The 54,680-nt window shown below is 63.8% G+C and carries 60 protein-coding genes, 2 tRNA genes and 1 other RNA gene (2 of these 63 cut by a window edge); 17 read left to right on the forward strand and 46 right to left on the reverse strand.

The window, feature by feature from the left end; all coding sequences use genetic code 11:
- The 13 genes from nuoL to ndhC form a co-directional block, all read right to left on the reverse strand.
- On the reverse strand, window positions 1–1,308 hold the 5' portion of the coding sequence (nuoL, locus tag IP68_RS00550; RefSeq protein WP_054133010.1) for an NADH-quinone oxidoreductase subunit L. The gene continues 690 nt to the left of window position 1, outside the view; 1,308 of the gene's 1,998 nt are visible here — the first part of the coding sequence; it begins with the start codon at window positions 1,306–1,308; the stop codon falls past the left edge of the window.
- Between the two features lie 4 nt (window positions 1,309–1,312).
- Window positions 1,313–1,618 carry an NADH-quinone oxidoreductase subunit NuoK gene (nuoK, locus tag IP68_RS00555; protein ID WP_054133011.1) on the reverse strand — a complete coding sequence of 102 codons (306 nt, stop codon included), beginning with the start codon at window positions 1,616–1,618 and terminating at the stop codon, window positions 1,313–1,315.
- Window positions 1,615–2,229 (reverse strand): NADH-quinone oxidoreductase subunit J, encoded by a 615-nt coding sequence (locus tag IP68_RS00560; RefSeq protein WP_054133012.1) that lies wholly within the window; start codon window positions 2,227–2,229, stop codon window positions 1,615–1,617. The genes nuoK and IP68_RS00560 overlap by 4 nt, the downstream gene beginning before the upstream one ends.
- A 107-nt stretch (window positions 2,230–2,336) precedes the next feature.
- Window positions 2,337–2,816, reverse strand: coding sequence for an NADH-quinone oxidoreductase subunit NuoI (nuoI, locus tag IP68_RS00565; protein ID WP_054133013.1), 480 nt, complete (start codon window positions 2,814–2,816; stop codon window positions 2,337–2,339).
- Between the two features lie 5 nt (window positions 2,817–2,821).
- Entirely contained in the window at window positions 2,822–3,865 is a 1,044-nt protein-coding gene (gene nuoH / locus IP68_RS00570) for an NADH-quinone oxidoreductase subunit NuoH (protein ID WP_054133014.1), read from the reverse strand.
- The gene (gene nuoG, locus IP68_RS00575) at window positions 3,862–5,880 is read right to left on the reverse strand and encodes an NADH-quinone oxidoreductase subunit NuoG (protein ID WP_054133015.1); all 2,019 of its coding nucleotides are present in this window, start codon (window positions 5,878–5,880) and stop codon (window positions 3,862–3,864) included. The genes nuoH and nuoG overlap by 4 nt, the downstream gene beginning before the upstream one ends.
- Window positions 5,881–5,882: 2 nt before the next feature.
- Entirely contained in the window at window positions 5,883–7,190 is a 1,308-nt protein-coding gene (gene nuoF / locus IP68_RS00580; protein ID WP_054133231.1) for an NADH-quinone oxidoreductase subunit NuoF, read from the reverse strand.
- Window positions 7,190–7,858, reverse strand: coding sequence for an NADH-quinone oxidoreductase subunit NuoE (gene nuoE, locus IP68_RS00585; RefSeq protein ID WP_054133016.1), 669 nt, complete (start codon window positions 7,856–7,858; stop codon window positions 7,190–7,192). Before nuoE ends, nuoF begins: the two co-directional genes overlap by 1 nt.
- Entirely contained in the window at window positions 7,858–8,181 is a 324-nt protein-coding gene (locus IP68_RS00590) for a nuclear transport factor 2 family protein (protein WP_054133232.1), read from the reverse strand. Before IP68_RS00590 ends, nuoE begins: the two co-directional genes overlap by 1 nt.
- 8 nt (window positions 8,182–8,189) lie before the next feature.
- Window positions 8,190–9,428: an NADH-quinone oxidoreductase subunit D gene (locus IP68_RS00595; RefSeq protein WP_231683588.1), complete on the reverse strand. Its 1,239-nt coding sequence runs from the start codon at window positions 9,426–9,428 to the stop codon at window positions 8,190–8,192.
- Window positions 9,425–10,180, reverse strand: coding sequence for an NADH-quinone oxidoreductase subunit C (locus IP68_RS00600; protein ID WP_054133017.1), 756 nt, complete (start codon window positions 10,178–10,180; stop codon window positions 9,425–9,427). Before IP68_RS00600 ends, IP68_RS00595 begins: the two co-directional genes overlap by 4 nt.
- Window positions 10,181–10,230: 50 nt before the next feature.
- The gene (locus IP68_RS00605; RefSeq protein ID WP_369814809.1) at window positions 10,231–10,806 is read right to left on the reverse strand and encodes an NADH-quinone oxidoreductase subunit B family protein; all 576 of its coding nucleotides are present in this window, start codon (window positions 10,804–10,806) and stop codon (window positions 10,231–10,233) included.
- Window positions 10,797–11,162 carry an NADH-quinone oxidoreductase subunit A gene (gene ndhC, locus IP68_RS00610; protein ID WP_054133019.1) on the reverse strand — a complete coding sequence of 122 codons (366 nt, stop codon included), beginning with the start codon at window positions 11,160–11,162 and terminating at the stop codon, window positions 10,797–10,799. Before ndhC ends, IP68_RS00605 begins: the two co-directional genes overlap by 10 nt.
- A gap of 214 nt (window positions 11,163–11,376) precedes the next feature.
- Here ndhC and IP68_RS00615 point away from each other — a divergent pair, with 214 nt between their 5' ends.
- Window positions 11,377–11,862, forward strand: coding sequence for a YbjN domain-containing protein (locus IP68_RS00615; RefSeq protein ID WP_054133020.1), 486 nt, complete (start codon window positions 11,377–11,379; stop codon window positions 11,860–11,862).
- A 24-nt stretch (window positions 11,863–11,886) separates the two neighbouring features.
- On the opposite strand, the gene IP68_RS00620 is transcribed toward IP68_RS00615, so the two are convergent.
- The 7 genes from IP68_RS00620 to tkt form a co-directional block, all read right to left on the reverse strand.
- On the reverse strand, window positions 11,887–12,705 hold the full coding sequence (locus IP68_RS00620; RefSeq protein ID WP_054133021.1) for an inositol monophosphatase family protein: 819 nt from the start codon (window positions 12,703–12,705) through the stop codon (window positions 11,887–11,889).
- Window positions 12,706–12,720: 15 nt separating this feature from the next.
- Window positions 12,721–13,284, reverse strand: a complete 564-nt coding sequence (gene efp, locus IP68_RS00625) for an elongation factor P (protein WP_054133022.1) — start codon at window positions 13,282–13,284, stop codon at window positions 12,721–12,723.
- 419 nt (window positions 13,285–13,703) lie between these two features.
- Entirely contained in the window at window positions 13,704–14,345 is a 642-nt protein-coding gene (gene thiE / locus IP68_RS00630; protein ID WP_054133023.1) for a thiamine phosphate synthase, read from the reverse strand.
- Complete coding sequence (locus IP68_RS00635) at window positions 14,342–15,241, reverse strand: fructose bisphosphate aldolase (protein ID WP_054133024.1); 900 nt, start codon at window positions 15,239–15,241, stop codon at window positions 14,342–14,344. Before IP68_RS00635 ends, thiE begins: the two co-directional genes overlap by 4 nt.
- 53 nt (window positions 15,242–15,294) lie before the next feature.
- Window positions 15,295–16,485 carry a phosphoglycerate kinase gene (pgk, locus tag IP68_RS00640; RefSeq protein ID WP_054133025.1) on the reverse strand — a complete coding sequence of 397 codons (1,191 nt, stop codon included), beginning with the start codon at window positions 16,483–16,485 and terminating at the stop codon, window positions 15,295–15,297.
- A 29-nt stretch (window positions 16,486–16,514) separates the two neighbouring features.
- A complete protein-coding gene (gene gap / locus IP68_RS00645) occupies window positions 16,515–17,522 on the reverse strand; it encodes a type I glyceraldehyde-3-phosphate dehydrogenase (protein ID WP_054133026.1) in 1,008 nt (335 codons plus the stop codon).
- Between the two features lie 37 nt (window positions 17,523–17,559).
- A complete protein-coding gene (tkt, locus tag IP68_RS00650) occupies window positions 17,560–19,533 on the reverse strand; it encodes a transketolase (protein WP_054133027.1) in 1,974 nt (657 codons plus the stop codon).
- Window positions 19,534–19,729: 196 nt separating this feature from the next.
- Here tkt and IP68_RS00655 point away from each other — a divergent pair, with 196 nt between their 5' ends.
- From IP68_RS00655 to IP68_RS00670, 5 genes are all read left to right on the forward strand, one after another.
- A complete protein-coding gene (locus IP68_RS00655; protein ID WP_054133028.1) occupies window positions 19,730–19,936 on the forward strand; it encodes a hypothetical protein in 207 nt (68 codons plus the stop codon).
- 5 nt (window positions 19,937–19,941) lie between these two features.
- Window positions 19,942–20,316, forward strand: coding sequence for a cell division protein ZapA (gene zapA / locus IP68_RS00660; protein ID WP_054133029.1), 375 nt, complete (start codon window positions 19,942–19,944; stop codon window positions 20,314–20,316).
- Window positions 20,317–20,323: 7 nt separating this feature from the next.
- A non-coding RNA gene (gene ssrS, locus IP68_RS19610) (6S RNA) lies at window positions 20,324–20,480 on the forward strand.
- Window positions 20,481–20,566: 86 nt separating this feature from the next.
- Window positions 20,567–21,160 carry a 5-formyltetrahydrofolate cyclo-ligase gene (locus IP68_RS00665; RefSeq protein ID WP_054133030.1) on the forward strand — a complete coding sequence of 198 codons (594 nt, stop codon included), beginning with the start codon at window positions 20,567–20,569 and terminating at the stop codon, window positions 21,158–21,160.
- On the forward strand, window positions 21,157–21,366 hold the full coding sequence (locus IP68_RS00670) for a DUF2842 domain-containing protein (RefSeq protein WP_054133031.1): 210 nt from the start codon (window positions 21,157–21,159) through the stop codon (window positions 21,364–21,366). The genes IP68_RS00665 and IP68_RS00670 overlap by 4 nt, the downstream gene beginning before the upstream one ends.
- Before the next feature lie 71 nt (window positions 21,367–21,437).
- Here IP68_RS00670 and IP68_RS00675 read toward each other — a convergent pair.
- Both IP68_RS00675 and IP68_RS00680 read right to left on the reverse strand, forming a co-directional pair.
- Window positions 21,438–21,514: transfer RNA gene (locus IP68_RS00675), tRNA-Asp, on the reverse strand.
- A gap of 54 nt (window positions 21,515–21,568) precedes the next feature.
- Window positions 21,569–22,738 (reverse strand): AI-2E family transporter, encoded by a 1,170-nt coding sequence (locus IP68_RS00680; RefSeq protein ID WP_054133032.1) that lies wholly within the window; start codon window positions 22,736–22,738, stop codon window positions 21,569–21,571.
- A gap of 191 nt (window positions 22,739–22,929) precedes the next feature.
- On the opposite strand from IP68_RS00680, the gene IP68_RS00685 reads away from it, so the two are divergent.
- On the forward strand, window positions 22,930–23,394 hold the full coding sequence (locus tag IP68_RS00685; protein WP_054133033.1) for a hypothetical protein: 465 nt from the start codon (window positions 22,930–22,932) through the stop codon (window positions 23,392–23,394).
- A 143-nt stretch (window positions 23,395–23,537) separates the two neighbouring features.
- Here the strand turns inward: IP68_RS00685 and IP68_RS00690 are convergent, their stop codons facing one another.
- The 4 genes from IP68_RS00690 to thyA form a co-directional block, all read right to left on the reverse strand.
- On the reverse strand, window positions 23,538–24,833 hold the full coding sequence (locus IP68_RS00690; RefSeq protein WP_054133034.1) for a dihydrolipoamide acetyltransferase family protein: 1,296 nt from the start codon (window positions 24,831–24,833) through the stop codon (window positions 23,538–23,540).
- Between the two features lie 6 nt (window positions 24,834–24,839).
- Entirely contained in the window at window positions 24,840–25,844 is a 1,005-nt protein-coding gene (locus tag IP68_RS00695) for an alpha-ketoacid dehydrogenase subunit beta (protein WP_054133234.1), read from the reverse strand.
- A 38-nt stretch (window positions 25,845–25,882) separates the two neighbouring features.
- Window positions 25,883–27,157: a 3-methyl-2-oxobutanoate dehydrogenase (2-methylpropanoyl-transferring) subunit alpha gene (locus IP68_RS00700; protein WP_054133035.1), complete on the reverse strand. Its 1,275-nt coding sequence runs from the start codon at window positions 27,155–27,157 to the stop codon at window positions 25,883–25,885.
- A gap of 130 nt (window positions 27,158–27,287) precedes the next feature.
- The gene (gene thyA / locus IP68_RS00705) at window positions 27,288–28,259 is read right to left on the reverse strand and encodes a thymidylate synthase (protein ID WP_054133036.1); all 972 of its coding nucleotides are present in this window, start codon (window positions 28,257–28,259) and stop codon (window positions 27,288–27,290) included.
- Window positions 28,260–28,402: 143 nt separating this feature from the next.
- On the opposite strand from thyA, the gene IP68_RS00710 reads away from it, so the two are divergent.
- Window positions 28,403–28,479: transfer RNA gene (locus tag IP68_RS00710), tRNA-Pro, on the forward strand.
- 135 nt (window positions 28,480–28,614) lie between these two features.
- Here the strand turns inward: IP68_RS00710 and IP68_RS00715 are convergent.
- The 4 genes from IP68_RS00715 to IP68_RS00730 form a co-directional block, all read right to left on the reverse strand.
- Window positions 28,615–28,929, reverse strand: a complete 315-nt coding sequence (locus tag IP68_RS00715) for an HPF/RaiA family ribosome-associated protein (RefSeq protein WP_054133037.1) — start codon at window positions 28,927–28,929, stop codon at window positions 28,615–28,617.
- A gap of 6 nt (window positions 28,930–28,935) precedes the next feature.
- Window positions 28,936–29,166 carry a hypothetical protein gene (locus IP68_RS00720; protein ID WP_054133038.1) on the reverse strand — a complete coding sequence of 77 codons (231 nt, stop codon included), beginning with the start codon at window positions 29,164–29,166 and terminating at the stop codon, window positions 28,936–28,938.
- 93 nt (window positions 29,167–29,259) lie between these two features.
- Window positions 29,260–30,642, reverse strand: coding sequence for a 30S ribosomal protein S12 methylthiotransferase RimO (rimO, locus tag IP68_RS00725; protein ID WP_054133039.1), 1,383 nt, complete (start codon window positions 30,640–30,642; stop codon window positions 29,260–29,262).
- Between the two features lie 84 nt (window positions 30,643–30,726).
- On the reverse strand, window positions 30,727–31,386 hold the full coding sequence (locus IP68_RS00730) for an MIP/aquaporin family protein (protein WP_054133040.1): 660 nt from the start codon (window positions 31,384–31,386) through the stop codon (window positions 30,727–30,729).
- Between the two features lie 131 nt (window positions 31,387–31,517).
- On the opposite strand from IP68_RS00730, the gene IP68_RS00735 reads away from it, so the two are divergent.
- A complete protein-coding gene (locus IP68_RS00735; protein WP_054133041.1) occupies window positions 31,518–32,276 on the forward strand; it encodes a CHAP domain-containing protein in 759 nt (252 codons plus the stop codon).
- A gap of 1 nt (window position 32,277) precedes the next feature.
- On the opposite strand, the gene IP68_RS00740 is transcribed toward IP68_RS00735, so the two are convergent.
- Together IP68_RS00740 and IP68_RS00745 are read right to left on the reverse strand one after the other, a co-directional pair.
- Window positions 32,278–32,598 carry a DUF3297 family protein gene (locus IP68_RS00740; protein WP_054133042.1) on the reverse strand — a complete coding sequence of 107 codons (321 nt, stop codon included), beginning with the start codon at window positions 32,596–32,598 and terminating at the stop codon, window positions 32,278–32,280.
- A 45-nt stretch (window positions 32,599–32,643) separates the two neighbouring features.
- Window positions 32,644–33,480, reverse strand: a complete 837-nt coding sequence (locus IP68_RS00745; protein ID WP_054133043.1) for a serine protease — start codon at window positions 33,478–33,480, stop codon at window positions 32,644–32,646.
- A 314-nt stretch (window positions 33,481–33,794) separates the two neighbouring features.
- Between IP68_RS00745 and IP68_RS00750 the strand changes: the two genes are divergently transcribed.
- Window positions 33,795–34,640 (forward strand): outer membrane protein, encoded by an 846-nt coding sequence (locus tag IP68_RS00750; protein ID WP_054133044.1) that lies wholly within the window; start codon window positions 33,795–33,797, stop codon window positions 34,638–34,640.
- A gap of 79 nt (window positions 34,641–34,719) precedes the next feature.
- Here IP68_RS00750 and IP68_RS00755 read toward each other — a convergent pair whose 3' ends face one another.
- Window positions 34,720–35,142, reverse strand: coding sequence for a DUF350 domain-containing protein (locus tag IP68_RS00755; RefSeq protein ID WP_054133045.1), 423 nt, complete (start codon window positions 35,140–35,142; stop codon window positions 34,720–34,722).
- A gap of 78 nt (window positions 35,143–35,220) precedes the next feature.
- Here IP68_RS00755 and IP68_RS00760 point away from each other — a divergent pair, with 78 nt between their 5' ends.
- Together IP68_RS00760 and IP68_RS00765 are read left to right on the forward strand one after the other, a co-directional pair.
- Window positions 35,221–36,087, forward strand: a complete 867-nt coding sequence (locus IP68_RS00760; RefSeq protein WP_054133046.1) for a RimK family alpha-L-glutamate ligase — start codon at window positions 35,221–35,223, stop codon at window positions 36,085–36,087.
- Window positions 36,088–36,135: 48 nt separating this feature from the next.
- The gene (locus tag IP68_RS00765; protein WP_231683590.1) at window positions 36,136–37,053 is read left to right on the forward strand and encodes a tetratricopeptide repeat protein; all 918 of its coding nucleotides are present in this window, start codon (window positions 36,136–36,138) and stop codon (window positions 37,051–37,053) included.
- Between the two features lie 49 nt (window positions 37,054–37,102).
- Here the strand turns inward: IP68_RS00765 and IP68_RS00770 are convergent, their stop codons facing one another.
- Window positions 37,103–37,852, reverse strand: coding sequence for an SIMPL domain-containing protein (locus IP68_RS00770; RefSeq protein WP_054133047.1), 750 nt, complete (start codon window positions 37,850–37,852; stop codon window positions 37,103–37,105).
- A gap of 128 nt (window positions 37,853–37,980) precedes the next feature.
- On the opposite strand from IP68_RS00770, the gene IP68_RS00775 reads away from it, so the two are divergent.
- Window positions 37,981–38,400 (forward strand): VOC family protein, encoded by a 420-nt coding sequence (locus IP68_RS00775; protein ID WP_054133048.1) that lies wholly within the window; start codon window positions 37,981–37,983, stop codon window positions 38,398–38,400.
- Window positions 38,401–38,473: 73 nt separating this feature from the next.
- A complete protein-coding gene (locus IP68_RS00780) occupies window positions 38,474–38,923 on the forward strand; it encodes a hypothetical protein (protein WP_117352580.1) in 450 nt (149 codons plus the stop codon).
- A gap of 18 nt (window positions 38,924–38,941) precedes the next feature.
- Here IP68_RS00780 and IP68_RS00785 read toward each other — a convergent pair whose 3' ends face one another.
- The 7 genes from IP68_RS00785 to IP68_RS00815 all read right to left on the reverse strand — a co-directional run bounded on the left by IP68_RS00785 (window position 38,942) and on the right by IP68_RS00815 (window position 45,377).
- Complete coding sequence (locus IP68_RS00785; protein WP_054133050.1) at window positions 38,942–39,721, reverse strand: polyphosphate kinase 2 family protein; 780 nt, start codon at window positions 39,719–39,721, stop codon at window positions 38,942–38,944.
- Window positions 39,718–40,692, reverse strand: coding sequence for a hypothetical protein (locus tag IP68_RS00790; protein WP_156317883.1), 975 nt, complete (start codon window positions 40,690–40,692; stop codon window positions 39,718–39,720). Before IP68_RS00790 ends, IP68_RS00785 begins: the two co-directional genes overlap by 4 nt.
- Window positions 40,693–40,804: 112 nt before the next feature.
- Entirely contained in the window at window positions 40,805–41,185 is a 381-nt protein-coding gene (locus IP68_RS00795) for a type II toxin-antitoxin system VapC family toxin (RefSeq protein WP_054133052.1), read from the reverse strand.
- A gap of 15 nt (window positions 41,186–41,200) precedes the next feature.
- Window positions 41,201–41,551: a hypothetical protein gene (locus IP68_RS00800; RefSeq protein WP_054133053.1), complete on the reverse strand. Its 351-nt coding sequence runs from the start codon at window positions 41,549–41,551 to the stop codon at window positions 41,201–41,203.
- 61 nt (window positions 41,552–41,612) lie between these two features.
- Window positions 41,613–43,391 (reverse strand): aspartate--tRNA ligase, encoded by a 1,779-nt coding sequence (gene aspS / locus IP68_RS00805; RefSeq protein WP_054133054.1) that lies wholly within the window; start codon window positions 43,389–43,391, stop codon window positions 41,613–41,615.
- Window positions 43,392–43,539: 148 nt separating this feature from the next.
- The gene (locus tag IP68_RS00810) at window positions 43,540–45,048 is read right to left on the reverse strand and encodes an FAD-binding oxidoreductase (protein WP_054133055.1); all 1,509 of its coding nucleotides are present in this window, start codon (window positions 45,046–45,048) and stop codon (window positions 43,540–43,542) included.
- Window positions 45,048–45,377, reverse strand: a complete 330-nt coding sequence (locus IP68_RS00815) for a hypothetical protein (protein ID WP_156317884.1) — start codon at window positions 45,375–45,377, stop codon at window positions 45,048–45,050. Before IP68_RS00815 ends, IP68_RS00810 begins: the two co-directional genes overlap by 1 nt.
- A gap of 151 nt (window positions 45,378–45,528) precedes the next feature.
- Here IP68_RS00815 and rnd point away from each other — a divergent pair, with 151 nt between their 5' ends.
- A complete protein-coding gene (gene rnd, locus IP68_RS00820) occupies window positions 45,529–46,758 on the forward strand; it encodes a ribonuclease D (protein ID WP_054133236.1) in 1,230 nt (409 codons plus the stop codon).
- Window positions 46,755–47,675 (forward strand): hydrogen peroxide-inducible genes activator, encoded by a 921-nt coding sequence (locus tag IP68_RS00825; RefSeq protein ID WP_054133057.1) that lies wholly within the window; start codon window positions 46,755–46,757, stop codon window positions 47,673–47,675. The genes rnd and IP68_RS00825 overlap by 4 nt, the downstream gene beginning before the upstream one ends.
- A 152-nt stretch (window positions 47,676–47,827) precedes the next feature.
- Here the strand turns inward: IP68_RS00825 and pgsA are convergent, their stop codons facing one another.
- On the reverse strand, window positions 47,828–48,379 hold the full coding sequence (gene pgsA, locus IP68_RS00830) for a CDP-diacylglycerol--glycerol-3-phosphate 3-phosphatidyltransferase (protein WP_054133058.1): 552 nt from the start codon (window positions 48,377–48,379) through the stop codon (window positions 47,828–47,830).
- 161 nt (window positions 48,380–48,540) lie between these two features.
- Between pgsA and IP68_RS00835 the strand changes: the two genes are divergently transcribed.
- Window positions 48,541–49,866 carry an MFS transporter gene (locus IP68_RS00835; protein WP_054133059.1) on the forward strand — a complete coding sequence of 442 codons (1,326 nt, stop codon included), beginning with the start codon at window positions 48,541–48,543 and terminating at the stop codon, window positions 49,864–49,866.
- A gap of 14 nt (window positions 49,867–49,880) precedes the next feature.
- On the opposite strand, the gene IP68_RS00840 is transcribed toward IP68_RS00835, so the two are convergent.
- From IP68_RS00840 to IP68_RS00855, 4 genes are all read right to left on the reverse strand, one after another.
- Entirely contained in the window at window positions 49,881–50,231 is a 351-nt protein-coding gene (locus IP68_RS00840; protein WP_054133060.1) for a DUF2794 domain-containing protein, read from the reverse strand.
- Window positions 50,232–50,258: 27 nt separating this feature from the next.
- Window positions 50,259–50,987, reverse strand: coding sequence for a serine O-acetyltransferase EpsC (gene epsC, locus IP68_RS00845; RefSeq protein ID WP_054133061.1), 729 nt, complete (start codon window positions 50,985–50,987; stop codon window positions 50,259–50,261).
- A gap of 71 nt (window positions 50,988–51,058) precedes the next feature.
- Window positions 51,059–52,552 carry a Ppx/GppA family phosphatase gene (locus IP68_RS00850; RefSeq protein WP_054133062.1) on the reverse strand — a complete coding sequence of 498 codons (1,494 nt, stop codon included), beginning with the start codon at window positions 52,550–52,552 and terminating at the stop codon, window positions 51,059–51,061.
- A gap of 10 nt (window positions 52,553–52,562) precedes the next feature.
- Window positions 52,563–54,680: the 3' portion of an RNA degradosome polyphosphate kinase gene (locus IP68_RS00855; protein ID WP_054133063.1), read on the reverse strand. Its footprint extends 51 nt past the window's final position; 2,118 of the gene's 2,169 nt are visible here — the last part of the coding sequence; its start codon lies beyond the right edge, outside the window — the gene reads right to left on this strand; its stop codon occupies window positions 52,563–52,565.

Below are 54,680 nucleotides of genomic sequence, written 5' to 3' on the forward strand. Positions count from 1 at the left end.
CAGAGCCGCGATCACGCCGATGCTGAAAGCGAACTGGCCGACCTGCGTTCCGGAAGCGAAAGCCGCCTCGATGATGCCGTCCTTGGAATAGAAACCGGCAAAGCCTGCGACGCCTACGATACCCACGCCGGTAATCGCGAGCGTACCCGCCATCATCGCCCAGAAGGTGATCGGGATCGATTTACGCAAGCCGCCATAATAGCGCATGTCCTGCTCATGGTGCATCGCGTGGATCACCGAGCCTGCGCCCAGGAACAGCAGCGCCTTGAAGAACGCATGCGTGAACAGATGGAACATCGCCGCGCCATATGCGCCGACGCCTGCTGCAAAGAACATGTAGCCGAGCTGCGAGCAGGTCGAATAGGCGATCACGCGCTTTATGTCGGTCTGCACCAGGCCAACGGTCGCGGCGAACAGCGCCGTGCAAGCGCCGACGATGGTCACCACGGTGAGCGCAGTCGGGCTGGCCTCGAACATCGGCGACAGGCGGCAGACCATGAACACGCCGGCGGTAACCATGGTCGCGGCATGGATCAGCGCCGACACAGGCGTCGGGCCTTCCATCGCATCGGGCAGCCAGGTGTGCAGCCCGAGCTGCGCCGACTTGCCCATCGCGCCGATGAACAGCAGCAGGCACAGGACGGTCATGAGGTCGAAGCGTCCGCCAAGGAAACCGATCGTCGCGCCTTCCATGCCGGGCGCGGCTGCCAGGATCGCGGGGATCGAGACGGTGCCGAAAACCAGGAAGGTGCCGAAGATGCCCATCATGAAGCCAAGATCGCCGACGCGGTTGACCACGAACGCCTTGATCGCAGCCGCATTGGCGCTGGGCTTGCGGAACCAGAAACCGATCAGCAGATACGAGGCAAGGCCCACGCCTTCCCAGCCGAAGAACATCTGGACGAGGTTGTCGGCAGTCACCAGCATCAGCATGGCGAAAGTGAACAGCGAGAGATACGCGAAGAAGCGCGGCTGGTCCGGGTCCTCGTCCATATAGCCCCAGCTATACAGGTGGACGAGTGCGGACACCGAGGTCACCACGACCAGCATGACAGCGGTCAGCGTATCGACGCGCAGCGCCCAGTCGAACTGCAGGTCGCCCGAGCGCAGCCAGGACAATACCGGCACGACATATTCGGTCGAGGTGCCGCCGAGGAAACCAAGGAAGATCGGCCAGCTGAGCGCGCACGCGGCGAACAGGGCGGCGGTCGTCACCACCTTGGCGGGGACATTGCCGATGATCCGGTTGCCCAGCCCAGCGATGATGGCTGCCAGCAGCGGCAGGAAGACGATCAGGGTGATGGCCATGTGCTTAACCCTTCATCTGGTTGACGTCGTCAACCGCAATGGTGCCGCGGCCACGGAAGTAGATGACCAGGATAGCAAGACCGATCGCCGCTTCGCCTGCCGCAACGGTCAGCACGAACATGGCGAACACCTGGCCCACCATGTCGCCCAGGAACACGCTGAACGCGACGAGGTTGATATTCACCGCGAGCAGGATGAGCTCGATCGCCATCAGGATGATGATGACGTTCTTGCGGTTGAGGAAGATGCCCAGCACGCCCATCACGAACAGGATGGAGCTGACCACGAGATAATGCTCGATACCAATCATAGCTCGACACCTTCACCGACGACGGGCTGCGTGTTGCGCGTGGCCTCTTCGGGACGACGGCGCACCTGCGATGCGATGTTCTGCGGGCGGACTCCGGCGCGCTTGCGGTGGGTCAGCACGATCGCACCGACCATCGCCACCAGCAGCACAAGGCCTGCGCTTTCGAACAGGAAGATATAGCGGGTGTAGAGCAGCTCACCCACTGCCTGGATGTTGCTCGCGCCCATGCGTGCGGGGTTGAGCGCATGCTCGCCCAGCGCGATGTTGCCCGCGCGATACGCACCGATGCCGAACACCAGCTCGGCCAGGAACACCGCCGCGAGCGCGAGGCCCAAAGGCAGGTTCTTCATGAAGCCGCCGCGCAGTTCGGCAAAATCGATGTCGAGCATCATCACGACGAACAGGAACAGCACCGCCACCGCGCCGACATAGACGATCACCAGCAGCATCGCGATGAACTCGGCGCCGATCAGGATCATCAATCCCGCCGCGTTGAAGAACGCGAGGATAAGCCAGAGCACCGAATGCACCGGGTTGCGGGCGAGGATGGTGAACGCACCGCTGGCGATCACCACCGACGCGAACATGTAAAAGGCAAATATCTGGATCAAAGCTTTACAGCCCCCGATGCGCCCAATCGAGCAGGTCTGGTATCCGGCCCCTGCCCCGCGTCTCCCAGCGGGTCAAAAGCCTTCGGTGAATCGAATTCGTGTGCGCCTTAACGATAAGGGGCATCCGCTTCAAGGTTGGCAGCAATGGCACGTTCCCATTTGTCGCCATTCTCAAGCAGCTTGCCCTTGTCGTAGATGAGCTCCTCGCGGGTCTCGGTGGCATATTCAAAGTTCGGCCCTTCGACGATCGCATCGACCGGGCACGCTTCCTGGCAAAAGCCGCAGAAGATGCACTTGGTCATGTCGATGTCGTAGCGCGTGGTGCGACGGCTGCCGTCCTCGCGCGGTTCGGCCTCGATGGTGATCGCCTGGGCGGGGCACACGGCCTCGCACAATTTGCACGCGATGCAGCGCTCTTCTCCGTTGGGATAGCGGCGCAGCGCGTGTTCGCCGCGGAAACGCGGAGACAGCGGGTTCTTCTCGAACGGATAGTTGATCGTCGCCTTGGGCTTGAAGAAATACTTCAAGGTCAGCGCGTGCGCCTTCACGAACTCGTACAGCGTAAAGGCTTTGAGAGTTTGCAACATGTCTATCAGACCCCGTAGCGTGTGAGCATCAGATAGCCCGACACCAGGAAAATCCACAGCAGCGAGATCGGCAGGAAGACCTTCCAGCCCAGCCGCATCAATTGGTCATAACGGTAGCGAGGCACCGTCGCCTTGACCCAGCTGAAGATGAAGAAGAACGCGGAAATCTTGAGGATCAGCCAGAAGATGCCGGGGACGGCATAGAGCGGCGCCCATTCGAACGGCGGCAGCCAGCCACCCCAGAACAGCACCGCGTTGAGCGTGCACATCAGCAGCACGTTGGCATATTCGCCCAGCCAGAACAGAGCGAACGCCATCGAGGAATATTCGGTCTGATAGCCTGCAACCAGTTCGCTCTCTGCTTCGGTGAGATCGAACGGCGCGCGCGCGGTTTCAGCGAGCGACGAGATCAGGAACATCACCGCCATCGGGTAAAGCAGCAGGTTGAACCCGTACCAGTTGATGAAGCCAAGCCCGTGCCCGCGCTGCGCCTCGACAATGTCATTGAGGTTGAAGCTGCCGGTCCATAGCACGACGGTGACGATGATGAAGCCGATCGAGACTTCGTACGAGATCATCTGCGCGGCGGCACGAAGCGCCGAGAAGAACGGGTATTTCGAGTTCGACGCCCAGCCTGCGATCACCACGCCATAGACGCCCAGCGAACTCACCGCGAGGATATAGAGCAGACCGACGTTGATGTCGGCGAGCACCATGTCCTGATCGAACGGGATCACCGCCCAGGACAGCAACGCCACAGTGAAGGTGATGATCGGCGCGATCAGGAACAGGCCCTTGTTCGCGCCCGAAGGAATGATGGTTTCCTGCAGGAACACCTTCAGCGCGTCGGCGAAGCTCTGCAGGATGCCGAATGGGCCTACGACGTTAGGGCCACGACGCAGCGCCATCGATGCCCAGATCTTGCGGTCGAAATAGATGACGATCGCCACCGACAGCATCACCGGCAGTGCGATCAGCAGGATGAGGATGAGGTTGGCGACGAACCAGCCCCAGCCCATGCCCAGCGATGATTGGAAAAACTCGGTCATTCCGCGGCCTCCAGCATCGCTTCGCCGTGCAGCAGTTCAGCCGAGCAGCGCTGCATCGTCGTGCTGGCGCGCGCGATAGCATTGGTGAGGTAGAAATCCTTGATCGGATAGCCGACCTGACCCTGCGGGCTGGACGCCAGCCTGGGCGGTGCCCAGTCGTAAGAGGCAAGCCCCTCGATGCCCAGCGCCGGAACCGCTGCGATCATCGCCGCGCGGCATTCGACAAAGCTGTCGAACGGAAGCGTCTGGCCCAGCACCTCGGACAAAGCGCGCAGGATCGACCAGTCCTCGCGGGCATCGCCCGGCGCGAACACGGCCTTGTCGCTCATCTGCACACGGCCTTCGACATTGACATAGGTGCCGTTCTTTTCGGGATACGCCGCCGACGGCAGGATGACATCGGCAGCGGCCGCACCCTTGTCGCCATGATGGCCGATGAACACCTTGAAGCTGCCATCGAACTGGCTGAAGTCGACCTCGTCCGCACCCAGCGCGAGCAGCAGCTTGGGCTTGGCGGCGACCAGATCGGCGATGCCACCGGGCTGTGCCCAGCCGAGCATCAGCCCGCCCATGCGCGATGCGGCCATGTGCAGGACGTTGAAGCCGTTCCAGGGACCGTCTTCGGTATCGCGAACCATGCCGAAGCTGTCGGCAAGCGCAAGCGCTGCGCCATGCGCGCCTTCGACGCCCAGCGCACCGCCGCCCATGATCAACCCGGGACGCTTGGCGCCCTTGAACACGTCAGACACCGCGTCGGGCAGAGTGCCCAGCAGGCCCATGTCGTTGCCCAACCATTCGACCTTGTAGGTAAGGTCGATCTCGTCGCCGATCGCATAGACCTTGGCGCCGTGCTTGATCGCCTTGCGGATGCGGGTGTTGACCAAAGGCGCTTCCCAGCGCGGATTGGTGCCCACCAGCAGGATCGCATCGGCGGTCTCGATGCCGTTGAGCGTCGAGTTGAAGTTGACCGCAGCGAGGCTGGAGGTGTCGTATTTGAGGCCGGTCTGGCGGCCTTCGATCAGGCTCGAACCCATCTTGGCCAGCAGTTCGCGCGCGGCAAACATGGTTTCGCAGTCGAGCAGATCGCCCGCGACGGCCGCCACGCTCGATCCGGCGTTGACCGCAGCGATTGCTGCAAACGCCTGCGCCCAGGTCGCCTCGACCAGCTTGCCGTTGGTGCGCACATAAGGCCGGTCGAGCCGGCGGCGCATCAGGCCATCGACCGCGTACCGGGTCTTGTCGTGCGCCCACTCCTCGTTGACGTCGTCGTTGACGCGCGGCAGCACACGCAGCACTTCCCTGCCCCGGCTGTCGAAGCGGATGTTGGTGCCGACCGCGTCCATCACGTCGATGCCCAAGGTCTTCTTGAGCTCCCAGGGACGTGCTTCATAGGCATAGGGACGCGAGGTCAGCGCGCCGACGGGGCACAGATCGATGACATTGCCCGAAAGCTCGGACGAGACCGCCTTTTCCAGATAGCTGGTGATCTGCATGTTCTCGCCGCGACCGATCGCACCGATCTGCTCGGTGCCGGCGACTTCCTCGGCAAAACGCACGCAGCGGGTGCAGTGGATGCAGCGGGTCATCACCGTCTTGATGATCGGACCCATGTACTTTTCGGTGACCGCGCGCTTGTTTTCGTCATAGCGCGAACCGCCGCGGCCATAGGCCACCGACTGGTCCTGCAGGTCGCACTCGCCGCCCTGATCGCAGATCGGGCAATCGAGCGGGTGATTGATCAGCAGGAACTCCATCACGCCTTCGCGTGCCTTCTTCACCATGTCGGAGTTGGTGCGGACTTCCTGATTGTCCATCGCGGGCAGCGCGCAGCTCGCCTGCGGCTTGGGCGGCCCGGGCTTCACCTCGACCAGGCACATCCGGCAGTTGCCAGCGATGCTCAGCCGTTCGTGATAGCAGAAGCGCGGGATTTCCTTGCCGGCAGCCTCGCAGGCCTGCAGCACGGTCGCGCCCTGGGGGACTTCAACTTCGATCCCGTCTACGGTCAGTTTAGGCATAATTACTCCGCCGCCTCCATCAGGCCGCCGCCCTGCTTTTCAACAATGCGGCGCTCCATCTCCGGACGAAAATGCTTGATGAGGCCCTGGATCGGCCAGGCTGCGGCATCGCCGAGCGCGCAGATGGTGTGGCCTTCGACCTGCTTGGTGACTTCGTACAGCGTATCGATTTCGCTGATGTCGGCGTCTCCGGTGCGCATGCGCTCCATCACGCGCCACATCCAGCCGGTGCCTTCGCGGCACGGGGTGCACTGGCCACAGCTTTCGTGTTTGTAGAAGTAGCTCAGTCGGCTGATCGCCTGAACGATGTCTGTCGACTTGTCCATGACGATGACCGCTGCGGTGCCAAGCCCCGATCCGACCTCTTTCAGGCCGTCGAAATCCATCGGCGCGTCCATGATCTGCGCGGCAGGCACCAGAGGCACCGACGAACCGCCGGGGATCACCGCGAGCAGATTGTCCCAGCCACCGCGAATACCGCCGCAATGCTTCTCGATCAGATCGCGGAACGGAATGCTCATCGCTTCCTCCACCACACAGGGCTTGTCGACATGCCCGCTGATCTGAAACAGCTTGGTGCCCTTGTTGTTCTCGCGCCCGAAGCTGGCAAACCAGCTCGCGCCGCGCCGCAGGATCGTCGGCACTACCGCGATCGATTCGACGTTGTTGACCGTGGTCGGGCAACCGTAAAGCCCCGCACCCGCCGGGAACGGCGGCTTGAGGCGTGGCTGGCCCTTCTTGCCCTCAAGGCTCTCGATCATCGCGGTCTCTTCGCCGCAGATATAAGCGCCCGCGCCGCGATGGACGAAGACGTCGAAATCATAGCCCGACTTGGCCGCGTTCTTGCCGATCAACCCGGCTTCATAGGCCTCATCGACCGCAGCCTGCAGCACCTGCGCTTCGCGGATGTATTCGCCGCGCACGTAGATATACGCAGCTCGCGCGCGCATCGCGAAGCCCGCGATCAGCGCGCCTTCGATCAATTTGTGCGGATCGTGGCGCAGGATTTCGCGATCCTTGCAGCTGCCAGGCTCGGATTCATCGGCGTTGATCACCAGGAAGCTGGGCCGACCGTCCTTGGATTCCTTGGGCATGAAGCTCCACTTCATGCCGGTGGGGAAGCCCGCACCGCCACGACCGCGCAGGCCAGACGCCTTCATCTCGTCGATGATCTTGTCCTGGCCCCAGGCGATCAGGTCCTTGGTCTTGTCCCAGTCACCGCGCGCCTCGGCCGCCTTCAGGTTCCACGGCTGATAGCCATAGACGTTGGTGAAGATGCGATCCTTGTCGGTGAGAAAATCAAAGCTCATCACCATTCCCCGCGATAATCATGATTGGCATCGACCATGGCCTTCAGCGATGTCGGTCCGCCCTCGGGCTCGCTGGTGTGGCGCCCGGCGATCTGGGTGCCGGCCTTGGGGCTTTCGCCCGCTGCCAGCGCTTCCAGGATGCGCGTGGTGCTGTCGTAATCCAGATCCTCAAAGTTATCGTCGTTGATCTGGACCATCGGTGCATTGGCGCAGTTGCCCATGCACTCGACCTCGGTCAGCGTGAACAGGCCGTCGGGCGTGGTCTTGCCCTTGACCAGGCCCTTGTTGGCGCAGGCCGCCATGACATCGTCCGATCCGCGCAGCAGGCACGGCGTGGTGCCGCAAACCTGCACGTGGAAACGCCCGACCGGCGCGAGATTGTACATGGTATAGAAGCTCGCGACTTCATAGGCGCGGATGTACGGCATATCGAGCATCGCTGCGACATATTCGATCACCGGAACCGGCAGCCAGCCCTGCGTCTGCGTGTCCGCACCCACCTGGCGCTGCGCCAGATCGAGCAGCGGCATCACCGCCGAGCGCTGGCGCCCTTCGGGATAGCGCGCGATGACGGTCTTCGCGATCGCGAGATTCTCTTGCGTGAACGCGAAACCACCCCAGCGGGCGCGGGTTTCGGTTTCATCGGGGATATGGGCTGCGTCAGCCATCAGCGGACAAACTCCACGCGCGACACCTTGTCGCCATTGAAACTGTAGATCGACATGACCTCGAACGGCTCGCTCTGCGAGGAGCGCGAGACGCGTTCGTGCAGGACGACATATTCGCCCAGCATGTGACCCGAGAGCACTTCGGCGCGGTTCTCCGGATACTCGGCGAACATCGCCTTGAGCCCGGAGCGCACGCCTTCCTTGCCCGCGCGAAGCACGTCGCCGCGATAGCCCGCTTCACAGGCATCATCGGTCATCAGCGCGACATAGGCGTCGGCATCCTGAGCGTTGTAATGCGCGATCATCGCCTCTGCGACGGCCATCTGCACGGTCACCGGTCGCACTCCCCGAACACCACATCGATCGCGCCCAGGATCGCCGTCGCATCCGACAGCATGTGGCCGCGCGACATGAAGTCCATCGCCTGGAGGTGCGAGAACGCGGTCGGGCGGATCTTGCAGCGATAGGGCTTGTTGGTTCCGTCGCTCACCAGATAGACGCCAAACTCGCCCTTGGGGCTTTCGGTCGCGACATAGACCTCGCCGGCAGGGACGTGGAAGCCTTCGGTGTACAGCTTGAAGTGATGGATCAGCGCTTCCATCGACTGCTTCATCTCGCCGCGCTTGGGCGGCACGATCTTGCGGTCGAGCGAGGCGATCGGGCCTTCGGGCATGTCGTTGAGGCACTGGCGCATGATGCGCGCGGACTGGCGGACTTCCTCGACGCGGACCATGAAGCGGTCATAGCAGTCGCCGCGGGTGCCGACGGGAACGTCGAACTCCATCCGGTCATAGACATCATAAGGTTGCGATTTGCGCAGATCCCAAGCGATGCCGCTGCCGCGGATCATCGGGCCCGAAAAGCCCCAGCGCACCGCATCGTCCTTGGATACGATCGCGATATCGACGTTGCGCTGCTTGAAGATGCGGTTGTCGACGACGAGGCTCATCGCGTCCTCGAACAGCTTGGGGAAGGTGTCGAGCCAGTCGGCAAGGTCGGTGAGCAGCTTGAGCGGCACGTCCTGGTGGACGCCGCCGGGGCGGAACCAGGCGCTGTGCATGCGCGCGCCGGAGGCCCGCTCAAAGAAGTTGAGGCAATCCTCGCGGATTTCGAACAGCCACAGGTTGGGCGTCATTGCGCCGACATCCATCACATGCGCACCCAGGTTGAGCATGTGGTTGCAGATGCGGGTGAGTTCGGCGAACAGCACGCGCAGATACTGGGCGCGCAGCGGAACCTCGAGGTTCAGCAGCTTCTCGATCGCCAGGACGTAGCTGTACTCCATCGCCAGTGGCGAGCAGTAATCGAGCCGGTCAAAATAGGGGAGCGCCTGGAGGTACGTCTTGTACTCGATCAGCTTTTCGGTGCCGCGATGCAGCAACCCGACATGGCAGTCGATCCGCTCGACGATTTCGCCGTCGAGCTCCATCACCATCCGCAGAACGCCGTGCGCAGCAGGGTGCTGGGGGCCGAAGTTGATCGTGTAGTTCTGGATCTCGAGGTCGCCAGCGGTCGAATCCTGCTCGACCAGAGGCTCGTCCAGATCGTCGGGAAGTGCTTCGGCGGTCATGCCTTGCTATCCTTCTTGTCGGCAGGCTTGTCGGCAGGTGCCTCGGGGCTGGCCTTGGCGGCCTCCTTGTTGGCAGCCTTGCCCGCGCCAGTGTCGGACTGCTTCTCGGTCGTCTTGGGCGTATCGACATGCGGCGGCCCGCCCAGCGACTTCTCGTCACCCGGCAGAACGTAATCCGCGCCTTCCCAGGGCGAGGTGAAGTCGAAGCTGCGGAAGTCCTGCGCCAGCTTGACCGGCTCATAGATCACGCGGCCCTGCTCCTCGGAATAGCGCATCTCGCTATAGCCGGTGAGCGGGAAGTCCTTGCGGAAGGGGTGGCCGCGGAAGCCGTAATCGGTGAGGATGCGGCGCAGATCGGGGTTTCCGGCAAAGATCACGCCGTACATGTCGTACACTTCGCGCTCGAGCCAGCCGGCCACGGGCCAGATATTCGTGACGGTCGGCACCGGAGTGTCCTCGTCGGTCGTGCACACGACGCGGATGCGGTGGTTCCTGGTCAGGCTGAGCAGGCAATAGACGACCTCGAAGCGCTCGGCGCGCTCGGGATAGTCGACGCCAGCGATCTCGACGAGCTGCTGGTAGTCATGGAAGTCGCGCAACAGGTCCAGCGCCTCGGCCACTGCGGCGCGGCGGACGGTGAAGCAATATTCGCCCTGCGCAAAACGCGTCGCGAGCAGCCGGTCCCCCAGCGTCGCGGCGACAGCATCGCCCAGGCCTTCCAGAACGGCATAACGTGGTGCCGAATGTCCCATGTGCGTCCCTTATCCGGCCAGCCTCCGCAGCAGGCCTTCTCAACTTCGTGTCAGCGTTCGATCGTGCCCACCCGGCGGATCTTGCGCTGCAACTGCATCACGCCATAAAGCAGCGCTTCGGCGGTCGGCGGGCACCCGGGGACATAGATATCCACCGGAACGATGCGGTCGCAGCCGCGCACCACCGAGTAACTGTAATGGTAATAGCCGCCGCCATTGGCGCAGCTGCCCATCGAAATCACGTATTTCGGCTCGGACATCTGGTCATAGACGCGGCGCAGGGCCGGAGCCATCTTGTTGCACAGCGTGCCCGCCACGATCATGACGTCCGACTGGCGCGGCGAAGCGCGCGGCGCGACGCCGAAACGCTCCATGTCATAACGCGGCATACTGACGTGGATCATCTCCACCGCGCAGCAGGCCAGACCAAAGGTCATCCACCACAACGAACCGGTGCGCGCCCACTGGAAAAGCTCTTCGGTCGAGGTGACCAGAAAGCCCTTGTCGGCGACTTCGGCGTTGATGTCGTTGAGGAAACCGACGTCGGGCAGAACATTGGTGCCGGGCACGATGGCTCCGGCGGACGCGCCTGCAGAGGTTGCGGCCATGTTAGCTTCTACTCCCAATCCAGGGCTCCCACTTTCCATGCGTAGATCAGGCCGATGATGAGTTCGAACAGGAAGACCATCATCGTGGCCCAACCGGCCCAGCCGATCTGTTCCAGCGATACTGCCCAGGGGAACAGGAACGCGGCTTCGAGATCGAAAATGATGAACAGGATCGCGACCAGATAGAAGCGAACGTCGAACTGGCTGCGCGAATCTTCGAACGCGGGGAAACCGCATTCATATTCGCTCAGCTTGGCGACGGTGGGTTTGTGCGCTCCGGTAAGCCGCGACACCCCGATCGGAAGGAAGACAAATGCCACCGACAAGAGCAGAGCGACCGCCAGGAACAGCAGAATTGGCAGATATTCGGCCATGTGCGTATCCCGCTTGTGCGTGTTGCTTGGAGGTCCTTTAGGCCAGCGACGCTGCTATCGCAAGCCGGATGCCCCCCTTTTTTGCGGCAATGCACACATCGCCGAAAACGCCAAAATATTGCGCATTTCTGTGCTTTTCGGCACAATCCGGCAAGCGGCGAAATGCGACAGGCGGACATGGCCGCGGTGCCGCAAGCGTAAAGGGGGATTCGCGATGAAGCTGAACTGGAAATATGCGTCGATTGCCGGGGCGATCGTGATGGCAGCAGCTGCGCCCCTGCCCGCATCCGCGCAGACCGTATCGGCGGCAAGCCCCGACACCATCGCCGCCGTGCTGACAGCGCGCGGCCTGCCGTCCGAACTCAAGCAGCAGCCGGACGGAAACCCCTATATTCGCAGCGCCTTCGACGACATGCCCTTCCTGATCGCGCTGATGAACTGCGACGCGCAAAAGGCGCAGTGCAAGACGGTGCAGTTCTATTTCGGGTTCAACGACCGCAAGGGCTTTGCGCTGGAAAAGCTCAACGAGTGGAATCGCACCAAGCGCTTTGCCCGCGCCTATCTTGATACCGAGAACGATCCCGTGCTGGTGATGGACGTCGACACTGACATGGGCGGCGTGCCGAGGGCGGTGTTCAACGAGAATCTGGATGTCTGGCTGGGCCAGATGCAGCAGTACCGGCGCTTCGTAAGCGAGTGACCGCGCCGCAGCGCCGCCAGGCGATCAGCGCAGCGCGCCGACCAGCAGCTTGTGCAGGCGCGAATGCAGGGAATCGTTGCCCGCAATCACCTGCTGGCGCTCCATCGGCTGGCCACCACCGCGATAGTCGGTGACGAACCCGCCGGCTTCGCGGACCAGCAGAATTCCGGCGGCCACGTCCCAGGGCTTGAGGCCGCTTTCCCAGAATCCATCGAACTTGCCCGCTGCAACCCATGCGAGGTCAAGCGATGCTGCGCCGAACCGGCGGATACCGGCGACCTCGGGTGCGATCGCACCGAAGATGCGGGTCCATTCGCCGATATCGCCATGACCCAGGAACGGAATGCCCGTCGCAATCAGCGCCTCGTTGAGGCTGCGGCGACCCGACACGCGCAGGCGCCGGTCATGCAGCCAAGCGCCGCGCGACTTTTCCGCCCAATAGCTCTCGTCGGTGACCGGCTGGTAGATCAGCGCGGCGCTGATCTCGCCCCAGCCCTTGCCGTCCAGAGTGGGCTCCTGAACCGCGATCGAGATCGCGAAATGCGGGATGCCATGGAGGAAGTTGCTGGTGCCATCGAGCGGATCGATGATGAAGCGCGGCTTGCCGGGTTCGGCGGGAATATCGCCGCCTTCTTCGAGCATGAAGCCCCAGCCGGGACGCGCCTTGCTCAGCTCGTCATACAAAATGCGTTCGGCGCGCTGATCAGCCTTGGAGACAAAGTCGGCCGGGCCCTTCTGCGAGACCTGCAGATGTTCCACCTCGCCAAAGTCACGACGCAGGCGGCCGCCCGCCTTGCGCGCGGCGCTTTCCATGACACGGATGATGGCTGAGATGGCAGGCATTGCAATAAGGTCCGATCAATCCGCCTTGCGGACATATTCCTTGGCATAGACATCGACGACGATGCGCGTGCCGCTGCTGATGTGCGGCGGCACCATGACGCGCACGCCATTGTCGAGAATGGCGGGCTTGTAGCTCGACGAGGCGGTCTGCCCCTTCACCACGGCGTCTGCCTCGACGATCGTCGCTTCGATCTGATCGGGCAGCTGCACCGAGATCGGGCGCTCGTCGTACATTTCGAGCGTGACCTGCATGCCGTCCTGCAGGAAGGCAGCTTCATCACCCAGCAGCTTGGCCGCGATGGTGATCTGCTCGTAATTTTCCTGGTCCATGAAGACATAGGCTTCGCCGTCGGCGAACAGGAACTGGAAGTCCTTGGTATCCAGACGCACCTTCTCGACCGTATCCTGGCTGCGATAGCGGATATTGGTCTTGCGGCCGTCTTCGAGGTTCTTCATCTCGACCTGCATGAACGCGCCACCCTTGCCGGGCTGGGTATGCTGGATCTTGGCGACCTTCCAGATGCCGCCTTCGTGTTCCAGAATGTTGCCGGGGCGAATATCGACACCGCTGATCTTCATGCGAGGCTCGTTTCCATCAGGTTTCAGGGAATGGACAGGCCCTCTAGGCGCTCGCCGCTGGCATGGCAAGGCTTTTGGGAAGCCACGCAGACCCGTGTTCTCCAAACCGCCACGATCGACAAAGGGCTTCGGTCGAAGCCGGTGCGATGCCTGTCGAGATGCCCCCTCAATGGCTGTTTCTTCCTATATAGCGAGGCTGGCAGATAGTAGGTGGAGAACATCGCTCAAAGCTGCTAAACATCCGCAGCGGATTGGACCAACAGATCATGCCATTGTTCAGCATCAAGACGCCCGCTGCCGGTATTTTCGGCAAGGCCACCAATCAGATAGCCTCCGCCCATACGGTGCGTGGAGAGGCCCTGCCCGGTGTCGAGGAGTTCGAAGCCGACTTCGTAAGCTACTTGAGCCGGCTCGAGGCTTCAGCCCGCGTCTGCACCGCTGTCCTTGCCCATCAGGGCAAGGAGCTGTCGCACGGCTGAGGCCGGACCCTCGGGGTAATTCCATACCCCGCCCGATACCGCGATAAAATCCGTCCCAGTGGCAATGATCGGAGCAGCATTGTCCACCGTGATCCCGCCAATGGCGACGCAGGGCGGCTCCATCATCGAAGACCACCATTCCAGGATTTCCGGCTCGGCCTTGATCTTCGCATCCTTGGTGCTGCTCGGGAAGAAGGCGCCGAACGCGACATAATCCGCGCCCATTTCGCCTGCTTCCAGCGCCAGATGGCGGCTGTTGTGGCAGGTCACACCGATCTGCGCATCCTTGCCCAGCTCCTCGCGCGCGTCGCGCGGGTCACCATCGCCCTGCCCCAGATGCACGCCATCGGCGCCCAGCCTTTTGGCGAGCGCGACGTCGTCGTTGACGATGAACGCACAGTCATGCTCGCGGCAGATCTCGAGCAGCGGCGCGGCGAGCCTTGCCGCCTCGTGCTGGTCGATATCCTTGACGCGAAACTGGAAAGCGGCGACCGGGCCTGCTTCCAGCGCCGCGCGCAGCCGTTCGGGAAAATCCCCGCCCACATCGAGCGGGGAGATCAGATAGAGTTCGCAGCCGGTCAAGCGATCGAGGCCTGATGGATCTCATCGATCGCGCCGCCGAGCGAGGCGTCGAACTCGTCGTCGCTCATCTGGTGCTTGAGATCGTTGAGCAGCGCGCGCGAGAAGCTGGCGATGATGCCGTTGTTCTTGGCGAGCTCGGTGCACGCCTCAGTACGGCTGAAGCCGCCCGACAACGCGACCACGCGGATGACGGCGGGGTGGCTGACCAGATCGGCGAACAGGCCGGCCTTGGCGGGAAGCGACAGCTTCAACATGACGCGGCGCCCTTCGGGCAGCGCATCGAGCGCCTTCCTGGTCTCGGCGAGCAGGATTTCGTCGCACTGGGCGCGCGTCTCGCTCTTGATGTTCACTTCAGGCTCGATGATCGGGATCAGGCCGTGATCGAGGATCTCGCCTGCGACCTCGAACTGCTGCTTCACGATCGCGGCAATTCCGGTTTCGGACGCCGAATTGATCACCGAGCGCATCTTGGTACCGAACACGCCCTTGGCCTTGGCCCGATCGAGCAATTCACCCAGGCCGCCGATCGGCTTCATCATCTGCACGCCGTCGGCTTCGTCTTCCAGGCCCTTGTCGACCTTGAGAAACGGAACAACGCCGCGCTCCCAGAGCAATGCGGGCACGCTCTTGCCGCCCGCTTCGCCATCCATGGTCCGTTCGAACAGAATCGCGCCGATCACCTTCTCGCCGTTGAAGCAGGGCGAGGTCACGATCCGGCTGCGCATGCCGTGGATCAGCGCGAACATTTCCTCGTCGCTGCCCCACGCACCGTCGTCGATGCCATAGCCCTTGAGCGCCTTGGGGGTCGAACCGCCGCTCTGGTCCAGCGCGGCGATAAAGCCTGCGCCGGTCTCGATCTTGGCGAGCATCTGGTCGAAGTTTGCGGTGTCGGTCATGTCGGTTCCCCTTGGGTCTTTGCCAGGTTTTTAGTTGAACTCAGGTTGCAGCCTCAGGCCTCGAGAGCCTTGACGCCGGGCAGGACCTTGCCTTCCATCCATTCGAGGAAGGCGCCGCCAGCGGTTGAAACAAAAGAGAAATCGTCCGCGACACCAGCATGGTTGAGCGCCGCGACGGTATCGCCGCCGCCTGCCACCGAAACCAGAGTGCCTTCGCGGGTGAGCGCTGCCGCGGTGCGCGCGAGTGCGACGGTCGCGGAATCGAACGGCGGATATTCGAACGCGCCCAGCGGACCGTTCCACACCAGGGTGCGGCAGGTCTTGAGCACGTCGGACAGCGCCTCGACCGCAGCTGCACCAACATCAAGGATCATTTCGTCGGCGGCGACTTCATGCACATTGGCGGTGCGGCACTCGACATTGGCGCCGAACTCCTTCGCCACCACCACGTCATACGGCAGGTGGACGGTGCAGTTGGCCTTGTCCGCGGCATCAAGGATGGCGTTGGCGGTATCGGCGAGGTCATGCTCGCACAATGACTTGCCAACATCGACGCCGCGCGCGGCGAGGAAGGTGTTGGCCATGCCGCCACCGATGATCAGATGATCGACCTTGCCCACCAGATGGGTGAGCACATCGAGCTTGGTCGAGACCTTCGCGCCGCCCACGACAGCCGCAACCGGATGCTCTGGATTGCCCAGCGCGGCTTCCAATGCCTTCAATTCGGCCTCCATCGCGCGACCGGCAAAGGCGGGCAGCAGATGCGCGAGGCCCTCGGTGGTGACGTGCGCGCGGTGCGCAGCGGAAAAGGCATCGTTGACGTAGAAGTCCCCCAGAGCCGCCATCTGCTTGGCCAGCACGGGATCATTCTTTTCCTCGCCGGGATAGAAGCGGCTGTTTTCCAGCACAGTGATGCTGCCGGGCTCAAGCACGTCGATCGCATGCCGGTCGGGCGATGCCAGAAAGCCGACATGCCGCCCCATTACCTCGCCCAGCGCCTCGGCGATCGGACGCAGCGTGAATTCGGGATCGACCTTTCCCTTGGGCCGACCGAAATGCGCCAGCACCAGCACCTTGGCGCCATGATCGGCGAGTTCGGCGAGCGTCGGCATCGCCGAACGCAGCCGGGTGTCATCGGACACCCGGCCTTCGTGGATCGGTACGTTCAGATCTTCGCGAATTAGAACAGGCTTGCCAGCCAGGCCGTGACGGTCGGCAAGCAGATTATCGATGGTCTTGAACATACCGGACTTTCTATCGTTGCTTGGGGCGATCAGAGCAGACCGGCCATCACGCCTGCGGTGTCGACCATGCGGTTGGAGAAGCCCCATTCATTGTCGTACCAGCTGATCACGCGGACCAGCTTGCCGTCGATCACCGAGGTTTCCAGGCTGTCGATGGTCGAGCTGGCAGGATCGTGGTTGAAGTCGATCGAAACCAGCGGCTCGTCGGTATAAGCGAGCACGCCCTTGAGCGCGCCTTCCGACGCTGCCTTGAGCGCGCCGTTGATTTCTTCAACGGTCGTGTTGCGGCCCGGGGTGAAGGTCAGGTCGACCAGGCTGACATTGGCGGTCGGCACGCGGATCGCCGACCCGTCCAGCTTGCCCTTGAGTTCGGGCAGCACGAGGCCGACCGCACGCGCGGCGCCGGTGGTGGTGGGGATCATCGACATGGCAGCAGCGCGCGCGCGGCGCATGTCGCTGTGGATCTGATCGAGGATCTTCTGGTCGTTGGTGTAGCTGTGCACGGTGGTCATCAGGCCGCGCTCGATCCCGACGGTTTCATGCAGAACCTTGGCCATCGGCGCGAGGCAGTTGGTGGTGCAGCTGGCGTTCGAGACGACCAGATCATCCGAAGTCAGAACGCCATGGTTCACGCCGAACACGATGGTCTTGTCCGCGCCGCCGGCGGGAGCCGAGATCAGCACGCGCTTGGCGCCTGCAGTCAGGTGCGCGCTCGCCTTTTCCTTGTCGGCGAAGAAGCCGGTGCACTCGAGCGCGATATCGACGCCCATTTCGCCATGCGGCAGCTTGGATGGATCGCGCTCGGCGGTGACGCGGATCGCCTTGCCGTTGACGACAATGGTGTCGCCCACGGCTTCGACGGTGCCGGGGAACGGGCCATGCACGCTGTCGCGCTTGAACAGCAGCGCATTCGACTTGGCGTCGGCCAGATCGTTGATCGCGACGAGTTCAAGGTCGTGATCGGTCCGCTCGAGCAGCGCGCGCGCCACCAGACGGCCGATACGGCCAAAACCATTGATTGCAACCTTGACTGCCATCGGAAATTCTCCTGCGATTAATGTCGTGTAAGGTGTCTCAGCCCTGCCCCAGAGCGGCACGGACGGCGGGTGTGATCTTGTCTGCGGTCAGCCCGAAATGGTCGAACAGTGCCTCGATCGGCGCCGAAGCACCGAAGCTGTCGATACCGAAGCTCAGGCCGTCGGGGCCGACATAGCGTTCCCAGCCAAAGGTGACGCCCGCTTCCATCGACACCTTGAGTACGTCGGCGGGGAGCAGATCGTTGCGATAGCTTGCGCTCTGCGCGTCGAACAGCGACCAGCACGGCATCGAGACGACGTCCGCACCGATTCCTGCGGATTCAAGCGCGTCGGCGACCGAAAGCGCCAGCGACACTTCGGAGCCCGTACCGATCAGCACCACCTGGCGCTTGTTGCCCGACGTCTTGATGCGATAGGCACCGCGCGCGCACTGGTTGCCATCGGATTCGACGCGGCGGAACTGCGGCAGGTTCTGGCGGGTCAGCGCCAGCACCGTCGGCGTCGCCGATGCTTGCAGCGCCAGTTCCCAGCATTCGGCGGTTTCCACTGCATCGCCGGGACGGAAGGTCAGCAGGTTGGGCATCATCCGCAGGCTCATGACATGCTCGACCGGCTGATGGGTCGGGCCGTCTTCACCCAGGCCGATGCTGTCATGTGTCATCACATAGATGACCCGCTGCCGCTGCAATGCCGAAAGACGGATCGCGGCGCGGCAATAATCGGAGAACACCAGGAAGGTGCCGCCATAAGGGATCACGCCGCCGTGCAGCGCCATGCCGTTCATCGCGGCGGCCATGCCGAATTCGCGGATGCCATAATTGACGTAGCGACCGCCGTAGTTGTCGGCGCTCATCACGCCCAGCCCTGCGGTCTTGGTGTTGTTCGAGCCGGTGAGATCAGCCGATCCGCCCACCGTTTCGGGCAGGCGCGGGTTGATCGCTTCCAGCGCGAGTTCGGATGCCTTGCGGGTCGCGACCTTTTGCGGATCGGCGAGCAGGCCTGCGACATGCTGCGACAGGCCGAATCCCTGCGGCAGGTCGCCCGCCATGCGGCGCGTGAATTCGGCTGCCTTGTCCGATGCCGACAGACGCTCGGCCCATGCGGCATGGGTGTCCGCGCTGCGGCGGCCAAAGGCAAGCCAGGCGTCGCGGATATCCTGCGGCACATCGAACGGTGCGTGCTTCCAGCCCAGAGCTGCGCGCGCGGCATCGACTTCGGCGGTGCCCAGCGGCGAGCCATGCGTGGCCGACGTGCCCTGCTTGTTGGGCGATCCCTTGCCGATGATGGTGGCGCAGGCGATCAGCGACGGCCGCGGATCGGCGATCGCGGCGTCCATCGCAGCGCGGATCGAGACGGGATCATGACCGTCGCAATCGACGACATGCCAGCCCGATGCCGTGTGCCGCGCGCGGATGTCCTCGCTGGTCGACAGATCGGTCGCGCCATCGATGGTGATGCGGTTGTCATCCCACAGCACGTTGAGATGGCCGAGCTTCAAATGCCCGGCAAGGCCGACGGCTTCGTGGTTGATGCCTTCCATCAGGCAGCCGTCGCCCGCGACCACCCAGGTGCGGTGATTGACCAGATCGTCACCGAATTCAGCATTGAGGTGCCGCTCTGCCATCGCCATGCCGACCGCCATCGCCAGGCCCTGGCCCAGCGGACCAGTGGTGCATTCGACGCCCGCCAGTTCGAAGTTCTCGGGGTGGCCCGCGCACGGGCTGTGCAACTGGCGGAAGTTGCGGATGTCCTCGATGGTCGGACGCGCATAGCCGGTGAGGTGCAGCGCCGAATAGATCAACATCGAGCCGTGGCCCGCAGACAGCACGAACCGGTCACGGTCGGCCCAGTGGGGGGCGGAGGCATCGTATTTCAGATACTCGCCGAACAGCACCGTTGCGACATCGGCCATGCCCATGGGCATTCCGGGGTGACCGCTGTTCGCAGCCTGAACCGCATCCATCGACAGTGCCCGGACGGCATTGGCGAGATCTTCAAAAACCACGGACATCGCCTGTAAATTCTCCACACTGATCTCCGATCCGCACCGTAATCGCGTCGTACCGGAGGTTCCGATGTCGCAGAAACGCGCGCCGAGTCGGCTTTGGCGTCACCCTTTGGTATCCATGGTGCACCGCGTCAAGTTCCGCAAAGCGCGGCCTGGTGCAAATTATTGCATTTGTCATGATCGGTGCTAAAACCAATCCATGGCAAATGAACGCCTTATCCTCGCTATCGGACAATTGGAGCGAGCTTTAACGCGGCTGGAAACAGCGCAGGCCCAATTGAGCGAAGCCGCCGCCGCGCCGTCGGGCGCAGGAGATAGCGACATCGCCGAGCGCCATGCCCGCCTGAAAAGTGCCGCGGCAGAGGCTCTGGCTGGCATGGATGCCATTCTGGCCGGAAAGCGATAAACCCCATGCCCGACATGCGCCTCACTATCGCCGGACGTATCTACAGCGTCACCTGCAACCCCGGCGAAGAACAGCATCTCGCCCGGCTGGGGTCAATGCTGGACGGTGCCGCGCGCAAGGCGGGCGCATCGGGTGGCCTGAACGAAACCCGCGCGCTGCTGTTTGCCGGACTGCTGCTAGCAGACGAGCTCGCCGACGCCCAGGATCGCGAGGCCGAGGCCCTGACCGCACAGGCTGCCGCCGCCCAGCCTGCCAAGGGCCAGGGCGACCTGCTGGCGCATGACGAAGACATCGATCTGGCTACCCGCGCAATCGAGCGATTGGCACTGCGGATCGAGAATCTAGCAGAAGGCCTTGAGAAGACGGCCGATCGGTCCTAAATCAGATACGGGACTGCCTGGTACGAGCTGCAGAGAACATCCCTGAGGCGATACATCTTCCAAGGGAGCTGTCCCTGCCCTGGCTCCGGCCAACGGTACACGGCGCCCACCTGACGTTACTGGCGTCAGAGGATATTCCAGCAAACGGCCAAGGCGGTTCCACCCATGGCCCCGATCCAGTCCAGCGCGAGCCTGGCCCCGGTGCGGGTGCCGGCTTTTTTCCATCCGCGCGGGCCAACAGGATGAACCAGTGACCACCCTGATCAGCAAGAAGCGTGAACTGCGCCGTGCCATGCGCGCCGCGCGCCTCGCCCATTGGCAGGCGCTGCCCGATTCCCACCGTGCGCTGATCTTCGGACGGCCGCCGCGGATCATCCTGCCGCTGATCGAGCACGCCGAAACGGTAGGCCTGTACCACGCCATGCCCGGCGAGGTCCCGACCGCGCGCTATGCCGATCACATGCTCGACATGGGCAAGATGATCGCCCTGCCCTGGACCCGGTCAGCCGAGGGACCGATGATTTTCCGGTTGTGGACCGGATCCGAACAGACGCTGGAGCAAGGTCCCTGGGGCCCGCAGCCGCATGCCGCGATGCCCCAGGTGGTCCCCGGCGCACTCTTCATGCCGCTGGTCGCTTTCGATTCGGCTATGGGGCGGCTTGGCCAGGGCGGCGGGCATTATGATGCCTGGTGCGCGGCCAATCCCGATACACGCAGGATCGGGCTTGCCTGGACGGTGCAGCAGGCAGAGCGCGTCCCTGCCGAACCCCATGACATGCCGCTGGATGCGGTCATCACCGAGCAGCAGGTGCTGCTGCCGCACAACGAGAGAGAGTTTTCATGAAGCCGACCATGCGCAAGCCCGTGGGCATTTTTGCCATATTGGCGATCATCACCATCTGGGCGGTGATCGTGGCAAGCTTCTCGCAGATCATCGGCACATGGCACATCGCCGTGCAGTCGGTGATCTATTGCATCGCTGGGATCATCTGGATCGCACCCATGCGTCCGCTGATGATCTGGATGGAAACCGGGCGCTGGCGCGCCTGATCGGCTGGCGATTTCAGGGAAGTTCCAACACCTGCGAGTGGCCATTTTTCCGGAGCAAACCTCCAGAGAAATGGCGCGAGTGACGGGGCTCGAACCCGCGACCTCCGGCGTGACAGGCCGGCGCTCTAACCAACTGAGCTACACCCGCATCGTGTTGGAGCGCGGCTGTTAGAATTGTCCTGCCCGGCTGTCAACACGTGTTTCAATTTTTCCCACGAACCGGTGAAAGTGGCTCAGTCGCAGGCGATTCCTTGTCGCCCGGCGCACGGGTCAGCGTCCCCGATTCGAAAAGGAAACCGGCAATATCCGGCTTTCCGGCTGCGGCCACGACCGTCTGGATGATGATCAGCAGCGGCACCGCCAGCAGCGCGCCGGTGGTGCCCCACACCCAGGCCCAATAGCTCAGCGAGACGAGAATCAGCAGCGGGTTCATCGTCAGCCTGCGCCCCAGCACGGCAGGCGTGATCAGATTGGCCTCCACCAGATGGAACACGATCTGGACGCTGGCGGGAATCAGCGCGGTCCACAGGTCACCAAAGCTCATCAGCCCGCCCAGCGCCAGCAGCACCGCCGCCAGCACCGGTCCGATATACGGGATGAAGTTGAGCAGGGCGACGATGCCGCCCCACATCGCAGGCGATTCCATCCCCAGCATCCACACCACCACGCCCACCGAGACACCCAGCAGCAGGTTGATGATGGTGATGGTGGTAAGATAGGCCGATGTGGCCGATACGACGTTCTGGATGACCCGGGCGGTCGCCATGGCACCGGTGAAGCTGCCGCGGCTGCTGATCGCGTTTTCGCGCAGCTTGGTCCAGCCGGCGAGGAAGAAGAAGATCAGCAGCACGACGAATGCCATCTGCAGCGCCACCCCGGGCGCGGCGCTGGCGAACAGGTCGAGCAGCGATTCGGGCGATGCGGTTGCCGCCTTCTGCGCCTTGACCATCGATCCGGAAACCAGCCGGGTGGTATCGTCGACGAACTTCTGCAGATCGGAATAGAGATCGATCAGCGGCGCCAGATTCTCCATGATCTTGGGGATCCGATCAGGAAGCAGCAGGAACCAGTCCGCCGCCGGAACCACGATCACCGCCAGCGCGCCGTTGGCTATCGCCAGGAAAAGCACCAGGCACAGGAACGCCGCCGCCATGCTCGGCAGGCCGCGCCGCTCCATCCATTCCAGCGCCGGCACCAGCGCGATCGAAAGCACGATCGCCACCGCCAGCGGCAGGAAGAATTCGGCCCCTGCCCGCATCGCGAATGGAAAGGCGAGGAACAGGGCCACGCCTGCAATCAGCGCGAGCGCAGCCAGCAGGCGGTCGCGCCGCAATTCATCGGAAACAGCGCGATCGGTAGGAGGTAGCGACATGTGTGCAGATGCCCTTTGCCCGCAAATCGGGCTATCGCGGCTATATCTGCACCGAATTGGGCCCACAATCCAGCAGCATTGATGGGCCGTGGGCGGTGAAAAACTGCTGGCGCATTAACCATATGTTCGCCGCTGGTGCCTAGACAGCTCCTCAGCCGGACAGGGCCGGCGGGGGTAAATCGGGGTAAGGAATGCTGCGCACCACCATCGCGCTGCTCGCCTTGGCGGCGCCGGTCATGGCGCTGGCATCGAGCGATGTTCGGACAAAATCATCGATCTTCGTCGAACGGATCGACCCGGAGGGCAGCGGCGCGCGCCGCGTGCGGCTGGAACCTGCGCGTCAGGTCAGCCCCGGCGAGCGGCTGATCTATGTGGTGGAATACCGCAACATGGGCAACCGCCCGGTCCAGGGCTTTACCGTCACCAATCCCCTGCCCCGCACTGTCAGGCTCGACAAGACCGTAGACGGCAACGAGATGGTGTCGATCGACGGCGGCCGCAATTGGGGACCGCTGGGCACGCTGCGCGTGTCGCTGGGCGACGGAAGCTGGCGCCCGGCCAACCCCGATGACGTGACGCATCTGCGCTGGCAGGTCGGTGACCGGCTGATGCAGGGCGAGACGCGCCGGGTGACCTTCCGGGCGATTGTGAGGTAAACACAACGCCTCTCCCCTCCCGCCTGCGGGAGGGGTGGCTGAGGCGAAGCCGATGCCGGGGTGGGCCTGAAAGGGCTTAACCTTTGGCCCACCCCGGCCCGGAAAGCCGGGCCTGCCCCTCCCGCAAGCGGGAGGGGAGAAACTCAATCCGCGAAGATATAGATCGGCGTCTCGATCCGGCGCTTGAGCGCCTGGACGAAGCTGGCCGCGTCATAGCCGTCGACCACGCGGTGATCGCACGAGATCGACAGGTTCATCATCTTGCGGATGACGACCGCGCCATCGACCACCATCGGGCGCTCGACGATCTTGTTGGGGCCGATGATCGCGACCTCGGGCCGGTTGATCACCGGGGTGGTCGCAATGCCGCCCAGCGGGCCCAGCGAGGTCAGCGTCAGCGTCGAGCCTGACAGCTCCTCGCTCTTCGCCTTGCCGCTGCGCGCGGCGTCCGCCAGCCGCGCGATCTCGCTCGCCATATCCCAGACGCTCAGGGACTCCGCACCGCGCAGCACCGGCACCATCAGGCCCGCATCGGTCTGCGTCGCGATTCCGAGGTGCACCGCGCCAAATCGGGTGACAACATTGGCCTCGTCATCATAGCGCGCGTTGAGCATCGGGTATTCGCGCAGCGTCTTGCAGATCGCCGCGATCAGGATCGGCAACGCGGTCAGCTTGGGCCGATCGCCCCGGCTCGCGTTCATTTCCCCGCGCATATCCTCCATCTTCGTCACGTCGATTTCCTCGACATAGGTGAAGTGCGGGATGTTGCGCTTCGATTCGGCCATGTTCTGCGCGATACGCTTGCGCATGCCGATCACGCGGATCTCTTCGTCCGCCGCGCGGCCCGGCCCAGCGCGGGTGCCGCCATAGTTCAGATAGGCGTCGAGATCGGCATGGCGGATGCGGGTGCCTTCCGAAGGCCGCACCTTGGCGAGATCTATCCCGAGGTCGCGCGCGCGCTGCCGCACGACAGGCGATGCCAGCACCTTGGCGGAAGCTTCGGCATCGACCACCGCGGGCGCCGCAGCAGCCTTGGGAGCGGCCGGAGCAGGAGCGGGAGCGGGAGCGGGCGCTGCGACAGGCGCCGATGCAAATTCCTCCACCGGCGGCAGTTTGGGCGTCTCCGCCTCGATCACTTCAGGCTCGGGTGCGGTCTCGGTAACCGGCGCACCGCCGACATCGCTGCCGTCGCCTTCGCCTTCGATCTCGATCTCGACCAGCATCGAACCAATCGCGATGACGTCGCCCTCGGCGCCGGCGACCTTGATCACGGTCCCCGAAACCGGCGATTCCATCTCGACGGTCGCCTTGTCGGTCATCATGTCGGCGATGCGGCCGTCTTCCTCGATGCGATCACCGATCTTGACGTGCCACGCCACGATTTCCGCCTCGGCAATGCCTTCGCCGATGTCGGGCAGGTTGAAGGTATAGGTTGCCATGGCGGGTCAGTCCTTCATGATCTTGGCAATGGCGCGACCGATGCGGATCGGGCCGGGGAAATACGCCCATTCCAGGCTGTGCGGATAGGGGGTGTCGAAGCCGGTGACGCGCTCGACCGGCGCCTCGAGGTGATAGAAGCAGCGCTCCTGCACCAGTGCGGAAAGCTCCGCACCGAAACCGCTGGTCCGCGTCGCCTCGTGCACGATCAGGCAGCGTCCGGTCTTCTTCACCGAAGCCTCGATCGTCTCGATGTCGAGCGGCAGCAGCGTGCGAAGGTCGATCACCTCGGCATCGACGCCATTGGCTTCGACCACGGCCTTGGCGACATGCACCATCGTGCCATAGGCCAGGATGGTCAGGGCCTCCCCTGCCCGCACGATGTTCGCCTTGCCCAGCGGGATGCGGTAATGGCCGGTGGGCACATCTGCCGCCGCATGCTTGGACCAAGGCTCGACCGGGCGATCATAATAGCCGGTGAACGGGCCGTTGTAGATCCGCTTGGGCTCGAAGAAAATGACGGGATCGTTGTCCTCGATCGCCGAGATCAGCAGGCCCTTGGCGTCATACGGCGTCGATGGGATCACCGTCTTGAGGCCAGCGACATGGGTGAACAGGCTTTCGGGGCTCTGGCTGTGGGTCTGGCCGCCGAAGATGCCGCCGCCAAAGGGCGAGCGCACCGTGATCGGCGCGATGAACTCACCCGCCGAGCGATAGCGCAGCCGCGCAGCCTCGGAAATCAGCTGGTCGATGCCGGGATAGATATAGTCCGCAAACTGGATCTCGGGCACCGGACGCAGGCCGTATGCCCCCATGCCGACGGCAACGCCCACGATCCCGCATTCGCTAATCGGGGTATCGAACACCCGGGCCTTGCCGAACTTGGCCTGCAGCCCCGCAGTGCAGCGGAAAACGCCGCCGAAATAGCCGACATCCTCGCCCATCACCACCACATCAGGGTCGCGTTCCATCATGACATGCATGGCGCTGTTGATCGCCTCGATCATGTTCATCTTCTTGATGTCCGCTTCTGCAGCGGCAACCTGGCTCATCACTTCGGCCATTTCGCAGCCCTTTCCTCGAGCGCCTGCGCCATCTGTTCCTGCAGATGCCAGGGAAGTTCCTCGAACACGTCCTCGAACATCGTCTCGAACGGCTGGTGCATGCCGTGGCCGAGAACGCCGTTCTTTTCGGCCTGCTTGGTCGCGGCCTTGACCATTTCGGCCAGCTCGAGGTCCATCGCAGCATGCCGCTCGTCGTCCCAGATCCCCAGCCCGATCACATGCTGTTTCAAGCGGTGGATCGGATCACCCAGCGGCCATTCGGCGCTTTCCTGCGCACTGCGATAGGCGGACGGATCGTCCGAAGTGCTGTGCCCCTCGGCGCGATATGTGAAGTGCTCGATCAGCGTCGGGCCCTTGTTGGAACGCGCACGTTCTGCCGCCCATTGCGTTGCGGCATAGACCGCCAGCGCATCGTTGCCATCGACACGCAGTCCCGCGATGCCATAGCCGATCGCGCGGGCAGCAAAGGTGGTGCGCTCGGCCCCCGCGAACCCCGAAAAGCTCGAGATCGCCCACTGGTTGTTGACGACATTGAGGATCGTCGGCGCGTTGTAGACCGAGGCAAAGGTCATCGCGCTGTGGAAGTCGCCTTCTGCGGTCGATCCTTCGCCGCACCAGCAGCTGGCGATGCGGGTATCGCCCTTGATCGCGCTCGCCATCGCCCAGCCCACGGCCTGCGGATATTGGGTCGCGAGGTTGCCCGAGATGGTGAAGAAGCTGAGCTCGGGCACCGAATACATGATCGGCAGCTGGCGACCCTTCAGTTTGTCGCCGCGGTTCGAATAGATCTGGTTGATCATCTCGGTGAGCGCATAGCCGCGCCACATAAGGATGCCCTGCTGGCGATAGCTCGGGAACACCATGTCGTCGCCCTGCATCGCGGCAGCTGCGGCGACAGAGGTCGCCTCCTCGCCGGTGCACTTCATGTAGAAGCTGGTCTTTCCCTGCCGCTGCGCGCGATAGAGCCGCTCGTCGAACGCGCGGGTCAGCGCCATCGTGCGCAGCATCTTGAGCAAGGTCTCGGCAGGCAGGCGGGGGTCCCAGGCACCGACCGCCTTGTGGTCGTCATCGAGCACGCGCACCAGCCCGAAGCTGAGATCGCGCATGTCATGGGGGGAAACCGCCTCGTCGGGCCGAGCCATGCTGCCGGCAGCAGGCACGATCACATCGCTGAAATCGACAGGGTCGCCAGGGCGCGAGCGCGGTTCGGGAACGTGCAGCTCAAGCGGCGGCAGGTTCGATCTCAAAGGACCATCGGCCATCAAAAATCCTCTCGGGTCTGTGCACCGTCAGCCGGAAGAAGCTCTTGATGGCCTTTCGACTAATTGCACCGTCGAGACATATTATTTCAAGATTCGCGATAGGTCAATAGTGCTGCCCTTCACTCCTCAATCACACAGCAACCGGCGCGGCGATATGGGATTGCGGAGTATAATCGCGCACTTCGAAGTCCTCGATTCGGTAGTTGAAAATGCTGTCGGGCTGGCGGACGATGTCCAGCCGGGGCGCGCCGTGCGGCTCGCGCGACAGCTGCGTCTCCACCAGTTCGCGATGGTTGAGATACAGATGGACGTCGCCGCCGTTCCAGATCAGCTCACCCGGCTCGAGATCGCATTGCTGCGCGAGCATGCGGATGATCAGCGCGGCCGAAAAGATGTTGAACGGCACGCCCAGCGCCAGATCGCACGAGCGCTGGTAAAGCAGGCCAGTGAGCTTCCCGTCGGCGACGAAGAACTGATAGGTCTTGTGGCACGGGGGCAGCGCCATCCGGTCGAGTTCGGCGACGTTCCAGCCCTCGAAGATGTGGCGGCGCGATCCGGGATTGGTGCGCAGGCTTTCGACCAGTTCGGCGATCTGGTTGATGCCTTTGGGGCGCTTGCGGAACAGGCCGGGCTCTGCGTCGACCGGCTCGTACACCGGCCAGTCGGTCCACTGCTTGCCATAGACCGGGCCAAGATCTCCCCAGCGTTCGGCGAAGTCCGCATCGGCGATGATCCGCGCCTCGAAGGCGTCGCGGTCGATCTCCTCGCCGGTGGCCTTGCGATAGCTGTCGAGCGGCCAGTCGGTCCAGATGTGCACCCCTTGCGCGACCAGCGGGCGAATGTTGGTGTCGCCGGTGAGGAACCAAAGCATCTCGCGCGCAGCCGCCTTCCAGTACACCCGCTTGGTAGTCAGCAGCGGAATTGCATTGTCGGACAGGTCGAAGCGCATCGTCGCGCCGAACAGCGAGCGCGTGCCCACTCCGGTGCGGTCGGAACGTTCATGGCCGTGCGTCCAGATCTGCTTCATCAGATCAAGATACTGCCACTCGAAATGACGCGACTGCGCCTGGTGCGGGGCGCGACTCTGCAATGCGATGTCCATGTTCGCTGGTCTAGCATGCGGCATTTGCCCATGCCATCGCATCGCCGGAGAAAAGGCAAAATGGTCGCTTGCAAGCCAGCCGCACCGTGGCTATAGGCACGCCCCTGCCTCCCAGGCGCCGCAAGGCATCATGAAGTCTGGGTCGGGGAGTAGCTCAGCCTGGTAGAGCACTGTCTTCGGGAGGCAGGGGCCGGAGGTTCGAATCCTCTCTCCCCGACCATTTATTCCAGCATCGATATAGTGCCGGATATCGCGGTAGCTTGATCCAGCAAAAAGGGCGCTGCCCTTGCCGGGACAGCACCCTTCATCGCCATCATCTTTTGAATTTGTCCAACTTCAGACCGCCCAAGAGCCCTCAGTGGGTCCTGAGCTTGCCGAAATGGCTTTCTAGCAGCGCCTGCATCTTGTCCGATGCATCACGCACCGCAGTTTCAGTCTGCCCTGCATTGCCCTTCACTGTCACCGGTTTGCCGCCCTCAGGGCGCGCTTCCAGGGTGCACACGATGTCATCGCTGCCACCGCGCGGGCCGTTGACATCGGCAAGGTGGATTTCGACCCGGCTGAGCCTGCTGGCGAACCGGTTGAGCCGCGATGTCACGATCTCCTCCGCCTGCGCGGCCAGGTCCTCGTCACCGGTGATACGGTTGTCGGTATTGAACTGGATCAGCATCTGGGCTCACCTTACCTTTCTGGAACGCTCGAGAACGGGGCGATGCCCTTCGGCATCCAGCGCGCCCATCGGCGGGTTGTGGGCGCCGAGTTCGGCGATGCGCCCCTCTCCAGCGGTGTCGGTCTGGTGCTGCAGATATTCGGCGTTTTCTGCCGAATCGCCTTGCTGCTTGAGGTCTAGGGCCTTTTCCGACAATTCGGACTGGCCCGGCGGGGCTTTTTCGGTTTTCTTGCTCATGCCGCATTTACGCGCGGCAAGCCGCAGAAGTTCCTGCAAAACCTCTGTCAACCAAGCGGTTAGGCTATGGACCGTGGCGTTCCGGCGCGGTGCTCAGGCGCCTGGTGCGATCACCCCGTAGAGGTCGTGCTCGTCGGCATCCTCGACCAGCACATCGACGAAAGACCCGGGCGCAAGGCCCTCTGGCACGTCGCGCAGATAGACATGGCCGTCGATCTCGGGCGCATCGGCCTGCGAACGCCCAGTGGCCCCGACCGAGCCGTCTTCCTCGTCAGGCTCGCCGACTTCGTCGATGATCACGGGCAGCGTGCGGCCGACCTTGGCGGCAAGCTTTGCGGCGCTGATCGCGGCGGTCTTTTCCATCAGCCGCTGGTAACGCTCTTCCTTGACCTCTTCGGGCACCGGATCGGGCAGGTCATTGGCGGCAGCGCCCTCCACCGGCTCGAAGCGGAAGCCGCCGACGCGGTCGAGTTGCGCTTCGTCCAGCCAGTCGAGCAGATACTGGAAGTCTGCCTCGGTCTCGCCAGGAAAGCCGACAACGAACGACGAGCGGATGGTGATATCGGGCGCGATGGTGCGCCACGCCTTGATCCGGTCGAGCACCTTGGCCTCGTTCGCCGGGCGCTTCATCCGCTTGAGAACCGCAGGGGCTGCGTGCTGGAACGGGATATCAAGATAGGGGGTGAGCAGCCCCTCGGCCATCAGCGGGATGACATGGTCGACATGCGGGTACGGGTAGACATAATGCAGCCTCACCCAGGGCGCCTTGCCCTCGGGGGTCCGCAGGCCGCCGAGCTCGCGCGCAAGATCGGTCATGTGCGCACGCACCGGACGCCCCTTCCAGTCGCGCGGTTCGTGCCGGGTATCGACGCCATAGGCCGAGGTGTCCTGGCTGATCACCAGCAGCTCGCGGGTTCCTGCCGCGACCAGCTTTTCCGCCTCGCGCAGCACCGCATCGATTCGGCGGCTGACGAGGTCGCCGCGCAAGGACGGGATAATGCAGAACGAGCAGCGGTGGTTGCAGCCTTCGGAAATCTTCAGATAGCTGTAATGTCGCGGGGTCAGCTTGATGCCGCCTTCGGGAACCAGATCGATGAAAGCGCCGCGCGCAGGCGGAGCGGCATCGTGGACGGCCTGGACGACATCCTCATACTGATGCGCGCCGGTGACCGCGAGCACATCGGGGAAGCGCGCGCGGATGACATCGGCCTCGTTGCCCATGCAGCCGGTGACGATGACGCGGCCGTTCTCGGCCATCGCCTCGCCGATTGCCTCGAGGCTCTCCTCCTTGGCGCTGTCAAGAAAGCCGCAGGTGTTGACCAGCACCACGTCGGCGCCCGCGTAATCGGCGGACATCTGATAGCCCTCGGCACGCAGCTTGGTGAGGATGCGTTCGGAATCGACCAGCGCCTTGGGGCAGCCAAGCGAGACCATGCCGACTTTCGGCGGGGCGGGAATAGTGATGGGGGTGGTCATGATGGCTGCGGCAGATAGGCGTTTGGCGGCGATTTGTCATCGGAGAAGTGCAGCACCGCCGCCGGTACCCGCACAGCTGCGGTTTCAGTCCTCGACGAACAGCACGCGCCCGACCGCCCATGCCGCGATTGCGCCGGCAAACTGCATGACGACGAACATCGGCACATCGGCAGGGGCAATGCCTGCAAAGCTGTTCGACAGCGACCGTGCCACCGCAATCGCGGGGTTGGCAAAGCTGGTCGAGCTGGTGAACCAATAGCCTGCCACGATATACAGCGCGACAGCGGCTGGCACGTTGTCCGGCCGGTATCGCACACTCCCCAGGATCGTCAGCAACAGGCCGAAGGTCGCGACGAACTCGCCGGTCCAGTTGCCGATCCCGGCGCGCGTTTTGAGAGACATCTGCAGGATCGGCAGATCGAACATCAGATGGGTCACGAAGATGCCGATGATCCCGCCGGTCAACTGCATGACGACGAACGCCAGCGCCTCGCGCGTGCCGATCTCTCCGCGCAGCCGCATCACCAATGTCACCGCCGGGTTGAAGTGCGCGCCTGAAACCGGGCCGAAAATGGTGATCAGCACATACAGAATCGCGCCGGTGGCCAGCGTGTTGCCGAGCAGCGCGATGGCGACATTGCCCCCGGACAGCGCCTCGGCCATGATCCCGGATCCGACGACACAAGCAAACAACAGCCCGGACCCGAGCCCTTCCGCAATGAGCCTGCGCCCCTGTCGCCCCATGGTCACTCCTCTCGAATCGCTGCGCAGCGATAGGGGCAACGCTGGAGCGATTGCCCCTCGGCTGCAAGCGCGAAGCGCTGCGAAGATCATGCTAAACTTTTTCTGAACCTTTCTGCCCCAGACTTGGCACGATGTTCCTGCGCCCCGGATTCTTGCCCGTTCTGGCCTGTGCTGCTGCCCTGACCATCGCCTCCCCGCAATCGGAGGCGCAGGAGCCGCTGCTGCAATGCGTGCCCTATGCGCGGCAGGTGAGCGGAATCCAGATCTATGGCGACGCGCACAGCTGGTGGCAGCAGGCCGACGGTCGCTATGCCAAGGGACAGCGCCCCGCGCCCGGCGCGGTGATGGCGTTCAAGCCGCATCGCGCGATGCAGCTGGGCCATGTCGCGGCGGTGAGCAAGGTCATCGATTCGCGCCGCGTGTTGCTCGATCACGCCAACTGGTCGCCGATCAACGGCCGCAAGGGCCAGATCGAGCGCGACGTTCTGGCCGAGGACGTGTCTGCCGCGAACGACTGGAGCGAAGTGAGGGTGTGGTACACGCCGATCGGCGGGCTGGGCACGACGCGATATCCGGTGCATGGGTTCATCTATCCGCAGGGCCGCGCGCCCCGGCAGCTGCAGACGCCGCCGGTGCAGATCGCCTCGAACGCTGAAGCAACCCGCGAACTTTCGCGCGACGAGCGCAAGGCGCAACGCAAGGCCGAGCGGCTTGCCGAAAAGGAAGCGCGCAAGAAGCTCAAGCAGATCGAAAAGCAGCGCCGAGACTATGCGCGCTATCTCAAGCAGCAGGACAAGGCCCGGCGCGAAACCGTGCGCATGTCACCGCCGCCGCTTCCCGCTCCGCAGGCCGATCCGATCGGCGACCTGATCGACCGGATCGGCGGCTAGCTCAGCCTGCCTTGGCGACCGGAGCGTCGTCGCCCAGATCCTTGTACCAGGCTTCCACCGGGCCGCTCAGTTTGAGCGTCAGCGGCTGTCCCTTGCGGTCCATGGTCTTGCCGGCCTGGACGCGAATCCAGCCTTCGGAGATCGAGTATTCCTCGACATTGTTCTTCTCGACGCCCTTGAAGCGGATGCCGATGCCGCGCGCGAGCAGATCGCCGTCGAAATGCGGGCTGCGTGGGCTGATCGCCAGACGATCGGGCGGCACATCGCCGCTGGCCGCTGCTGCGGGGGTGGTCTGTTCGGCGGTTTCGGGCGTCTCGGTCATCGCGTGTGTCCAGTCATCATGGGCTTTGCGCGCCCATAGCCAGCCCTAGCGCACATCGCAATAGACCTGCCGGATGATCCCCTGGTCGAGGAGGACGCGGAACAGCGATGCGGCGCTGGCGGGGGTCGAAAGATTGGTGATTTGGCCCCGGTCGTCCACCGCGGCGCTCGCCTGCACCAGCCGCCCGATCGCCACAGGATCGGTGGTGAGCACCCGGCCACGGCGCGGCGTGGATGCGGCGTTGACCCCGACCACCCTGCCCTGTTCGTCAAAGGTCGGCCCGCCGCTGATCCCGCCCAGCGCACCATCGGTCGGAGGCAAGCGGTCGCCTTCGGCCCAGGCGAGGATCGGTTCGGCAACTCCGCCAGGGCCACCGCGTTGCGCAAAGGTCTGGCCGATATAGCGCGACACAACGACCGAAGGTTCGCCTGCCGGAAACCCCATATGATAGCCCAGCGCACCCTCTTCGGGCAGATCCTCGGTCAGCGCCAGAGCGAAGCGCGCCTGCGGACCCTGGCGTATCACCGAGACATCGGCCTCGGCGCTTTCGAGGACATCGACCAGCGGATCGATCGCTCCATCGGAGACCATCCCCAACCGGTCGCACCCGTGCGTGACATGCTGCGCGGTCAGCCAGGTCCCGTCGCGATCCACCGCAAAGGCCGTGCCCTGGCTGTCCTGCTGCGGGCCGGGATCGGCAATGACGAAACTCTCGCCGATCTCTGGCATTGGGCGGCGCGGGTTGCGCGGATCAAATTGCTCGACCACCAGCGCGCCGTCCTGCCACTGCGGATCATCACCGCTGAACCAGACCCACAGCAACACGCCCCCCAACAGCCAGGGCAGGCAGCCGCGGCGATTGCTGGTGCGCTTGCTGCTCATGAACACTCCGGATTGTGGGAACCAATGGCGGCGTCGCGCATACTCCCAAGGCTAGTGGTTGGGCCACCGGAATCAAGTGCGACGGGACGCTTGCTGGCTCGAAGTCATGTCCAGAGATTCTCATGTCTTCGATGATGACCCAAATGAACAGATGATAACGGTGTTATTAATCAGCCATTCATGTCATCATTTGTGACAAAATGAGACTGTGACAAATCGGCAACGCGTTATCCACATTATCAAATTACTTGGAACCGGGATCACATCTGTTGGTTTGGCAAGCGTCTGAATTAAAAACGCAAGGACGCGAACATATGACTACCCCCATCAAGTTTTCCGCAGTTTCTGCCATCGCCATTGCGATGCTGGCAACCCCTGCCTTCGCCCAGACCGTCAAGGAAGATACCGATTTCGACGGCGTCTATGTCGGCGGCCATTTTGGTTATTCGGCGCAGTCGAGCGATCGCCGTGAGGGCGTGGTGTTCGACACCAACGTCGATGGCGATTTCGGTGACGGAGTGTTTACCACCTCGGGCGCCAACGCATTCGCACCTGGCTTCTGCAAGGGCGCGGCTCAGGCCAACAACGCGGCTGGCGGCTGCCGTCAGGACCAGAACGGCATCGAGTATGGCGTTCGCATCGGTGCCGACAAGCGTTTTGGCAACTTCGTGCTCGGCGCACTGGTCGAAGGCAGCCGTTCGGAAGCCAAGGACTTCACCACCGCATTCAGCAGCACGCCTGCCAACTACACCTTCACGCGTGAACTCGATTACGCCGTGTCTGCCCGTGCCCGCGCAGGCTACACCCCCGGCGGCGGCATCCTGTTCTATGCAACCGGCGGCGCGAGCTATGGTCGCATCGAAAACAGCTTCCAGACCTCGAATGGCGCCAACTCCTTCACGCCGCGCAACGGCAAGGATTGGGCATGGGGCTGGCAGGCCGGTGGCGGCGTCGAAGCCAAGATCGCTCCGAACATGAGCATTGGTCTGGAATATCTCTACAACACCTACACCAACGACGATTACGTCGTGAACGTCGGTCCGGGCACCGCGCCTGCGACCAACCCGTTTCTGCTGGTGTCGGGCCAGACCGACATGCGTCGCAGCGATCCGAACTTCGATTTCCACTCGGTCCGCGTCACCACCGCATTCCGTTTCTAATCAGCGGACGATCCTCGCGGATGTGAATTTGCGATGATCCGAAACCTGGCGGGGCGCCCAACGGCGCTCCGCCATTTTTTTATCCGGCCACCGCTGCTGCGTTGAGGCAGGCCAATGCGATCTTGGTCATCGCCAGAAAGGTCGCCGCAGCCACTTCGTTCTCCTCGATCCGTTTCGACAGGTTTCCGATCAGCAGATCGACCGCGCGAAAGGCGATGAGCTGGAGGATCAGCGTGACGCTGCCCCAGATCAGCACGTCCCAGACGTTCACCGAGGCAGCCAGGCAGAACGCCAGCGGCAGCGCGAGGCCGATCGCCGCGCCGCCAAAGGACACGGCCGCCGCCATATTGCCTTCGCGGATCAGTGCGAATTCGCGATGCGGGGTGATCCAGACATACAGCGCCAGCGCCGCGGCCCAGGCCAGCGTCGCCGATCCCAGATGCAGCATGAAGATGGGCAGCCCGGCAAACAGGCTCTGGATTACGGGGGCAGGATCGGTCATGGCGCGAACTGTTGACCCGAAACCGCCGGGCGATCAAGCCTCAACGCCTTGCCCCTGCCAAACTGACCGAGTGCCTCCATGTCCATCTGCATCCTGATCCCCGATGATGCCGACCTCAGCCGTTATGATGACTGGCGCGATCAGGCACGGCAGATAGAGCCTTTGTTGGCGCGCCACGGCATGTCCGTCGAATGGCGCGCCTGGACCGATCCGCGGCCGCTGGCGCATGATCTGGTACTCCCGCTGATGGCGTGGGGCTATCACCGCGATCTGCCACGCTGGCATGCGCAGCTCGACAGATGGCACGGCATACGCTTTCTGAATTCGATCGAGATACTGCGCTGGAATACCGACAAGCGCTATCTGCTCGAACTCGCTCGCAAGGGCGTCGCGATCGTTCCGACCCGGTTCCATGAGGCGCTGGACGAAGCCGCGCTGGCCGAGGCGCGCAGCCATTTCGCGACCGGCGAGATCGTCATCAAGCCGCCGGTGTCGGCAGGATCTGACCATACCTGGCTGCTGCGCGACGGCGCGCCCTGTCCTGCGGAGGCGCTGGGCCGCACGATGCTAGTGCAGCCGATGATGCCGTGCATCGCCAGCGAAGGCGAGCTGTCGCTGTTCTACCTGGCGGGAACCCTTGCGCATGCCATCGTCAAGCGCCCCGCCAACGGCGATTTTCGCGTACAGGGGCAGTTCGGCGGGATTTCAACCGCGATCGATCCCCCGGCGGCGGCTCAAACCTTGGCCGCGCAGACCATCGCGGCGGTCGATGGCGATGTGCTCTACGCCCGCGTCGACATGGTCGGCGATGGGCATGGAGGCTATGTGCTGATGGAAATCGAGCTCATTGAACCCTGGCTGTCGCTCGATCGGACCGCCGATGGCGGCGAGGCCTTTGCCGCAGCGATCGCGGCGGCCTGCGCCGCCCCGGCCAGCCACGGTTAAGGTCCGCACCGCCATGCGCGGCTCCGACCTCCAACAGGATACGGCTCCATGACCCTGCCCCTCATTTCTGCACTGATGCTGCTTGCAGCCGCGCAAACCGCATCCGGCGAAGGCGTCGTCCCGCCAGGCGGGCAACCGGCACAGCCCGAGCAGCCGGCACAGCCCGTCGCGGCAGGACAATCCGGCGAGGCGCCCGCGCAGACTGCGGGACCCGCAGCTCCGGCGTTCGTGGCGCCGCTCAACGACGAGGCCCGGTTCGAGGCGTGCATGGACATGGCCACCGACGATCCGGCGAGCGGAATCGTCGCGGCGAATGAATGGCTGATCGGCGGGGGCGGCTATTTCGCGCGGCACTGCCTGGGCTTTGCCTATGCCAAGGACGGGCGCTGGGGGGCCGCTGCCGACGCGTTCGTCTCCGCCGCACGCGATGCGGAGCGCGCGCGCGACAATCGCGCTGCCAATCTGTGGACGCAAGCCGGCAACGCGGCGCTTGCCTCTGGTGACGCAGCGATCGCGCTTACTTATTTCGATGCCGCGATGGCGCGAGGAGTCAGCGAAGGACTCTTGCTCGGCGAACTGCATCTCGACCGCGCCCGCGCCCTGGTGGTGGCGGGCAAGGCCGAGGAAGCCGAAGCCGCTTTTGCCGAGGCGCACCGGCTGGTGCCCGAAGATCCGCTCGCCTGGTTGCTGTCGGCGACGCTGGCGCGCAGACAGGGCAAGCTCGACCGTGCGCAGGCCGATATCGACATCGCCGCGCGCCTCGCCCCGCGCGATCCCGAAGTGGCGCTGGAGGCTGGCAACATCGCTGCGAGCGCGGGCAAATACGACATCGCCCGGCGCAACTGGACGCAGGCGATCGATATCCGCCCCGACGGCCCGATCGCCAAGACCGCGCGCAACCATCTGACCCAACTCGACGAGGCGGAAACTGGGGCCAAGGGCGCCGAGCCAGCCAAGGCGCAGTAAGGACCAGTCACCTCCCCTCCCGCAAGCGGGAGGGGAGAGATTGCCCCAATCAATCCAGGTAGAAGTCCACCGTAGTGACCACGCGGACCTTCTTGTAGGGCGTATCGCTCACGCCCCAGCCGCCGCCGGTGTCGCCATCGCGCGATTCGACCGAGAAATAGCCCTGGGTCGCGCTCTTGATCCCGCCCACGCCGGTGCCGCTGTCCTGAGCGAACTGTTCGGCAGAGGCCCGCGCATCCTTGGTCGCTTCGGCCACCATCTTGGGCTTGATGTCGTTGAGCTTGGTGAAGCTGTAGGCCATGCCCGAACCTTCCTCGAGCACCACGCCACGCTTGATCAGGTCGAACTGCCGCTTGACCGCCGCCTGTGCCTTCTTGATGTCGTTGGTCCGCAGCGAAAGGCGCTGGCGGATGGTGTAGGTGGTGGTGCCGTAGTTGTTCTGGAACTGCGAGACGTTCGCGCCGGTCGGTTGCAGCGCATCGCCATCAAAACCCAGATCGGTGAAGAAACCGCGCAGCGCCTTGGTGTCGGCATCGATATCGTCCTGCGCTGCAGCCAGATTGTCCGCCTGCGCCGAATAGGCGATGGTCCAGGTGGCAAGGTCTGCGGTCACATCCTTTTCGGCAAGCCCGCGCACCGTGACCGAGCGATCGGCCTGCTTGGCGCGGAGCAGTCCATCGCCCAGCAGATAGCCGCCTGCGACCATTCCCAGTGCAAGGATGCCGGCCCCCGCCAGCAGCACGTTGTTCGCCACCCAGCCGCGTTTGCCCGCGCCGTCCGATTCCCCGCCCTCAACCATTCCCATTGTCCTTTCAATGCCACACGCACCGCCTATATTCGGCAGGTAACCCACCTGACGGCACGACCCATCGATTAGCGTTGCTGCGATGAACCGTGTCTTAACTGCGATGAATTGAGTAGAGTATAATGACGAAATATCTGCACACCATGATCCGAGTCACTGATCCGGAGGCCACCGTCCGGTTTTTCGAGCTGATCGGCCTGAAAGAAACCAAGCGGTTCGACAGCGAGCAGGGCCGGTTCACGCTGATCTTTCTCGCGGCGCCTGGGCAGGAAGGCGTGGCCGAGGTCGAGTTGACCCATAACTGGGACCCGGAGGTGTACACCGGCGGGCGCAATTTCGGGCATCTGGCCTATCGCGTCGAGAACATCTACGAAACCTGCCAGCGGCTGATGGACGCAGGTGTGACGATCAACCGCCCTCCGCGCGATGGCCATATGGCCTTCGTTCGCAGCCCCGACGGCATTTCGGTCGAACTGCTGCAGGAAGGGCATCTGCCGCCTGCCGAACCCTGGGCCTCGATGCCCAACACCGGTGCGTGGTAACGGTCTGGCAACGATGCTGGATCGAGTGTAAACTGACGCCCGGAGTCAGGGGGCGAATGAAAGGATGACGGACGTGCGTACACTTCCAGTTGCACTCGCTCTGGCGGCTATCATCGGCTCGGCGCCGCTGCTCGCTGCTGACAGCCGCCAGGACGAACTGCGCGAGAACACGCTCGCTGCTATCGCCGGGCTGGATGAGCGTGGCCAGAAGATCGCGCGAAATTATCTCAAAGATCGCGTCGCAGGCAAGCCGGTCAGCTGCGTTCCGCGCATGCGGCTCCGCCGCTCGGCGGCTGCCAGCGATGATGTGCTGATGTACGACGACGGCGCGGTCGTTTATGTCAACACGCCGTATCTTGGCTGTCCGCGCGCGCGGGACAATGTGCTGATATCGGTTTCGCCCAGCGCGCAGATGTGCTCGGGCGACATCATCCAAGTGGCCGATGTTCAGGTCGGAATCCCGCTGGCCAGTTGCACGCTCAACCAGTTCGTCCCGTTCCGCAAACCGAAGACAGGCGGCTGACCCGCATACCGCGGGCGCTCAGCCCTTATAGCCGAACGCGTCCCTCGCCATGGCGACCAGCACAGGATCGGCGTCTGGCAGGTCCTTCGGCACGCTGGCATCCAGCCGGTCGGCCAGATAGGTCAAAGCGGCGATGCGCGCGGCTTTCTTGTTGTTTCCGTCGAACACCGCCCAGGGTGCCCAGCGCGTGTCAGTCTGCTTGAACATGGCGTGGATTGCCGCGAGATACTCATCGCGCTTGGCGCGGTTGCGAAAGTCTTCCTGCGTCACCTTCCAGCGCTTTTCGGGAACCGACAGGCGGTCGGCGAGCCGTTTGTCCTGGGTCGCCTGGGTGACATGCAGAAACATCTTGATGACCGTGGTGCCGCCATCGACCTGCTGCGCCTCGAACTCGTTGATCTCGTCATAGCCGCGCTTCCAGTCGCGCTCGCTGCAGAAGCCCTCGACCCGTTCGACCAGTACGCGGCCGTACCAGGACCGGTCGAACACGCACACCTCGCGGCTGCCGGGCAGCTTCTGCCAGAACCGCCACAGGAAGTGTCTGTCACGCTCATAGGGTGTCGGTGCGCTGATCGGCCAGACCTGGAAGTAACGCGGATCCCATTCGGCGGTCATCCGCTTGATGATGCCGCCCTTGCCCGCCGCATCCCAACCTTCCAGAACGATGATCGCGCGGCGGCCGTGGACGATGTGCCGGGCGTGTGCGTGCGACAGCCGCTCCTGCAGCTTCTTGAGCACTTCGGCATAATCACCGTCGTACGATGCGCCCTTTTCGTAATCGGAAAGCTGGATGCTCATGGACGGCTCCCTGAAAGTCTGTCTTCGCGCGTAGCGTAATCGGCTTCGGCGGCGCGGCGCGCGCTGATCCGGTCGAAGGCGGCGACAATCGCGCGCTCGCGCGGCAGCAATGTCTGCGCCTGGCGGTAGCGCACCAGCGCTTCATCCAGATCGCCGCGCTGCTCGGCGCACAGCGCCAGGTTGAATACGACCGAGCTTTGCCCGGGCACTTCGCCATCCAGCGCCTGCCAGATATCGCATGCACCCTGGGGGTTGCGTGCGGTGGCCTTGAGCGCATCGCGGAAACGGTTGGACTGGTCCTTGTCGAGCCCCTTGCGCACCTCGAGCACGCGGATGGCATCGCTGCGATAAACCGGCGCGATGTCCAGCCGGACCTCGGCTACGGCGTTGCCGATCAGCGCCGATACGGTGTCCTCGACGCTGCGCGTCGCAGCGCGATCGGGGCACCAGACGATCTGGTCGCGCTCCTGCAACTGACGCTGATAGACGATTGCGCCATCGTCGACCCGCGCCATGCGCAGCGACGGGTTGAATGTGACGATGCGGCGCTGGCATCGGATCTTCTGGCTTTCCTCGCGCACGCACTTGTCGTTGTCGTCGCGCTCGACGCAGACCTTTCGGTCCTCCTCTACCGGCTGGTTCTGCACCGCGGCATTGGCGATTCCCGACAGGATCGCCTCGGCAGGCGCACTCGATCGCTCGGCCACCACGCGGAAATAGGGTTGGCCGTAGATCGCGTGCTCGGCCAGCATGCCTTCCAGCGCAAACGACAGTTCACGCCCGTCCCTGCCACCGAAGCGTTCCACCACCAGCGATCCGACCCCGGCCGCCGCCGGCGAGCGCGCAGGGTACAGCCCTTCCACCGTGAGCGTTTCGGCCGAGGCGGGCACGGCGGCAAATCCGCTCGCCAGCGCCATTGCTGCAGCCAATGCCCGCGCCGTGACCCCGCGTGCATAGTTACCCCGTTTCACGACACCCCCCATCGCTCGCCATTCCCACTCATGGATCGATTCCGCTGAAATGTAACATGTTTCTGGGCCAAGTCATGGCCCAATGCTGTGCGCTTCATCACCGCCTTCTGTGTCAGGCAGGGATGCAGCGGACGCCATAGTCCGGAAATTTCGCATCGTCGGTGATGACAACCGCACGCTCGGCAAGGGCCTGAGCGATGATCAGATGATCGAATGGGTCGCGATGATGCAATGGCATGGCTTTGAGCACGCGAAGATGCGCAGGTTTCAGATCAACCATCGCGATGCCCTGATCGAGCAGCGCCTCCATGATGGCAGCACCGCTGTCATCCATCTTGCCGACCCGGTGTTTGACCGAGATCTCCCACGGCGTTGCCAGGCTGACGAGCACCTGGTTGGCCGAATCGGCGATTAACGCGCGCGCGGGTGCACCCAGTCTGGGATTGTCCTGCAGCCACCAAAGCAGAATATGGGTGTCGAGCATCAGACGCATCGTCGCGAGCCTTGTCTAGTCGGCAGGCCAGAACTCGTCGTCGTCCTTGCCTTCCATGGCATCGATCAGCCATTGCGGGGTTTCACAGAAATCATCCGTCATCCCGATCTGCCCCCGCAGCGCGCCGGGCTGCCGGGGCTTTTTCAGCGGCACGAATTCGCTCACCGGGGGCAGCGAGGGCGCGGCAACGAAGGTCTGCGGCATTTCACGCACTCCGGCTGGCGGCGCCCCGGCAGGAGCATTGCCCGAAGCGACGCCCTGCAGATACGCCTTGACCATGGCCGACAGAGACGTACCCAGTTCGGCGGCGCGGATTCGCGCCAGCCGATGGGTCTCGTCATCCAGAGCGATGGTCACATTCTTCATGACCAGCGCAGTATCACAGTTTCACAGTTTTCTCAACCTGCGCCCGTGTGACAGAGTGTCATCAGCCCTTGGGCGTCTCTGCCACCCGGATGTTGAGCTCGCGCAACTGCTTGAGGCTGACCGGCGACGGTGCGCCCATCATCAGGTCCTCGGCCTTCTGGTTCATCGGGAACAGCACGACCTCACGGATGTTGGGCTCGTCGGCGAGCAGCATCACCATGCGATCGACACCCGGTGCCGAGCCACCATGCGGCGGCGCGCCGAACTTGAACGCGTTGATCATTCCCGAGAAGTTCTTCTCGACCTCTTCCTTGCTGTAGCCGGCGATCTCGAACGCCTTGTACATGATGTCGGGACGGTGGTTCCGGATTGCGCCCGAGGACAGTTCGACGCCGTTGCAGACGATGTCGTACTGCCAGGCGAGGATATCGAGCGGGTCCATCGTCTCCAGCGCTTCCATCTCACCCTGCGGCATCGAGAACGGGTTGTGGCTGAAGTCGATCTTCTTGGCGTCCTCGTCATATTCGAACATCGGGAAGTCGACGATCCAGCAGAACTTGAACACGCCCTGCTCGATCAGGTTCAGCTGCTCGCCCACGCGCGTGCGCGCCGCGCCTGCGAGCTTCGCCGCCTGAAGCTCCTTGCCCGCCGCGAAGAACACGCCATCATTGGGGCCGAGGCCGAGCTCTGCGATCAGCTTGGCGGTGCCTTCCTCGCCATGGTTCTTGGCGATCGGGCCGCCGGCGACACCGTCGCGGATGTTGATGTAGCCAAGGCCAGCATGGCCTTCGCCGCGCGCCCAGTCATTCATGTCGTCGAAGAACTTGCGGCTCATCGCGCCGGCGCCGGGAGCGGGGATTGCGCGCACCTTGCCGCCCGAGCTCACGATCTTGTCGAACAGGCCAAAGCCCGATCCCTTGAAGTGGTCGGTCACATCGCTGATCACCAGCGGGTTGCGCAAGTCGGGCTTGTCCGATCCGTATTTGAGCATGGATTCGCGATAGGGGATGCGCGGGAATGCGCCTTCGGTGACGGCCTTGCCGTTGGCGAACTCGCGGAACACGCCTCCGAGCACGGGCTCCAGCGCCGCGAACACATCGTCCTGCGTCACGAAGCTCATCTCGAGGTCGAGCTGGTAGAATTCGCCCGGACTGCGGTCGGCACGCGCGTCTTCGTCGCGAAAGCACGGCGCGATCTGGAAATAGCGGTCGAAGCCCGCGACCATCAGCAGCTGCTTGAACATCTGCGGTGCCTGGGGCAGCGCGTAGAACTTGCCGGGGTGGACGCGGCTGGGGACCAGATAATCGCGCGCGCCTTCGGGCGAAGACGCGGTGAGAATCGGGGTCTGGAACTCGGTAAAGCCCTGGTCGACCATCCGCTTGCGCAAGCTGGCGATGACCTGCGAGCGCAGCATGATGTTGCGGTGCAGGCGTTCGCGGCGCAGATCGAGGAAGCGATAGCGCAGGCGAATATCCTCAGGGTACTCCTGCTCACCCGCGACCGGCATCGGCAGCTCTTCGGCAGCCGACTGGACGATCACCTCGCCTGCGCGCACCTCGATCTCGCCGGTCGGCAGGCCGGCGTTCACCGTCTCGGCCGAGCGCGCGACAACCGTACCGGTCACCGTGACGACGCTCTCCACGCGCAGCCGCTCAAGCGCGGCGAACGCGGGGCTGTCGGAATCGGTGACGATCTGGGTCAGGCCGTAATGGTCGCGCAGGTCGATGAAGAGCAGATTGCCATGGTCGCGCTTGCGATGGACCCAGCCCGAAAGGCGGACCTGCTGGCCAACATCGGATGCGCGAAGCGCGGTGCAACTGTGGGTGCGATATGCGTGCATGGAAAACCGTCAATCCTGATCGAGACAAGAGGTGCCAGGGCCCTGCACGGTGCAAGGCAGGCCGATGGTGCGGCTAACACCGCGCCACCGCCATTTTGTCAAGCTTTGTGCGCCCGCCCCACACCCCTTTGCCACGCGCTGCCCCGTTTCAGATCAGCCCCAGATGCGTCAGGCAATCGCTGCCGAACACGGCAAGATCGCCGGGATCGGGCATCATCCGGCGTTGCGCGGCCCTGAACCGGTGGTAATCCGCGCCATAATCATGCGCCACCCGCGCCGCATCCAGGTCGTTGGTCTTGCCCCAGTGCCGCGTGAAGCGGATGCCCAGCGCATCGAGCCTGGCGACGACCGCGCGATAGCTGCGGTGGCTGACATCGCTGCGGGGCCCGTCGAAATCGATGACGACATTCTCGTCGAACCGTGCGGGCGCGAGCAGGCCCGCCGCGCGCTTCATGAAACGCAGCGTCACCACGGTGCCCCCACCCCCGCTCAGAAACGCCTCGATCAGCGGATCGAATGCCCGTTCGAGGTCCGCGCGCGCCATGGTCACCGATCCGTTGAACAGATTGGCGATCGGGTTGTGCGGCTCGGTAGTGTTACCCCAGGTCGCCACCGCTTCGGGATCGTCGACATCGCGCTGGACGGCATAGCCTGCGCGCATCGCCAGTTGCAGGACATCGGCGCGGAACAGATCGAACCCCGCCATCGCCTTGCCGATCAGCGTCAGCGCGTCATAGCCTGCCCCTGCCAGCGGCCGTGGCGGTGGCGGAATCGCAGGGTCGAAGGCGCGGCGGTAGAGCAGTCGCAGCAACGCGTCCTTGTCGAAGGGGTCAAACGGATTGAGAATCACCTGTGCAAAGTACGGGTCCTCATCCAGCCCCGGCTCGCGCGAAAACCCGCGAAAATCGCCGTCGGCGAGCCGGGTGACGTGTTCACGCGTCAGCCGGGCGCGCTTCTGGATGTTGCGCACCATGTAGATAGGCTCGCATGCGATCACCATCGCGGTGACGAAGCCCATCGCGCCGACCGCGACGACGCACGCGGCAAACACATCATCGTCGCGCAGGATGGTGCTGCCGGTGTTGGCAACGAAGCCCGGAGTCATCAGCGGTTGCTGCGGCTCCACCCAGAAGATGCCCGAGGGCGTGACCACCTGCAGCGCGCGGATATGGTCCTGGATACCACCTGCGCTCAGCACGCTGCCATGCGTGCCGGTGGCCGCCGCACCCGCCAGCGTCTGGCCGTTGCTGGCGCCGCCGGTGACCAGCGACAGACCCATTTCCTCTGCGCTGTCGTTGACTTCGTCGACCGTGGCACCAGCCTGCACCAGCATCAGCCGCGATCCATCCACGCCCGACGCGACATCGTCGCTGTCCAGCCGGAAACAGCGGTTGATCCGGCGAGTCTCGACCAGCCAGCCGCCATCGACAATGCAGATCGGCGAAGGCGACCAGCCCGATCCGAGCGGGCGGACATGGATTTTGGCTGCACGCGCCTGCTGCAGCAGTGCCAGCACATCGCGCGCCACCTCGCGCAAGGCGTCGCGCCCGGATTCGGCGGTGCTGTTGGTGAGTTCGACCAGATCGGCAAGGTCGGCGGATTCGGTGCCGTGATAATTGGTCCAGCGCAGCGCGCCATGACGGTGCGGCGCGGGCATCAGGCCTCCTCCACCGGGCTGTTGCCCGCGAACATGCGGTAATCGATGTTCACCCGGCGGACGATGCCCAAGGTCACCACCGAAAGCAGGATCTGGCCGAAGTGCATCGAGAAGCGCATGTCGTTAATCCCGCGCCCGGCCGGATCGCTGATGCAGGCGCTGCGCCCGGCGCGGGTCGCGAACCCCCAGGCCAGTATTGTCAACACTTCGCGATCACCTCCCACCGGCCTTGAATTATCAAGAACCAGAAAGGCATCGCCACCTGCAGCCAGCATCTGCCCAATTAGCATCAAAATGAGAATAATTATGACCACATGATAGACCCACATGACTTGTCCCCCGCGCCCAACGAGGCACGCATTACATGATGGATGGATGGATGTTTGTTCCGATCGGCGTCAGGGACAACTATCCTTGCGCTGATTCATTATGGACCCGCTCGCAGTTTGCGACATTCTTCGCACGCTGTATAGGTTCAACATGCAGATTCACCCACTGATTACCGACACCGATTCCCTCGCGCGGCTATGCACGCGTCTGGCCCAATCCGACTTTGTCGCGGTTGATACCGAGTTCATGCGCGAGAACACCTATTGGCCTGAGCTGTGCCTGGTACAGATCGGCAATCTGGAAGAGGCTGCGGCCATCGATCCCAAGGCACCGGGAATCGATCTGAGCCCGCTGCTAGACCTGCTCACCGAGAATCCCGAGGTCCTCAAGGTCTTCCATGCAGGACCCCAGGACATCGAGATCATCTTCAACCTGACCGGCAAAACCCCCACCCCGCTGTTCGACACCCAGGTCGCCGCGATGGCGCTCGGCCAGGCCGAGCAGATAGGCTATGCCAATCTCGTCGAAAGCTGGCTGGGACTGACGGTCGACAAGGGTGCGCGCTTCACCGACTGGTCGCGCAGGCCGCTGGAGGCCCGCCAGATCGACTATGCCATCGGAGATGTCACGCATCTGGCCAAGATCTTCCCCAAGATGCTCGACAAATTGCGCCGCACCGGGCGCGGTGCGTGGCTGGATATCGAGATGGAAAAGCTTGGCGATCCGCGCCAGTACAAGCCCGATCCCGACACTTTGTGGCAGCGCATCCGTCCGCCGGGCCGCAGCGCGCAGATCCTCGGCCGCATGCGCGCGCTCGCCTGGTGGCGCGAGACCGAGGCGCAGGACAAGAACCTGCCGCGCGGGCGCATCATGAAGGACGAGACGCTTGCCGACATCGCGGCGCATCCGCCCTCGCACCAGTCCGATCTGGGCAAGGTGCGCGGCCTGTCCGCGGCGTGGCGCGAAAACGATATCGGCGCGCGGATGATGGATGCGCTGATCGCCGCGCGTCCGCTCAGCCCGGCGGAAATGCCGCCCAAGAGCCCGCGTGGCCCTGCACTGGGAAAGGAAGGCGCGCTCGTCGCTGACCTGCTCAAGCTGCTGCTCAAGATCCGATCGCGCGAGATCGATGTCGCCGCGCGGCTGCTCGCGCGCAGCGACGATCTGGAAGCGCTGGCGGCGGGTGTGCGCAAGAACCTGCCGATCCTGGAAGGCTGGCGGTTCGAACAGTTCGGCCGCGATGCGCTGGCGCTGGTCGAGGGTCGGATGGCGTTTGCCATCGCCGATGGCCGGATCAAGATGACGCGCACCGAACTTGCGGCAGAAGCCGAGCCGGATGCCGATGCCGCTGTCGCCGCTGCGCTTGCGGAGCAGCCATGACGTCATATCTGCCCACTCTCAAACAGCTGCAATATCTCGTCGCGCTGGAAGAGCATGGTCATTTCGGCAAGGCGGCAGACGCCTGTTACGTGACGCAGTCGACGCTGTCGGCGGGGCTGCGCGAGCTGGAAACGCTGCTGGGCGTGGTGCTGGTCGAACGGACCCGGCGGGTGGTGCGATTCACGCCGCTGGGCAACAAGGTCGTGGCCAAGGCGCACCGTATCCTGCGCGAGGCGGAAGAGCTCTCCGACCTCGTGCGCTCATCGGGCAAGCCGCTGTCGGGCGATCTGCGGATGAGCGTCATCCCCACTATTGCCCCGTTCCTGCTGCCCCGGCTGCTTCCCGGCCTGCGCCGCGAGCAGCCCGAGCTCAAGCTGTTCCTGCGCGAGGAGGTCAGCAGCGCCGCAGTCGAGTCTCTTCATCACGGCCAGGTCGATTGCGTTCTGCTTGCGCTCCCCTTTCCGGCGGGCGATGTCGAGCACGAAACCCTGTTCGTCGATCCGCTCTACGTAGCCTTCCCCAAGGATGACCCGCGCGACCCGCCCGAATTCGTGCGCCCCGAGCTCATCGACGAATCGCGGCTGCTGCTGCTCGAGGATGGCCACTGCCTGAAGGACCACGCGCTTGCCGCGTGCAACCGCCCCGAACTGCGCGCCAGTGCGATGATGTTCGGCACATCGCTGCACACGCTGGTGCAGATGGTCGACAACAAGCTGGGCCTCACATTGCTGCCGCAGATCGCGATCGATGCGGGGATATTGAACAACACCGATATCGTGGCGCGGCCGTTGCTGGCGGATCACGCCTCGCGCGACATTGCGATCATCTGGCGCCGCAACAGCCCCCGCGCCGAGGAGTTCCGGATGCTGGCGGACATCCTGCGCCGTGGCCATGCCGAAGGGAAGTGCGCGGGGTAGGCACCATTTTCTCCCCTACCGCTTGCGGGAGGGGTGTCTGAGCCGAAGGCGAGGACGGGGTGGGCCTGCGCCACAACCAATTGTGCTCCCAGCCCACCCCGGTTCAGCAAGCTGAACCTGCCCCTCCCGCAAGCGGTAGGGGAGAATTTGGGCTAATCCATGTGCTTCAGGCCGACCCGCAGATAATCCCAGCCGGTGACCAATGTCAGGATCGCGGCGGTCCACAATGCGGCGATTCCCAGCTGCTGCATCCACAGATGCTCGGGAAAGCCGCCGGCAAAGATCAGGGTGCCAAGCGCGAGCAGCTGCAGCGTGGTCTTCCATTTGGCCAGCTGCGACACCGGCATCGAGACCTGCAGCCCCGCCAGAAACTCGCGCAGGCCCGATACGGTGATCTCGCGCAGCAGGATGATCAGCGCGGCGATGACGTGCAGCCCGTCGATATCGTTGTTGGCGCACAGGATCAGGATGACCGCCGCCACCATGATCTTGTCGGCAATCGGATCGAGGAAAATGCCCAGCCGCGATACCGCCCCCTGGGCGCGTGCCAGATAGCCGTCGAAATAATCGGTGATGCCCATCAGGCAATACACGACAAAGCCCAGCAGATAGCCGGTCGCCCATTCAGGCCACCACAACAGGGCGGCCAGCAGAGGCACGGTCACGATGCGCGAGAGGGTCAATATGTTGGGCAGTGTCAGCATAGGGTGCGAGCCTCTTAACGGCATTTGTACAGGATGGAAATGGCTTGACCGGCCCGGCATCCATCCCGATACCCCGGCCACGACCTGCCGCTGCCCGGCCACCCGCATCGGGATGGAGCGCAGCGCAAGGTCGGCGGGTTAATCGCAGAGGAATTGACGGCATGGCATCCGCTGGCGCGCTTTTGAACAAGAGGCGCTTTCTCCCCCTGTTCGTGACCCAGCTGCTCGGGGCATTCAACGACAATCTGTACAAGAACGCGATGGTGCTGTTCGTCGTCTACAGCGTGTACAACGACGAAACCGCCGAAACCTGGTTCAGCGCGATCGCCACAGCGGTGTTCATCCTGCCGTTCTTCCTGCTCTCGGCGCTCGCCGGGCAGCTGGCCGATACGCGGGACAAGGCCGCCATCATCCGCATCGTCAAATTCTGCGAAATCATCATCATGCTGGTCGGCGGCACGGGGCTGTACATGGCCTGGGCCGGCATGGCCGTGCACAGCATCGCCATCCCGCTGATGATGCTGGCGCTGTTCGCGATGGGGATCCACTCGACCTTTTTCGGCCCGATCAAATACGCCATCCTGCCGCAGCACCTCAACGATGACGAGGTTCTGGGCGGCACCGGGCTGGTGGAAGCGGGCACCTATATCGCCATCCTGCTGGGTACCATCCTGGCAGGCTGGATCCCGGTCGAGGTCGCCGGCATCGCGGTCGTGATAACCGCGATGATCGGCTACATGACCGGGCGACAGGTGCCCCCTGCCCCGGCCATGATCGAACGCACCAAGCTCGACTACAACTTCATCCGCGCCTCGGTCGCGCTGATCAAGGCAACGATGAAGGTGCGCCGGGTGTTCCTGGCCATCGTCGCGATCAGCTTCTTCTGGACCATCGGCGCGGTACTGTTCATCCAGTTCCCGCCGCTGGCCAAGAACGTGCTGACCGCGAGCAAGGAGGTCGCCAGCCTGTTCCTGGTGGTGTTCTCGATCGGTGTGGCGATCGGATCGGTTGCGATCAACGCGCTGCTCAAGGGCACCGTTTCGGCGCGCTATTCGCCCGTGTCGGTGATTGTGATGGGGCTGTTCGTGGTCGCCTTCTTCTTCGTCTGCCGCCAGTGGGTGCCCGACACCGCCGGATCGCTGTTCACCGTGGGCGAGTTCATCCGGCACTCCATGGCCATTCCGCTGCTGCTCTCGCTTCTGGGGATCGCGGTGGCAGGCGGCATGTTCGTCGTCCCGCTGTACGCGTTCCTGACCACCACGGTGCACAAGAGCGAGGCTGCACGCACCATCGCGGCCAACAACATCGTCAATTCGGGCGCGATGGTGATCGGCTCGCTGATCGCCATCGGGCTCAGCCTGGCCGGGTTGCAGGTGATTTATCAGCTGCTGCTCAGCGCGGCGATGTGCGTGGTCGCGGCCTGGCTGGGGCATCTGCTGCACCAGGCGAGCCTCGAGCCGCATGGCGACCACGAACTGGACGGTTGAGCGAGAGGCGCGCGCTATTCGACGACGCGCACCAGCTTGCGCTCGAGCGGGGCAAGCACGCCCGACAGCTCGTGCCCGCGCTTGAGCACCGCACCGCCTTCGCCGACCAGCGCCCACATGCCCTGCTTGCGGCGCAGCGCAGGACGCTTTTCGATGCGGAATTCGGGCCGTTCGGTGGCCCTGCGAAAGCATGAGAAGATCGCCGCATCGCGGCCCAGTTCGATCGCGTAATCGCGCCACATGCCGGCCGCGACCATGCGTCCGTACAGATCGAGAATGCGGTTGAGTTCCTGCCGGTCAAAGCCGGTCTGGTTCGCCGTTCCGCCGGTCAGCGGAAACAGGGAGACATTGCCGCCCGGGTTCAAGCTGCGACCTCGGTGTTACGGCTCATGTCAGGCTGCGGTCCCGCTATCGCGATCGGGCCCCTTGAGCTCGGCGCCGCGGACGGCCTTGCGGGCCTCGTCGCGTTCTTCCATCAGCTGGCGGATCCGCTCCTGCATCTGCAGAATCTCGCACTGCAGCAATTCCAGCTTCTGCGTGGACGGGTCGAAGGTCTGGCTGCACGGCGTGCCGTACTGCACGAAGCCGCGCTGCTTTTCCGCCGCATCGACCGGCGTGGGGCGCGCCGGAATGCCGACCATTACCGACCCGGGGGCGACATCGCGGGTGACGACGGCGTTCGCACCGATGCGCGCACCCTTGCCGACGGTAAGCGGGCCAAGGATCGCCGCGCCCAGGCTGACGATCACGTCATCCTCGATGGTCGGGTGGCGCTTGCCGCCCACGCCATCGGTGGGGTTGCGCCCGCCCAGCGTCGCGCCCTGATAGATGGTCACATTGTCGCCGATCACCGCGGTCTCGCCGATCACGACAAAGCCGTGGTCGACAAACAGGAAGCGACCGATCTGCGCGCCGGGATGGATGTCGATCGCGGTGAGAAAGCGCGAGATGTGGTTGACCAGCCGCGCGAGGAAATAGAGCTCGCCGGTGAACAGCCAGTGCGCGACCCGGTGCAGGCCCAGCGCCAGCACGCCAGGGTACAGCAGAATCTCCCACCGGGATCGGGGGGCGGGATCGCGCGCGCGGATGGAATCCAGATATTCGCTCAATGCGCTGAACATGCGCCGTTCCTTCGCCTGTGGTAGCTGCCTAAATAGAGGATGGTGGGTCAATTTACCAGACCCCGGCCCAATCAACTCAGGCTAAGTCCTGCCCGAAGGCCCATGAACTGCGCCAGACGCCGTAGCCGCCGCTCGACGACCTCGCCGTACAACGCCCGGTCCGCGGGATCGAGCACAAGGTGCAACGCGTCACCAACCCGCTGCAGATGGCTGCGCTTGAGGACATCGTGCGTGCCCGCACCCAACCGCTGCGCCAGGCGCATCGCCAGTCCCCAACCGATCGCACGTTCCAGCATCTCGGGCGTGGCGACGTGGAAATCGAGCGGGAACGGGCGCGGACCTCCGCCAAAATTGGTATAAAGTGCCTGGCCGATCATTGAGCGTCCGACCACATCGATCCCCACCCAGTTGCCGTGCAGCGCGATCTCGAGCCCACGTTCGGCGCGGAAATCGGGGCTTGCCTGCCACGCAACATCAGAAAGATGGCACGCCGCCTTGAGCCAGCGCTGCCAGTGCGGCGGGTCCTCGGGGAATATCCGCGAAATCCAGTCGAACAGCGGCTGCGAATCCTCGCCGAAGCGCGACTGGAGCTGGCCGTAGCGGTCCGCCGCCACCAGCAGCGGATCGCGCTGGCGCACGTCGTCGTCCATCCGTGCGTAGAGCAATCCTTCGCGCAGGCCATAGGACGACACGATCAATTCGCTGGGGCTGATATGATCGCGCATCAGCCGCAGGAGCGCGATCGCATCGGGCAATGTCTCGATGCGCGAGGGCGCGAGGCCCGTCGCCTGGCGCACCGCGTCGCGATCCATGGCGCGAAACCCGGTGAGCACCGCTTCGGGCCGCGCGATATCGATCCGATACTCGTTGAGCACCCGCAGCGGATAGGCGGTAAGGTGCATGTCCAACCGGGCAAAGGCACGCCATGACCCGCCCACCAGATAGAAGGGCTTGCCCGGATGCTCGCGCAGCCACGCATAGGGTGCGACCATCTTGCGGAAGGCCGAGGCCAGCGTCATGCCATCGCCCTGCCGCACCGCCGCGGCGCGCAGCACGCCCAGCGGCAGCGTCGCGGTTTCGACCACCGTGCCGCTGCTGACCCGTGCAAGGTCGAGGCTGCCGCCCCCCAGATCCCCCACGATGCCGTCGGCGTGCGGGATCGCCGAGAGCACGCCGAGCCCGGAGATCCGAGCCTCGTCATCGCCCGACAGGATGATGATATCCAGCCCCAATGCCCGCGCCTTTCGCGTGAACTCGTCGCCATTGCTGGCATCGCGCACTGCCGCGGTCGCGACGCACACGGTCTCGTCGACATCCATTTCGCGCGCGACGATGCGGAACCTCTCGAGCGCCTCGATCGCGCGCTTCATCGCGGCGGCATCGATCGTGCCGGTGTCCGCCAGCGACCGACCCAGCCCCGCCATCACCTTCTCGTTGAAGATGAGCGCCGGGTTGCGGCGCGGCCCCGAATAGACGACCAGACGCACCGAGTTCGAACCGATATCGATGATCGCCGTGCGATAGAGATGCGCCGGCTGGTTCTGTTTGCGGATGAAAAAATCCATAAGGGTCCGGTCAATCCTCGCGTGGGGCGCGGCGATGGAGGCTGAGCTTGGGCACCGCATCGCTGTTCTTGAGCGCAGTGCCGCGTCCGGACAGCGACGGGTTTGTCATGAAATAGCGGTGCAGGTTGAACGGCTTGTCGTCGGGACGGATGCGGATGTAGCGGCCATCGCCGTCCAGCTCCCAGCTTTGTTCGTTGTCCAGCAGATTGGCGACCATCACCTGTTCGAGCACCTGATCGTGCACCGTCGGGTTCTGGATCGGCAGCATGTATTCCACCCGCCGGTCGAAATTGCGCGGCATCCAGTCGGCCGAACTGATGAACACCTTGGCCCGGTCGTTGGGCAGCGCATCGCCGTTGCCGAACGCCCAGATGCGACTGTGCTCAAGGAAGCGCCCGACCACCGACTTGACGCGGATGTTGTCGGAGAGGCCCGCAACGCCCGGGCGCAGGCAGCAGATACCGCGGATGACCAATTCGATCTGCACGCCCGCGCTGCTCGCGGCATAAAGCTTCTCGATCATCGCCGGATCGACCAGCGAGTTCATCTTGGCCCAGATCGCGCCTTTACGCCCGGCGCGTGCCTCTTCCATTTCATGATCGATCAGCGCGATCAGGTCGCGGCGCATGTCGCGCGGCGACATCGAGAGCAGTTCGAGCTGCTCGGGCTCGACATAGCCGGTGATGTAGTTGAACAATTGCGCCGCATCGCGGCTGGCGCGGGGATCGGCGGTGAAGAAGCTGAGATCCGTGTAGATCCGCGCGGTGACCGGATGGTAGTTGCCGGTGCCAAAGTGGCAATAGGTGCGGAAGCCGTCGGGCTCGCGGCGCACCACCATCGAGATCTTGGCGTGGGTCTTCCACTCGATAAAGCCATAGACCACCTGCACCCCGGCCCGCTCGAGCGCGCTCGCCCAGAGCAGGTTCTGCTCCTCGTCGAAGCGCGCCTTGAGCTCGACCACCGCGGTGACAGACTTGCCGGCCTCTGCCGCCGCGATCAGCGCGTTGATGATCGCGGACTGCTTGCCGGCGCGGTACAGCGTCTGCTTGATCGCCACGACATCTGGGTCTTGCGCTGCCTGTTTGAGGAACGCGATGACCACCTCGAAGCTCTCGTACGGGTGGTGGACGACGATGTCCTTGCTTCTGATCGCTGCAAAGCAATCGCCGTTATGTTCTCGGATTCGTTCAGGAAATCGCGGCGTGAAGGCGGGGAACTTGAGATCGGGCCGGTCCTCTTCGACCAATGCGGCGAGATCGCCGATCCCCAGGAAGCCATCGTCGGACGACTTGTTGCCGCCCTCCTGCAGCAGATTGTCATCCAGCAGCTCGGCCAGCCCCTTGTCCATCAGGCGCGATGTTTCCAGCCGGATCACCTGCCCGCGCTTGCGCCGTTTCAGCGCATTGCGGAAGTACAGCACCAGATCCTCGGCCTCTTCCTCGACCTCGATATCGCTGTCGCGGATGATGCGGAACAGGCCCGATCCGCGCACATCATAGCCGGGGAAAAGCTTGTCGGCAAAGGCGACGACGATCTTTTCGAGCGCGACATGCCAGCCCTTGTCGCCCGCGATCCGCACGAAGCGCGGCATGGTGGCGGGCAGCATCACGAGCTCGCGCACCGTCTTGCCGTCCGACCGGCGCTTGAGGTCGAATATCAGGCTCAGTCCCTTGTTGGGGATGAACGGAAACGGATGCGCCGGATCGAGCGCCTGCGGGGTGAGCACCGGGAAGATCTGGGTGACGAAATGCTCGCGCAGCCATGCCTTGTTGACGTCGTCGAGATCATCGACATCGGCCTCGACCACGCCATTGGTCGCCAGTTCGGCGCGCAGATCGCTCCATACCTGTTGCTGAGCGGCATTGAGCCTGTCGACCGCGCGCTCGATTTCGACCAGCTGCTGCGCAGGCGTGCGGCCGTCGGCGGAGCGCTCCTCGACATGCTCTGCCACCTGCCCCACGAGCCCAGCCACGCGCACCATGAAGAACTCGTCGAGATTGTTTCCCGAGATCGACAGGAAGCGGAGCCGCTCGAGCAGGGGGTGGCGCGGATTGCACGCCTCTTCCAGCACCCGGTCGTTGAACGCCAGCCAGCTGAGTTCGCGGTTGAAATAGCGGCGGGCCGATTC

The sequence above is a fragment of the Blastomonas sp. AAP25 genome (assembly GCF_001295965.1).
In the GTDB taxonomy this organism is placed as follows: domain Bacteria; phylum Pseudomonadota; class Alphaproteobacteria; order Sphingomonadales; family Sphingomonadaceae; genus Blastomonas; species Blastomonas fulva.

Bases quoted from the DNA above. Each gene is read 5' to 3' on its own strand.
- IP68_RS00590 (WP_054133232.1), bottom strand. From the start codon at position 8,181: ATGGCCGTCGCAGAGGCGATGATCGCGCATTACAACGCTCAGGATGCC.
- IP68_RS00755 (WP_054133045.1), bottom strand. From the start codon at position 35,142: ATGACCGATCCTGCCCCCGTAATCCAGAGCCTGTTTGCCGGGCTGCCC.
- IP68_RS00815 (WP_156317884.1), bottom strand. From the start codon at position 45,377: ATGTGGGTCTATCATGTGGTCATAATTATTCTCATTTTGATGCTAATT.
- nuoK (WP_054133011.1), bottom strand. From the start codon at position 1,618: ATGATTGGTATCGAGCATTATCTCGTGGTCAGCTCCATCCTGTTCGTG.
- IP68_RS00700 (WP_054133035.1), bottom strand. From the start codon at position 27,157: ATGGCCGATGGTCCTTTGAGATCGAACCTGCCGCCGCTTGAGCTGCAC.
- pgk (WP_054133025.1), bottom strand. From the start codon at position 16,485: ATGTTCAAGACCATCGATAATCTGCTTGCCGACCGTCACGGCCTGGCT.
- gap (WP_054133026.1), bottom strand. From the start codon at position 17,522: ATGGCAGTCAAGGTTGCAATCAATGGTTTTGGCCGTATCGGCCGTCTG.
- IP68_RS00800 (WP_054133053.1), bottom strand. From the start codon at position 41,551: ATGAAGAATGTGACCATCGCTCTGGATGACGAGACCCATCGGCTGGCG.
- IP68_RS00765 (WP_231683590.1), top strand. From the start codon at position 36,136: ATGACCCTGCCCCTCATTTCTGCACTGATGCTGCTTGCAGCCGCGCAA.
- IP68_RS00635 (WP_054133024.1), bottom strand. From the start codon at position 15,241: ATGACCGACACCGCAAACTTCGACCAGATGCTCGCCAAGATCGAGACC.
- nuoE (WP_054133016.1), bottom strand. From the start codon at position 7,858: ATGGCTGACGCAGCCCATATCCCCGATGAAACCGAAACCCGCGCCCGC.
- nuoH (WP_054133014.1), bottom strand. From the start codon at position 3,865: ATGACCGAGTTTTTCCAATCATCGCTGGGCATGGGCTGGGGCTGGTTC.
- tkt (WP_054133027.1), bottom strand. From the start codon at position 19,533: ATGTCCGTGGTTTTTGAAGATCTCGCCAATGCCGTCCGGGCACTGTCG.
- IP68_RS00745 (WP_054133043.1), bottom strand. From the start codon at position 33,480: ATGAGCAGCAAGCGCACCAGCAATCGCCGCGGCTGCCTGCCCTGGCTG.
- IP68_RS00620 (WP_054133021.1), bottom strand. From the start codon at position 12,705: ATGCCTGCCATCTCAGCCATCATCCGTGTCATGGAAAGCGCCGCGCGC.
- IP68_RS00720 (WP_054133038.1), bottom strand. From the start codon at position 29,166: ATGAGCAAGAAAACCGAAAAAGCCCCGCCGGGCCAGTCCGAATTGTCG.
- pgsA (WP_054133058.1), bottom strand. From the start codon at position 48,379: ATGCTGACACTGCCCAACATATTGACCCTCTCGCGCATCGTGACCGTG.
- IP68_RS00690 (WP_054133034.1), bottom strand. From the start codon at position 24,833: ATGGCAACCTATACCTTCAACCTGCCCGACATCGGCGAAGGCATTGCC.
- IP68_RS00685 (WP_054133033.1), top strand. From the start codon at position 22,930: ATGCTGCGCACCACCATCGCGCTGCTCGCCTTGGCGGCGCCGGTCATG.
- zapA (WP_054133029.1), top strand. From the start codon at position 19,942: ATGCCCGACATGCGCCTCACTATCGCCGGACGTATCTACAGCGTCACC.
- IP68_RS00740 (WP_054133042.1), bottom strand. From the start codon at position 32,598: ATGACCGAGACGCCCGAAACCGCCGAACAGACCACCCCCGCAGCAGCG.
- IP68_RS00835 (WP_054133059.1), top strand. From the start codon at position 48,541: ATGGCATCCGCTGGCGCGCTTTTGAACAAGAGGCGCTTTCTCCCCCTG.
- IP68_RS00810 (WP_054133055.1), bottom strand. From the start codon at position 45,048: ATGCCCGCGCCGCACCGTCATGGCGCGCTGCGCTGGACCAATTATCAC.
- IP68_RS00795 (WP_054133052.1), bottom strand. From the start codon at position 41,185: ATGCGTCTGATGCTCGACACCCATATTCTGCTTTGGTGGCTGCAGGAC.
- IP68_RS00825 (WP_054133057.1), top strand. From the start codon at position 46,755: ATGACGTCATATCTGCCCACTCTCAAACAGCTGCAATATCTCGTCGCG.
- IP68_RS00785 (WP_054133050.1), bottom strand. From the start codon at position 39,721: ATGAGCATCCAGCTTTCCGATTACGAAAAGGGCGCATCGTACGACGGT.
- IP68_RS00615 (WP_054133020.1), top strand. From the start codon at position 11,377: ATGAAGCTGAACTGGAAATATGCGTCGATTGCCGGGGCGATCGTGATG.
- IP68_RS00680 (WP_054133032.1), bottom strand. From the start codon at position 22,738: ATGTCGCTACCTCCTACCGATCGCGCTGTTTCCGATGAATTGCGGCGC.
- IP68_RS00775 (WP_054133048.1), top strand. From the start codon at position 37,981: ATGACGAAATATCTGCACACCATGATCCGAGTCACTGATCCGGAGGCC.
- rimO (WP_054133039.1), bottom strand. From the start codon at position 30,642: ATGACCACCCCCATCACTATTCCCGCCCCGCCGAAAGTCGGCATGGTC.
- IP68_RS00655 (WP_054133028.1), top strand. From the start codon at position 19,730: ATGGCAAATGAACGCCTTATCCTCGCTATCGGACAATTGGAGCGAGCT.
- IP68_RS00715 (WP_054133037.1), bottom strand. From the start codon at position 28,929: ATGCTGATCCAGTTCAATACCGACAACCGTATCACCGGTGACGAGGAC.
- ndhC (WP_054133019.1), bottom strand. From the start codon at position 11,162: ATGGCCGAATATCTGCCAATTCTGCTGTTCCTGGCGGTCGCTCTGCTC.
- nuoI (WP_054133013.1), bottom strand. From the start codon at position 2,816: ATGTTGCAAACTCTCAAAGCCTTTACGCTGTACGAGTTCGTGAAGGCG.
- IP68_RS00695 (WP_054133234.1), bottom strand. From the start codon at position 25,844: ATGAACATGATCGAGGCGATCAACAGCGCCATGCATGTCATGATGGAA.
- IP68_RS00670 (WP_054133031.1), top strand. From the start codon at position 21,157: ATGAAGCCGACCATGCGCAAGCCCGTGGGCATTTTTGCCATATTGGCG.
- IP68_RS00850 (WP_054133062.1), bottom strand. From the start codon at position 52,552: ATGGATTTTTTCATCCGCAAACAGAACCAGCCGGCGCATCTCTATCGC.
- IP68_RS00750 (WP_054133044.1), top strand. From the start codon at position 33,795: ATGACTACCCCCATCAAGTTTTCCGCAGTTTCTGCCATCGCCATTGCG.
- rnd (WP_054133236.1), top strand. From the start codon at position 45,529: ATGCAGATTCACCCACTGATTACCGACACCGATTCCCTCGCGCGGCTA.
- IP68_RS00770 (WP_054133047.1), bottom strand. From the start codon at position 37,852: ATGGTTGAGGGCGGGGAATCGGACGGCGCGGGCAAACGCGGCTGGGTG.
- thyA (WP_054133036.1), bottom strand. From the start codon at position 28,259: ATGGACATCGCATTGCAGAGTCGCGCCCCGCACCAGGCGCAGTCGCGT.
- IP68_RS00735 (WP_054133041.1), top strand. From the start codon at position 31,518: ATGTTCCTGCGCCCCGGATTCTTGCCCGTTCTGGCCTGTGCTGCTGCC.
- efp (WP_054133022.1), bottom strand. From the start codon at position 13,284: ATGAAGATCAGCGGTGTCGATATTCGCCCCGGCAACATTCTGGAACAC.
- nuoF (WP_054133231.1), bottom strand. From the start codon at position 7,190: ATGAGCTTTGATTTTCTCACCGACAAGGATCGCATCTTCACCAACGTC.
- IP68_RS00760 (WP_054133046.1), top strand. From the start codon at position 35,221: ATGTCCATCTGCATCCTGATCCCCGATGATGCCGACCTCAGCCGTTAT.
- IP68_RS00730 (WP_054133040.1), bottom strand. From the start codon at position 31,386: ATGGGGCGACAGGGGCGCAGGCTCATTGCGGAAGGGCTCGGGTCCGGG.
- IP68_RS00595 (WP_231683588.1), bottom strand. From the start codon at position 9,428: ATGACCGCCGAAGCACTTCCCGACGATCTGGACGAGCCTCTGGTCGAG.
- aspS (WP_054133054.1), bottom strand. From the start codon at position 43,391: ATGCACGCATATCGCACCCACAGTTGCACCGCGCTTCGCGCATCCGAT.
- IP68_RS00600 (WP_054133017.1), bottom strand. From the start codon at position 10,180: ATGGGACATTCGGCACCACGTTATGCCGTTCTGGAAGGCCTGGGCGAT.
- epsC (WP_054133061.1), bottom strand. From the start codon at position 50,987: ATGTTCAGCGCATTGAGCGAATATCTGGATTCCATCCGCGCGCGCGAT.
- nuoG (WP_054133015.1), bottom strand. From the start codon at position 5,880: ATGCCTAAACTGACCGTAGACGGGATCGAAGTTGAAGTCCCCCAGGGC.